Source organism: Curtobacterium sp. GD1 (genome assembly GCF_020882855.1).
Lineage (GTDB): Bacteria > Actinomycetota > Actinomycetes > Actinomycetales > Microbacteriaceae > Curtobacterium.
Genome location: NZ_JAFEVQ010000021.1, coordinates 1 through 55,866, shown reverse-complemented (window position 1 = coordinate 55,866; position 55,866 = coordinate 1). Strand labels below are relative to the sequence as shown.

The window sequence follows — 55,866 nt, the reverse complement described above, 5'->3', positions numbered from 1 at the left end:
CTCGCCACCGACGCCCCGGTCGCCACCGGGCCGGAGCAGACCGCCGGGTCGCGCCGTGCCCGCCGTGGCTGGCGCGCGCTGCTGGGCCGCCCGACCTTCCTGGTCTCGGTCGCGGTCCTCGTCTGGTGGGTCGTCCTCGCCGTCGGGTGGCACGCGCTCGGGTTGCAGCCGTTCGCGAAGACCGGGGAACTCCTGCAGGCGCCGAGTGCGGCGCACTGGTTCGGCACCGACTCGCTCGGGCGCGACGTCTTCGCCCGGGTCGCGGCCGGAGCCCGTCCGGCGCTCGTGATCGGCCCGTTCGGTGCCGCGCTCGCGACCGTCCTCGGGGGCACGCTCGGGCTCGTCGCGGGCTTCCACCGCGGCTGGGTCGACACCGCCCTGATGCGGTTCTTCGACGTGCTCCTCGCGCTGCCGAGCCTCATCTTCCTGGTGGTGCTCGTCGGGGCGTTCGGCGTCTCGACCCCGGCGCTCGTGCTCATCGTCGGCGTGCTCTTCGCACCGGGCATCGCGCGCATCGTCCGTGCCGCGGTGCTCGTGGAGATGGGCAAGTCCTACGTGCAAGCGGCCCGGCTCCAGGGCGAGAGCGCACTCCGGGCGATGCTCACCGAGCTCCTGCCGAACGTCGTCGGGGTGTTCGTCGTGCAGGCCGTCCTGAGCCTCGGTGCCGCCATCTTCATCACCGCGTCGCTGTCCTTCCTCGGCCTCGGGTCGCAACCTCCGGCCGCCGACTGGGGCCTCGACATCAACGCGAACCGCGCCTACCTGCAGGCCGCCTGGTGGACGGTCGTCTTCCCGGGCGTCGCCGTGGCGTCGATCGTCGTCGCCGCGAACCTCATCGCGGACAACCTCAAGGAGGTCGCCGAGTGAGCGAACCGCTGGTCCGGGTCGAGGGACTCACCGTCGCGTACCGCGGCGTCAGGGTCGTCGACGGGGTGTCGTTCACGATCGAGGCGGGCGGGTCGTACGGCCTCGTCGGCGAGTCCGGCTCCGGCAAGAGCACGGTGGTGGGGACCCTCACCGCCTCGCTCGGTCCGGATGCCGACGTCTCGGCGGCGGCGATCGTCGTCGACGGTTCGGACGTCCCCACGCTCCGCCGCGAACGGCTCCGGCGCTTCCGGCGTGACGTGGTCGCGGTCGTGCACCAGGAGCCGGGCCTCGCGCTGAACCCGACGATGCCCGTCGGCCGTCAGGTCGCCGAGGTGCTCCGCGCCACCGGGTCCGGGCGGGCCGAGGCCGAGTCCGGCACGGTCGAGGCGTTCGCCCGCGTCGGCCTGCCCGACCCGGACACGATCGGCGTCCGGTACCCGCACGAGCTGTCCGGCGGGCAACAGCAGCGCGTCGCGATCGCGATGGCCCTGGTCTCCCGGCCGCGGCTGCTCGTGCTCGACGAGCCCACGACCGGCCTCGACAGCACCGTCGAGGCGGGGATCATGGCGCTGATCGACGAACTGCGCGAGGAGACCGGCTTCGCCACGCTCCTCATCAGCCACAACCTGCCGCTGGTCGCCGCGCACTGCGAGCGGGTCGGTGTCCTCCGGCACGGCGTGCTCGTCGAGGAGGGGTCCGCCCGGACGGTGCTCGGTGCGCCCTCCGAGCCGTACACGGTGCAGCTCGTCGAGGCGCTGCCGGACATCACCGCGGGCAAGGCCGCACGCGGCACCACGGAGGACGACGTGCTCGTGTCGGTCCGCGGCCTCCGCAAGGAGTACGACGGGGCGGTCGCCCTCGACGGCATCGACCTCGACCTGCGACGGGGCGAGGTCCTCGGCGTCGTCGGGGAGTCCGGCTCCGGCAAGACCACGTTCGGACGGGCCCTCGCCGGTCTCGTCCGGTACGACGGCACGGTGACCACGGCTGCCTCCGCCGCGGGCGACGGCCCCGGGCGACGGACCCCGCCCGTGCAGGTCGTGTTCCAGAACGCCGACGCGTCGCTCAACCCGAGGCGGACCGTCCGGCAGGTGCTCGGCCGGGCGATCCGACTGCTCGGTGGCGAGGGCAGCGCCGAGGACCTCGCCGCCCGGGTCGGGCTCGACGCCGCGGTCCTCGACCGCCGGCCGGCGCAGCTCTCCGGCGGACAGAAGCAGCGCGTCGCCATCGCCCGGGCCTTCGCCGGTCCCGTCCCGTTGGTCGTGTGCGACGAGCCCACCTCGGCGCTCGACGTGTCCGTGCAGGCGCGGATCCTCGACCTCGTCCTCGACCTGCAGCGCACCACCGGGACCACGTGCGTCTTCGTGTCGCACGACCTCGCGGTCGTGCGTCGCGTCGCCGACCGGATCGCGGTCTTCGACGCCGGGCGGATCGTCGACGTCGGTCCGGCCGAGCAGCTGTTCGACGCGGGACGGCACCCGCGCACGCGGGAGCTGGTCGCGGCCGCGTTCGACCTCCGTCGGCGAGCGGGCCTGGTCACACCGGTGCCCGACGGGGTGGTCGACGCATGACGCACGGGGACGGACGTCCGCGGTAGCGTGCCGCCATGAGCGACGACACGACCCCCGCCCCCGCGCGTGACTCCCGCATCGCCGTCGTGACCGGCGGCGGCAGCGGGATCGGCCGCTCCGCCGCACTCGCGCTGGCGGGCGACGGGTGGGCGGTCGTGGTCGCCGGACGGCGGCGTGGCCCGCTCGACGAGGTCGCGGCCGTCTCGGAGCGCATCGTGCCGGTCGTCGCCGACGTCTCGGTCGAGGCGGACGTCCGACGGCTCTTCGACGAGACCGTCGCGCGGTTCGGCCGACTCGACCTCCTGTTCAACAACGCCGGCACCGGGGCGCCGGCGACGCAGTTCGACGAGATCACGCTCGACACCTGGGACGAGGTGCTGGCCGTGACCCTCACGGGTTCGTTCCTCTGCGCCCGCGAGGCGTTCCGGATCATGCGGACCCAGACACCGCAGGGCGGCCGCATCATCAACAACGGCTCGATCTCCGCGCACGCACCGCGTCCGCTCTCCGCGCCGTACACGGTCGCCAAGCACGCGGTGGCCGGCCTGACGAAGCAGCTCCAGCTCGACGGTCGGGCGTTCGGCATCGCCTGCGGGCAGCTCGACGTCGGCAACGCCGCCACCACGATGGGGTCGGGCGCAGCGGACGGGACGATGCAGGCGGACGGCTCGATCCGCTCCGAACCGACGATGGACGTCGCTGGAACGGGCCGAGCGGTCGCGTACATGGCCGGGATGCCGGCCGGCACGAACGTGCCGAACCTGACGGTCATGCCGACCGCCATGCCGTTCGTCGGTCGCGGCTGACACCGGACCGTTCAGCCCCGCGCGGCGCGCGCCCCACCGGGCAACGACCGCCGCGCCCGGCGCCACCACGCACCCCACGGCAGCGAGGTCGCGAGCGCCAGGCCGATCACGACGCTGCCGAACCACCCGACGACGACGCCGGGGATCGGCACGAGCAGGCTCGTCCACAGCAGCACCGCGAGGATGCCCAGCACGTACGCCGCCCCCGCCTTGAGGTAGCGGAGCCGCTTCAGCCCCGACGCCTCGTCGAGCCGCGAGGTCAGGCGCGCCAGGAACACCGCCCCGACCCCGATCGCGGCGATCGCCACGGCCGCCTGTTCGAGCGCCCCGAGCCCGTCACCGCCGAGCACACCGGAGCCGGACAGGCTGTAGACCCCGTCGAGGATCTCGAACAGCATGAACACCACGAGCCCGCGTTCGAAGACGACCGTCGAGGCGTAGGCGTGGATCCGCCAGGCGCCGCTCCCGGTCCCGATCGACGCCGTGTCGGTCCCGACCGTGCTCCGGAGCGCCCACGCCGCGATCCGCTTCGACCCGAGGTACGCGCCGATGCCGATCGTCCCGCCGAGGACCACCGGCAACAGCGTCGGCGGGGACCACCCGGCGTCGACCCCCACGAGCACCGAGGTCAGCAGCACCCCGGTGCCGGCGGTGACCAGCGACCAGACGCGAGGGCGGGCGACCCGGGCGAGCCGCGCCTCCAGTCGGCCCAGCCAGGACCGACGCGACGCGCGGTCCGTGTTGAAGAGGTACTCGGCGAACACGAGCCAGATGAACGCGGCGCCGAAGGCGGCGAGGGCCGGCCGCACCTCGGCGAGGTGCGCCGAGAACGAGCCCGGTGCGAACACGGCCTCGCCCACCGAGCTCGCCGGGTCGGTCGCGTCGCCGACGGCCACCGCGGCCGGCGGGAGCAGCAGCCGCATCGCGAGGACGCCCGCGACGATGCCGAGCGACAGGAACAGCCGCCGCGCGGGGGAGTGCAGGCGCGACGCGATGCCGGCCATCGGGACCGACGAGTCGGCCGCCATCGCGATCTCGAGGAGTGCGAGCGCGACGAACGCGAGCGCGGCGGCCGGACCGAGCACGAACCACGCCAGGGCGGCGGCTGCAACGGTGGTGAGCAGGGGGACGGTCAGGAGCGATCTCGTGGCCATCAGCCCATCCAGCACCGTCGGCCTGGGTGGGCAGTGGAGCGCTCCTGGGCATCGGCCTGGAGGAACGGCTCGTTTCGCCCGGGACGGGTGACGGCCCGTCCCCACTTGCGGGGACGGGCCGTCGGGTCACGTCGGCAGGCGGCCGGGTGCGGCCTCCGGTGCGTCAGTCGTGGAACGTCTCGATGGACGCGCCGAGCGAGTTGAGCCGTTCCTGCAGCTGCTCGTAGCCGCGGGCGATGATGCCGACGTTGCGCAGGACGCTCTCGCCCTTGGCCGCGAGCATCGCCAGCAGGATGACCACGGCGGGGCGGAGGGCCGGCGGGCAGCTGACCTCGGCACCCGAGAAGTGCGTCGGGCCGGTCACGTCGAGCCGGTGCGGGTCGCGCAGGGTCACGCTCGCGCCCAGGCGGGTGAGGTCGAGCAGGTGGATCGCGCGGCCCTCGTAGACCCAGTCGTGCACGAGCGTGGTGCCCTCCGCCATCGCGGCGATGACCACGAAGAACGGCAGGTTGTCGATGTTCAGGCCGGGGAACGGCATCGCGTGGATCTTGTCGATCGGCGCGTGCAGCTCGGACGGGTGCACCGTGATGTCGACCAGGCGGGTGCGGCCGTTCGCGGCGGGGTACTCGTCGGTCACGTCGAAGCGCAGGCCCATCTCGGCCAGGGTCGCGAGTTCGATCTCGAGGAACTCGATCGGTGCGCGCGTGACGGTGAGCGTGGAGTCGGTGACGATGCCGGCGGTCAGCAGGCTCATGGCCTCGACCGGGTCCTCGCTCGGCCAGTAGTCCACGACCTCGTCGATGCGGCTCTTGCCGGTGATCCGGAGCGTGGTGGTGCCGATGCCCTCGATCTCCACCCCGAGGAGCTCGAGGAAGAAGCAGAGGTCCTGCACCATGTAGTTCGGGCTGGCGTTGCGGATGACGGTCTCGCCGTCGCGGGCGGCCGCGGCCAGGATCGCGTTCTCGGTGACGGTGTCGCCGCGCTCGGTGAGGACGACCGACTTCATCGGGACCTCGGTGTTCGCCACGTCGACCTCGTACCAGCCCGACGTCGCCTCGACGTCGACGCCGAACGGGCGCAGGGCGATGAGGTGCGGCTCGACCGTGCGGGTGCCGAGGTCGCAGCCGCCGGCGTACGGCAGGCGGAAGGACTCGTACCGGCCGCTGAGCGGACCGAGGAACATGAGGACGCTGCGGGTCCGGCGGGCGGCATCGGCGTCGATCGCGTCGAGACGGAGGTCGGACGGGGCGACGATCTCGAGGGTCTCGCCGTCCTCGGACCAGGTGACCGTCGCACCGAGGCTGCGGAGCACGTCGATGATGCGGTCGACCTCGACGATGCGCGCGACCTTGTGCAGGCGGGTCACGCCGCGGTTCAGCAGCGAGGCGCACAGGAGCGCCACGGCGGCGTTCTTGCTCGAGTTCACCGCGATCGAGCCGCTGAGCTTGCGGCCACCCTGCACGCGGAGGTGGGCACGCTGCGGGGCGCCGCCGATCGAGACGATCTGCTGGTCGAGGGCGTCGCTGATGCGGGTGAGCATCTCGAGGGACAGGTTCTGGCCGCCCTGCTCGATGCGGTTGATGGCACTCTGGCTCGTGCCGACGCGTTCGGCGAGCTGGGCCTGGGTCATGCTGCGGCCCTTGCGGGCGCCCCGGATGAGGGCGCCGACCTCGCGGAGCGGGGCCGGGGTGGTCGGGGGAGCGACGATGGTGGTGTCGGTCATGAGGGGCACGCTAACACGCTCATGAGATAAATCGCGGGGGACAACGCCCAGACTTCTCAGGATCGGGTCGGGAATACACCGTCTGTGAGAACTTCGTCGTCACCTGTCGTCCAGCGGAGCGCGTCGCCGTCGAACGTCCAGACGGTCGCGGCGTCGTCGTCGACCACCGGTTGCGGGTCGCGCAGCCACACGGTGGTGTCCGGCGTCCACCCGGCGATGACGCTCGCGGTGTCGGGGCCGACCGGGATCGCGGTGCCGGCTGCGCGGAGCCACGCGCGGACCGTCAGGTGGACGGCGTCGTGGGTCTCGGCGAGCGCGGACCAGTCCGGTGTCAGCCACCGTCCGTCGCGGCCGGTGGTGCGGTACCAGTCGTGCCGGCGCGTCGTGTCGCTCACGTCGACGGACCACCGGCGGCAGAGCGCACCCCAGTCCTCCGCGGAGTCGACCACCAGGACGTGGATGTCCGATGTCGGCTTGATCGGAGCGACGGTGGCACGCTCCCAGCCGAGCCCGTCCTCCACCGCCCAGAGCCCGATCGGGCCGAGGGTCCCGACGGCGGCGGTGGTGGTGACGAGCTCGGACGGGGGAGTCGACCACCAGGAGCCGCTCACGTTCGCCGCGGCCGGGCGACGACGATCGCGGGGCCGCACGGCGGCCACCTCAGTCGTCAGTGCGCGGCGCCACGCAGTGAGGCTCCGGGCTGCTGCTCCCGGACCGGCACCGCGGTCGGGGTGCCGCCCGTGCTCGCCGTCGAAGACCGTGCTCCACTGCGTCACCGCTCCGGGCGGTTCGACGACGGCGGTCACCGCGGGGAGGGACGCCCAGGTGCTCGCGAGCCGGGCGAGCGCCGGGGCGAACTCGGACCGGGCGAGCAGGACGTCGGTCGCGTCCGGCTCCTGCCAGGACATCGCGGTGTCGGCCGTGTCCGCGAGTGCCCGGAGGACCTGCGTGGTGTCGATCGACCGCGGGTCGACCGTGTCGATGACCGCCTCGAGTGCGTGGGCGACCTCGGACGTCGCCGGAGCGGGCTCCGGTCGGTCGGCACCGGGCCCGAATAACGAGGGAGCGTCCCCGCGATCACGCTCGAGGTGGTACTCCGTCCAGAAGCTCAACTGGTACAGGTGCTCGGCGACCGTGGACGACTCGTCGGCCGCGTGTCCGAGGAGCTCGAAGCAGAAGCGTCGGCCTCGGGGGCCCACGAGCAGGTCCTCGGGGGTGATCACGGCGTCAGGCTACTGCGCACGTCCTCGGTCAGGGGCGTGCGAGCCGGCCGCGCACGATCGAGTCGCCCGAGTGCGCCGGGTCGCCGTCGTCCGCCTCGGCCGAGACGTCGACGACCGGGAAGCGTGCGGTGTCCATGCCCGACGGGACGGTGAACCGCCCGCGGTCGCCGTCGAGGAACCCGACGCTGACGAGCCCGTCGAGGTCGGAGCGCATCATCCACACCTCGCGCAGGGCACCGGTACCCGTTCGTCCGGTCCCGCCGCGCAGGTCGACCACGAGCGAGAGCCGCCCGTCGCGGTCCCGCTCCAGCTCGGCGGTGCCACCGGCGCCGGACCATCCGGGCAGCGCGTCGAGCTCCGCCCGCGCGAGCACGGTCTCGGACGCCGAGCCGGGGAGCCCGGGCAGGGCACCCGTCGCCACGCCGATCCCGAGCACGATCGCGAACGCCCCGACGACGGCCGCGACGGTCAGGAGGACGCGCCGAGGGCGGTGGACGAGGGGCCCACCGGGGGTGACCCGTCCGCGGGGGCGGGTCGTTCCTCCTGGGCGGCCCGCTCCGGTGACCGCGACCGGTGCGGGTGACTCCGCCGGGAGGTCGCGCGGCGGACCGTCACGGACCTCGGCGGCGATGCGGTCCCAGACCGCCTCCGGGGGCGCGTCGAGCCGGACGTGGGAGGACGACCGCGTCACGGCGGCGACGCGCTGCAGGTCCGCGACCTCGTCGCGGCACCGGGCGCAGGCAGCGAGGTGCTCCGTCACGGCGTCGTCGGCCACGACACCGGAGACCGCGAGCATGGCGAGCGTCTCGTCGTCGACGTGCTTCATTCGATCACCTCGAGACGTGTTCGGAGCCGAGCCAGACTTCGGTGGATGTGACTCTTGACGGTCCCGAGGGGGAGTCCGAGCCGTTCGGCGATCTCACGATGGCTCAGCTCGTCGTAGAACGCCAAGCGCATGACCCGGCGTGGCACATCGTCCAAGCGGTCGAGCTCGCCCGCGACCAGTGCGCGTTCGGCCAGGTCGAACTCGGACTCCGGTGCCGCCGCGGTCTCCTCGACGACGGTCGGGTCGGTGGTCCTGGCGTGCCGTGTCCGTTCCGCGAAGGCGTCCGCGATGCAGTTCCGGGTGATCCCGACGAGCCAGGCGCCGAGCGGGGCCCGCCCCGGGTCGTAGCTGGCACTCCGGCGCCAGGCCTTCACGAAGACCTGTTGCGTCACGTCCTCGGCCGCCGACTGGTCGCCCAGCGCGCGGAGCGCCAACGAGTAGACGAGCGGGGACCACCGGTCGTAGACGGCGCGCAGGGCGTCCTCGCTCCCGGCGCTGAACGCGTCGGAGAGCTCGCTGTCGTCCGGGAGGGTGGTCGTCACTGGATCCTGTCGCTGGCGTGGTCGTCGTCGACCGTGACCCGATCGTACGGCGGACGTGCTCGGTCCGGTCAGGCGGGCGTGGCGCTGATGATGAGGTTGCTCTCGTAGTGGTGGGTGGCCTCGTCGAACACGCCGCCGCAGGAGACCAGGACGAGCCGTCGCGGCCCGTCGGTCCGGAAGACCGAGGCCCACGGGAGGCCGCGTTTGGCGACGAGGGCGACCGAGTCGATGCGCCACCGGGTCCGGTCACCGGCCGTGTCGGTCAGGGTGACGGTCGTGCCGGCGGGGACGTCCCGGAGGTGGGCGAACGGCCCGACGCCGTAGCCGACGGCGTCGACGTGGGCGGCGATCACGACGGTCCCCGTGGTCGACGCCGGTGCTGCGCCGTACCGGTACCAGCCGGCGACGGCCGGATCGGGCGGCAGGGACATCGCGCCCCGGTCGTCGATGCCCTCGGGACGGACCTCGGCCCGCACCCCGGCCCAGTCGACGGCGATCCGGGACGGAGCGGCGACCCGGACGGCCGGCGGGACCGTGGCGCGGACCTGCGGCACCGCGGTCGAGAACGCCGACGGCACCGGGGTCGGCGTCGACGACGGACCGGTGACGATCGCGGCCGAGGGGTGCCCGTCGGGGGTGGGGGAGCCGCCCGACGAGCACCCGGTCAGGATGGTCGCGGCCACCGCGGCGACGACGAGCGCCGCCGCGGTGGTCCGGACCGGGGACGGCACGGTCAGTGACCCGAGTCCTGCCGCTGGTCCCCGGTCACGGTGCGGCGGCGCCGGAGCACCACCGCGCCGATCGCGACCGCAGCCGCGAGGGCTGCTGTCGTCCCGCCGACGATCCCGACGGTGTCGGTCCGGTTCGTCGCGACGAGTCCGGCGTTGCCGGCCGGGACCCCGTTCGGCGTGCCGCCGAGGTCCGAGATCGTCTGGGTGGCGAGCGCCAGGTTCTGGTCGTCCAGGCTGCCCCAGGCGTACACGATCGTGTCGGCGCCGGCGGTGACCGCGACGTCGGCCGGACCGATCACCGGGTCGGTCGTGCCGGTGGCGGCGACGGATGCCGAGACGGTGCCGGCGGGGAGCTCGAGTGCCTGCTCGTCCGGGTTCGACAGGTTGCTGACGACGGCCTCGCCACCGGCGAGGACGTCCACCGCCGGTGCAGCGGCGACGTGCCGGACGACGAGACGTCCCTGTCCGGCCGGCGTGGCCGAGACGTCGTTGGTGAAGAGCGTGGCGGTGGGCTTGCCGCTGGTGTCGTCGTGCGCGACGGCGGTGTAGTTCCCGCCGGCGTCGAGCGTGACGTCCACGGGGCCGATGACCGGCTCCGACGCATCGGCTGCGTCCGAGGCGGTGATCGCGAGCTGGTGAGCGCCCGCCGGGACCATCATCGGGCCGGCGAGGGTCCCCGGCGTGAAGTCGTCGAGGGCGCGCTCGCCGTCGAGGTAGACGTCGACCGTGACGTCCGGGACGGCGTGCAGGACGGAGAGCGTCGCGTCCCCGGTGGCGGCGGAGGCGGTGGCCGCCGGGACCGCGGCCGCAGCAGCGGCGAGCAGCACACCGGCGGCGAGGCCGGTGGCGAGTGTCTTGCGCATGTCGGGTCTCCTTCTGGCCCCTTCGGGCCGGTACGGACGACGTCGTCGTCGACGTCACACCGGCACTACCGGCGGACGGGGCCGATCGGATGCAGTGGATCCGGAATCCGGTGACGGCAGGTCACGCCGGTCATGCCGGTCACGCCTAACGCCCGGCCCCGGCCCGCCGATAGTCCTCGGTGCAGCCCACGGACGGGCAGCATCCCGCCCCACGGACGGCGGCGGGACGATCGAGAACCAGGACGGGCCATGATCGTCGTCACACGACTCAACGGCAGCGGATTCGCTGTCAACCCCGATCTCGTGGAGCGCATCCAGGAGACGCCGGACACGACGCTCATCATGGTCGACGGCGCCAAGTACATCGTCCGCGAGTCCCTGGCCGACGTCATCGACCTGATCGCCGCGTACCGCGCACGCATCGTCGGCATGGCCTACGGCACGGACACCGCCGCGCGGAACGCCACCGGCCCGCAGCCGACGCTGGCACCGGTCGCCCCGATCCACGCCGTGTCCACCGACCGGGCACCCCGCACGCAGGACGGGGGTCGCTGACGTGGACATCGCGACGATCATCGGGATCCTGCTCGCCTTCGGCGCCCTGTTCGGCATGGTCGAGATGGAGCACGTCGAGCTCGCGGGGCTGTTCCTGCCGGCACCGATGCTGCTCGTGTTCGGCGCCACGATCGGTTGCGGCATCGCGAGCACGACCCTCAAGGACGCCATCGCCAGCTTCAAGGCCGTGCCGAAGGCGTTCACCGGCAAGGTCACCCCGCCGCAGTCGGTCATCGACGACGTGGTCGGGCTCGCCGAGACGGCCCGTGCGAACGGTCTGCTCGCGCTCGAGCAGGAGGCCGACAAGCACGACGACCCGTTCATGAAGAAGGCGCTGCAGAACATCGCGGACGGCACGGACGGCGACGAGCTGCGGATCCTGCTCGAGGACGAGATCGAGTCGAACGCCGCCCCGGTCCGGTCGGCCAGCTCGTTCTTCATGGGCCTCGGCGGCTTCGCCCCCACCGTCGGCATCATCGGCACCGTGGTGTCGCTGACCCACGTCCTCGCGAACCTCGGCAAGCCCGACGAGCTCGGTCCGCTCATCGCGAGCGCGTTCGTCGCGACGCTCTGGGGTCTGCTCACCGCCAACTTCCTGTGGCTGCCGATCGGCGGGAAGCTCCGCAAGCTCGCGCAGCTCGAGGCCGACCGCCAGACGCTGCTCATGGAGGGGCTCCTCGCGGTGCAGGCCGGCAGCCAGCCGCGCCTGCTCGGCGAGCGGCTGACCGCCATGGTCCCGCCCGCGGCGCGCGGTGGGGACGCCAAGGGCGGCAAGGCGAAGGCCGGCAAGGGCAGCGACGCAGACGCCGACGACCAGCAGCTGGCGGCCTGACGATGAGCGCCAACCCCCGCGGGCGCGGTCGTGGACGCTCGAAGAAGTCGCACGACGAGGCCGAGCACCCCGACGAGCGCTGGATGGCCTCGTACATGGACATGATCACCGTGTTGATGTGCATGTTCCTCGTGCTCTTCGCGATGTCCACGGTCGACCAGCAGAAGTACATCCAGCTGAAGAACTCGCTCGCCACGGGCTTCGGTGAGGTGAAGTCGCAGAAGGTCGACACGGCGTCGGGCACGGTCGTGACGAAGGACGAGGTCGAGGACGGCTCCGGGTACTCCGTCGACAAGTCCCAGGCGGACCACTCGACCGCGTCGTCCGGCACGAAGGACACCAACGTCGACCCGGCCTCCACCGTGGTGCCGACGACCGCGACGAAGGCCGACGTCGCCGCGGCGAAGAAGGAGCTCGACGACCTGCAGGCCATCGAGCAGGCGATCAAGGCGAACCTCGCGAAGGCCGGCCAGACGTCGAACGTGCAGTTCACGGTCGACGCCCGCGGGCTCACGGTCCGGCTGGTCGGCAGCGAGACGTACTTCACCACGAACAGCGCCGACCTGTCCGACCAGGCGAAGCGGATCATGGACGCCATCGCCCCGGTCCTGAAGACCAGCGGCCACGACGTCAGCGTCGAGGGCCACGCCGACCAGCGGAACTCCACGGCGCCGTACGCGACGAACTGGGAGCTGAGCGCCGCCCGCGCGACCGGGGTGCTCCGCGACCTCGTGGAACGCGGCGGGATGCCGGCCCAGCACATCCAGAGCGTCGGGTTCGGGTCGAGCCGCCCGCTGGCGAAGGGCGGGACGGACGCCGACCTCACGCTGAACCGGCGGGTCGACATCGTGGTGCTGTCGAACCAGGACCAGGACGTCAGCGCGCTGATGCCGGCCCTGGCGAAGGCGCAGGACGGAGCACGAGCCGGCTGAGCGCACCACCGCCCGCCCCCAGAAGGAGGCACAGCCGGGGCACAGCACTGACGGGTCTTCCACAGCGGACCGATAGACGCACCCGTGACCGAGACCCTGCCAGCGCCCGAGGTGTACGACTTCGCGCGCCCGTCGACGCTCGCCCGCGAGCACGCCCGGGTCCTCGAGCTCGCCTTCGAGACCTTCGCGCGCCAGTGGGGCACCCAGTTGACGGCGAAGGTCCGCGCGGTGAGCCAGGTCACGTGCGAGCAGGTCCAGATGACGACGTACGACGAGTACGCCGCCTCGTTGCCCGCGCTCACCGGCATGGTCCTGCTCCCCATCGCGGACGTCGTCCCGAAGGGCGTGCTGCAGGTCCCGCTCGACGCCGCGCTGACCTGGGTCTCGCACGCGCTCGGCGCCTCGAAGCCGCTCCCGACGCCGGACCGGACGTTCACCCCGATCGAGCAGGCGCTCGTCCGCAAGATCGTCGAGGACGCCCTCGACGACCTCCGCTACTCGTTCGGGGGCCTGCTCGCGCACGACGTCACCGCCGGCGGCTTCCAGTTCAACTCGCAGTTCGCCCAGGCAGCCCAGAAGGGCGACCTCATGATCGTCGCCTCGTTCACGATCCGCGTGGGGGAGCGCGTCGCCCCCGGCACGCTCGCGCTGCCGGCCGACGCCGTCCTGCCGCAGCTCGGCGAGGCCGCCGCTCACGTCACCCCTGCCGACGCCCGCGCCCTCGTCGACGCGCAGCTCGCCGGCGTCCCGGTCGGCGTCAGCCTGCGGTTCGCTCCGGCGACGGTGCTGCCGTCGCAGGTCCTGCGCCTCGCCGTCGGCGACGTGCTGCCGCTGCCGCACCCGCAGCACCGCCCCCTCACCATCGCGGTCGACGGCGAGCCCGTCGGCACCGCCGCCGTCGGCGCGAACGGCTCGCGCCTCGCCGGCATCGTCGTCACCACCACATCGGAGCAGCCCGCATGACCGTCACGACCACCCTCCACACGCAGGCGGCCGAGGCACTCGCCGCGCAGCTCCCGACGGCCGCTCCGCTGGCAGCGGTGGCGATTCCGGGAGGCGCGACCCCCGTCGCCCTCGAGGCGGCTGGTGACGCGGTGGTCGCGTCCTTCGTCGGCGGCCTGTCGGCCGACCTCGTCCTCGTGCTCACCGACCTCGAGGCCGTCGTCGCCGCGGGCGGCACCGACCACGGGATCGTCGACGTGACCGACGTGCTCCGTCCGTCCCTCGAGGCCGCCGCCGCTGTCCTCGGCGTCGGCGTCCTCGGCGACGCTCGGCGCGAGTCGGCCTCGGCGCTCCTGGCCGACCCGGACACGGTCGTGTTCGAGCTGACCGCCGGTGGCGTCCCCGGCGGCTGGTTCGCCCTGCGCGTCCGCGAGAACGGCACGGTGTCCGCGCCTGCCGCCGCCGCACCGACGACGAGCCTGCCCGCCGGGAACCTCGGCCGGATCAACAACGTCGAGATGACCCTGACGGTGGAGATCGGCCGCACCCGGATGTCCGTGCGCGACGTGCTCGGCATGGAGCCCGGCGCGGTCGTCGAACTCGACCGCAGCGCCGGCGCCCCGGCCGACGTCCTGCTCAACGGCCGGCTCATCGCGCACGGCGAGGTCGTCGTCGTCGACCAGGACTACGCGGTCCGGATCACGAAGATCCTCGACGTCGCCGAGAGCGTCTGAGCCCCGACGTGGACACCGCCGTCATCGTCCTCCGCGTCGCGCTCTCGCTCGGCGTCGTGCTCGCCCTGATGTGGGTGCTGCACCGTCGCGTCGCGAAGAGCGGCCTGGGTGCGGGCAAGGCCAAGGGCCGCCGCTCGGCGTCGGTCGAGGTCGTCGGCCGCCAGGGCATCGGCGGCAAGGCGAGCGTCGTCGTCGTCGACGTCGAGGGCGAGCGCCTCGTGCTCGGTGTCTCCGAGCACGGTGTCGCCCTGCTCACCAGCGGGCAGGCGCCGGCACCGGAACTCACGATCGTGACCGGGCCGGTGACGCTGCCGGTGCGTCCGACCCCGTCGGCCGACCGCTTCCGTCAGGAACTGGAGCAGCAGACGGCAGCCGCACCGTCCCTCCCGTCCGACGCGGCGCAGCCGCTGCCCATGCGTCCCCGCAACCGCCGCTCGCAGCGCACCACGCTGCCCACGGCGCAGCAGCTGCAAGGGTCGATCCTGTCCGCCGACACCTGGCGGCAGGCCGCCTCGGCGCTCCGGAACCGGCGGGCCGGGTGACCGCGGCACGCACCGGACGCCTGATCGCCCTCCTCCTGCTGGGGGTGACGATCGTCGCCGGCTTCCTCATGCTCACGGCGACCGGCGCCCACGCGGCCGGTGTCGTGCAGCCGACCGCTCCCGCCACGCCCACGCCGCCGTCGACCGGTGACTTCAGCGTCAGCGTGAACGGCCCGGACGGCACCCCGTCGTCCGCCGTCGTCACCCTGATCGGGATCACCCTGCTCAGCGTCGCACCGGCCCTCATGCTGATGATGACGTCGTTCACGAAGATCTTCGTGGTGCTCGCGATGACGCGGAACGCCCTCGCACTGCAGTCCATCCCGCCGAACCAGGTGCTGGCAGGCCTCGCGCTGTTCCTGTCGCTCTTCGTGATGGCACCGGTCCTCGGGCACATCAACGACGACGCCCTGCAGCCGTACCTCGCCGGCCACCTCGACTTCACCCAGGCGGTCGAGATCGGGACGAAGCCGCTGCGGACCTTCATGCTGCACCAGACGCGTGAGGAGGACGTGGCGCTCATCACCCGTGCCGCCGGTCAGGACAACCCGAAGTCGATGGCCGACGTGCCGATGACGACGGTGATCCCCGCGTTCGTGATCTCCGAGCTCCGCAGCGCCTTCATCATCGGGTTCGTCATCTTCATCCCGTTCCTGGTCATCGACCTCGTCGTCTCCGCGGCGCTCATGTCGATGGGCATGATGATGCTCCCGCCGGTCATGATCTCGCTCCCGTTCAAGATCCTGCTGTTCGTCCTCGTCGACGGGTGGGGGCTCATCATCAAGTCCCTCATCGAGAGCTACCAGGTGGTGCACTGATGAACCAGCAGGCCGTCATCGACCTCACGCTCCAGGCGCTCCTGGTGTCGGCGAAGCTCGCCGCGCCCGTGCTCGTGACGTCGCTCGTCGTGGGCTTCGCGATCTCGCTGTTCCAGTCGGTCACGCAGATCCAGGAGGTCACGCTCTCCTTCGTGCCGAAGGCCGTCGCCGTCGCGATCGCCCTGGTCGTCTGCGGCAACTGGATGATCTCGGAGATGGTCGGGTTCACGCACGTCGCGTTCGACATGATCCCGAAGCTCTTGGGAACGGCCTGATGGAGCTGTCGATCGACGGCGACCGCCTCGAGGCGACGATGCTCGCCGGCGTCCGCCTCGTCGCGTTCTTCGTCATCGCGCCGCCGTTCTCGTACCGCGCGTTCCCCGCGACGGTGAAGGTGATCCCCGGCATCGGGCTGGCGATCGGCGTCGCCCCGCGCGTCGCGGTCGGCTACGAGTCGCTCGACACCGGACCGTTCCTGCTCGCGTTCCTGACGCAGCTCCTCGTCGGGCTCGCCCTCGGGTTCCTGGTGTTCCTCGTGTTCGCCGCCGTGCAGTCGGCCGGTGCGCTCATCGACCTGTTCGGCGGGTTCACGCTGGCGCAGGCCTTCGACCCGCAGTCGCAGGTGAACGGCGCCCAGTTCACGCGGCTGTTCCAGATGGCGGCGCTCGCGCTGCTGTTCGCCTCGGGCGGGTACCAACTCATCGTCGCCGGACTCGTGCGCTCCTTCGACGCGGTGCCCCTGACCGGCACGTTCGACCTCGGCGGCCTGGCGTCCGTGCTGGTCACCGCGCTGACGCAGATGTTCCTGTCGTCGCTGCAGATCGCCGGGCCCCTCGTGGTGGTGCTCTTCCTCGCCGACGTCGGCCTGGGCCTGCTCACGCGCGTCGCCCCGGCGCTCAACGCCTTCCAGATGGGCTTCCCGATCAAGATCGGGCTGACCGTCGTCTTCGCCGGCGCGCTCTTCATGGCCCTGCCGTCCGTCGTCTCGTCCCTCACCGGCGACGCGGTGGCCGCGATCACGGGACGGGGGTGACGACGTGTCCGACAGCGGAGAACGCTCCGAGCAGGCGACCCAGAAGCGCATGCGCGAGGTCCACCAGAAGGGCCAGATCGGGCGGTCGCAGGACCTCGGCGCGTGGATCGGGATCGCGGTCGCGGCGCTCATGATGCCGTCCGCGATCGGCAACGCCGCCGCCGCGGGCTCCGAGCAGCTCCGAGCCGTGCAGCGCGTCATCGCCGACCCGACGATCGGCACCATGAACGCCGTGTTCCACGAGGCCCTCGGCTCGCTCGGCGGGACCCTCGGCCCGATGCTCGGGGTCGTCGCCGTCGCCGTGCTGGCCGCAGCGGTCGCGCAGGGCGGCGTGCACGTCCGGAAGCTGACGCCGCAGCCCGAGCACTTCGACCCGATCCAGGGTCTGAAGCGGGTGTTCGGCACCCAGGCGCTCTGGAACGGGTGCAAGGCGCTCCTCAAGACGGCCGTCGTCGGACTCGTCCTCTGGATGGCCGTGCAGGCCCTCGTCCCCGTCCTCATGACGAGCGGATCGCTCCCGCTGTCCGCCGTGCTCGACGCCGCGGCCGCCGGGACCGGCACCCTGCTCCGGGCGGCGATCGTCGCCGGCCTGGTCCTCGCCGCGCTCGACGTCTTCGTCGTGATCCGCCGCAACCGCAAGCGCACGATGATGACCAGGCGCGAGGTCAAGGACGAGAACAAGCACGCCGAGGGCGACCCGCTCGTGAAGTCCCAGCGCCGGTCCCGACAGCTCGCGATGAGCCGGAACCGGATGGTGCAGGCGATCGGCACCGCGGACGTCGTGATGACGAACCCGACGCACTACGCCGTCGCGCTGTCGTACGAGCCGGGGAAGTCCGCGCCGCGCGTCGTGGCGAAGGGCGCCGGTCCGGTCGCGGCGATGATCCGCGACAAGGCGCTCGAGGCCCGGGTGCCGATCGTCCAGGACGTCCCGCTCACCCGTGCGCTGCACGCCGCGTGCGAGCTCGGGCAGGAGGTGCCGGTCGACCTCTACACGCCGGTCGCCCGCGTGCTGTCGTTCGTCATGGCGCTCAAGGCCAGGGGAGCGGCGGCCGGGACGCACGCGCCGCCGCGGCCGACCACCCCGGACGAGGTCGCGACGGTCATCGACCCGGCCACGATCAGCGGGGACCTCCGGCCCCGGAAGCTCCGCCCGAACTCGACTCCCGAAGGGGTGCCCGCATGAACCGCAAGGACCTGCCGAAGCTCGTCGTCCCGGTCTTCATCGTCGGCATCATCCTGCTGCTGATCCTGCCGGTGCCGTCCTTCCTGCTCGACTTCCTCATCATCTGCAACATCCTGCTGGCGCTGGTGATCCTGCTCACGACGCTGTTCGTGAAGAAGCCGCTCGACTTCTCGGTGTTCCCGTCGCTGCTGCTCGTCGCGACGCTGTTCCGGCTCGGGCTGAACGTGGCGTCGACCCGGCTCGTCCTCGGCGAGGGGTTCGCCGGCGACGTCATCCAGGCGTTCGGCCACGTGGCGGTCTCCGGCTCGATCATCATCGGCGCGGTGATCTTCCTGATCCTCGTCGTCATCCAGTTCGTCGTCGTGACGAAGGGTGCCGAGCGCGTCGCCGAGGTCGGGGCACGGTTCACCCTCGACGCGATGCCCGGCAAGCAGATGGCGATCGATGCGGACCTCAACGCGGGGCTCATCACCGACGCCCAAGCGAAGGAACGCCGTGCCGCCGTGTCCGCCGAGGCTGACTTCTACGGCGCCATGGACGGTGCGTCGAAGTTCGTCAAGGGCGACGCGATCGCCGGCATCCTCATCATCGTCATCAACCTCGTCGGCGGCATCGCCATCGGCATGGTGCAGAACGGGCTGTCGATCACCGACGCCCTGTCGAAGTACGGCATCCTGACCATCGGCGACGGGCTCGTCACGCAGATCCCGGCGCTCCTCATGGCGGTGTCGACGGGCATGATCGTCACCCGCTCCGGCGCCGAGACCGAGATCGGCACCTCGGCGTCGCAGCAGCTCACCCAGTCGCGGAACGCCCTCGTGATCGCAGGCGTGGCGGCGATCGCGATGGGGTTCATCCCCGGCATGCCGATCGTCCCGTTCCTGGTCATCGGCGCCACGCTGCTCGTGATCGGGTGGCGCCTCGGGCAGAACACCAAGCGCGAGGAGGCGGCCGTCGCCCAGCAGCAGGCCATGGAGGCCGCCGCACCGAGCGCCGACACCCCCGAGGACCTCATCGAGCAGATGCGCGTGCACGCCCTCGAGATCCTGCTCGCGCCCGACCTGGTCGACATGGTGTCCGGCGCCTCGGACGACCTGCTCGGCCGCGTCCGTGCCCTCCGCCGGAAGATCGCGATCGACATGGGGATCGTCGTCCCGCCCGTCCGGACCCGCGACAGCATCGAGCTCCCGCCGTCGACCTACGCCATCCGCATCGCCGGCGTCGAGGCCGGCCGGGGCACCGCACCGTCGCGCAGCGTGCTCGCCCTCGGCGACCACCTCGAGGGGCTCCCGGGGGAGACCACCGTCGAACCGGTGTTCGGCCTCGCCGGCAAGTGGGTCCCCGCCGAGCTCCGGCACGCTGCCGAGATGACCGGCGCGACCGTGATCGACCGGGTCTCCGTGCTCGTCACGCACCTGCAGGCGATCATCGGCGACAACGCCGCGCGGCTCCTCACCCGCGAGGACGTCAAGGTCCTCACCGAGGGCGTCAAGCAGGTCAACCCCGCGGCCGTCGAGGAGCTCGTCCCCGGGATGCTCTCGCTCGCCGAGCTGCAGCGGGTCCTGCAGGGGCTGCTCGCCGAACGGGTCCCGATCAACGACCTCGGCCGGATCTGCGAGGGCCTCACGCTCCGCGCCAAGGTGTCGACCGACCCGGAGGGGCTCGTCGAGGCCGCCCGCGCCGCACTCGGCCCCGCGCTGCCCGCCCGGTACCTCGACGCCGGCACGCTCCGGGTCATCATGATCGACCCGCTGCTCGAGCAGTCGATGCTCGAGGGGCTCCGGCCGTCCGAGCAGGGGACCCAGATCGTCCTCGACGCCCACCGCATCGAGCAGGTCCTCGGGTCGCTCCGGGAGGCCGTGCGCTCCGTCGAGGACCAGGGCATCTCCGCCGTCCTCGTCTGCGCCCCGCAGCTCCGCCCGGCCGTGCACCGCATGGTCTCCGCGCAGTCGAACGGCCTGCCGGTGCTCTCCTACCAGGAGGCCACCGCCGCGGGCTCCACCATCGAGACCGTGGGAGTGGTCCGTGCCGCCGACCCGATTGCAGCGTAACGGCGCCACGCTCGACGAGCTCCGGGACGCCGTCCGCTCGGAGTTCGGACCGGGCGCACGCATCGTCGCCGCCGAGCGCGTCACCACACCCGGCATCGGCGGGCTGTTCCGCAAGGCGCACGTCGAGGCCACCGTCGAGGTCCCCGGCCCCGACGACGTCCCCACCGCGCGCGTCGCCATCGCCGATTCGCCGGTCCAGCGGGTGGGCATCGCCGCGCTCCTGGCCGACGCCGAAGCCGCGGAGGCGCGCATCGCCGGCCACGACGGCACCGCGTCCACGCGGGCCGACGCGTTCGCGTCGGTGCTCGACGGCTTCGTCGCCGACGGGATCACGGGGAGCGCCCCGCGCCCGACGCGCGCCTTGCCGGAGGCGGGGGCCGAGGAGCCGGGCGGGTCGCGCCTCCTGGACGTGCCCGGTCCGTCGGTCGTTCCTGGAGGCACGGCTCGGCTCGTCGACGACGTCGTGGCCGAGCAGCTGGTCGCCGCCACCGCGCCCACACGGCCCGCCCCGTCGGTCCGGTCCGCCGACGGCGACCTCGTGCTGCTCGTCGGGCGTCCGAACGACGTGGACGCGGCCGCCGGGATCTTCGCGACCCGGCACGCACTCCGGCCGACCGACGCGGCCGACCGGCGGAGCGGGATCCTCGCCCGGGCCGAGGGCGTCCGCGACGGGTACGCGCTGCTCGCGGTCGCCGCCTGGGACGACGTGGCGACGGCCGCCGGACTCGCACCCGACCAGGTCTGGGTCGTCGTGGACGTCGGTCGGAAGCACGAGGACTCGGTCCGCATGCTCGCCGCGGTCGCCGACCGGGCCCACGTGGCCGGGGTCGTGGCGATCGGCGCGGGGGAGACCGCCACGCCGGAGTCGGTGCACCTGCTGGGAGTCCCCGTCGTGTCGCTAGGCTGAACGGGTGCTGGTACTCACGCGGAAGGTCGGCGAGCGGATCCTCGTCGGTGACGACATCGTCATCACGGTGCTCGACAGCCGCGGGGACGGCGTCCGGATCGGTATCGACGCGCCTCGCGGGGTGAAGATCCAGCGCGAAGAGGTCGTGCGCGCGGTGACCGAGGCCAACGCCGAGGCCGCTGCCGCTGCTGCCGGCGCCGGGGACGACGCCGAGGCGCGGCTCCGCCGGGCCCTCGAGGACCGCGGGCCCGCCGGCGACGCCTGACGCGCGCCCCACGTCCAGCGCTAGGCGCGGGGCTTCTTCTCCTGCTTGGGAAGGCGGCCCGCGGCCGCCTCGGCGGCGAACCAGGCCTGCGCCTCGTCCTGCCGGGCCTGCTCGGCACCGAGTGCGATCGGTGCACGGACGTGGCCGGCCTCGTACCCGAACGAGTCGAGCAGCTGCGGGACGACCGGTCGGACCCGGGCGACGAGGCGGTCGATGTACGCCGAGACCGCCCGCGCCCGCTGCGCCGTGATGCGCCCGTGCATGAGGTACCAGTCGAGGTGCTGCTCCAGCAGGCCGAGGGCGAACAGGTCGCGGAGCCAGACGAGCACGCGGCGGGTGTCTCCCGGCGGGACCTCGTCGATCGCCTCGGTGAAGGCCTCCCACTGCATGAGTTCCGCGTGGGCCTTGGCCGCTTCGATGAGCTCGTGCTGCGAGCGGTTGAGCAGTCGGGCGCCGCGTGCGCGGTCCTTGCCCGCCGACGCGAGGCTCATGCCGATCTCGGTGACCATCGTGTCGACGCGGCCGGCGAGCAGGTCGCGCTGCGTCTTGGCGTCCTGCAGGTCCGTGACGGACGCGGCGAGCGAGCCGCGGTCGGTCATGGTCTGCCCGAGGCGCCGGAGACCGGTGGCGTCGGCGAGCTTCGTGGCCGCCTGGGCCGCCACGAACTTCGCGGTCGACGCCGGGTCCTTCGGCGCCTTCGCGCGGAACTCGGTGAGCAGGCGCTTGCCGACGAGCTGGAGCAGCACGGTGTTGTCGCCCTCGAACGTCACGTAGACGTCGAGGTCGGCGCGGAGTCCGGTGAGGCGGTTCTCGGCGAGGAACCCGGCGCCACCGCAGGCCTCGCGGCACTCCTGGAGCGTGTAGAGGGCCGACCACGTGGACATCGACTTGAAGGCCGCCGCCTGGGTCTCGAGGTCCTCGCGACGCTGCGGGGTGTCCTCACGCCCGCTGAACACGTCGTCGAAGGTGCGGAGGAGCTTCTCGTGGGCGAACGACTGCGCGAACACCGTGGCGAGGCGGGGGATCAACCGGCGCTGGTGCCGGCCGTAGTCGAGCAGGACACCCTCGGTGCCGTCGCCCGTCGGGAACTGGCGGCGCTGTGCCGCGTACGTCAGCGCGATCTCCAGGCCGATCTTCTGGGCGACGACCGCGGCGCCGTCGAGCGACACGCGGCCCTGCACGAGGGTGCCGAGCATGGTGAAGAAGCGGCGACCGGGCGAGGCGATCGGCGAGGAGTAGGTTCCGTCCTCGGCGACGTCGCCGTAGCGGTTCAGCAGGTTGGTGCGGGGGACGCGCACGTGGTCGAAGTGCAGCCGGCCGTTGTCGATGCCGTTCAGGCCGCCCTTGTAGCCGTCGTCCTCGCCGCCGACACCGGGCAGGAACGCACCCGCGGCGTCGCGGAGCGGCACGTAGAACGCGTGGACGCCGTGGTCGACGCCCTGCGTCACGAGCTTCGCGAAGACGACGGCCGCCTTGCCGTGCAGGGCGGCGTTGCCGATGTAGTCCTTCCACGCGCCGCGGAAGGGCGTGTGGATCTCGAACTCCTGGGTCGCCGGGTCGTAGGTCGCCCGTGTGGCGATGCTCTGGACGTCGGAGCCGTGCCCGGTCTCCGTCATCGCGAAGCAGCCGGGGACCTCGAACGAGACGATGCCCGGCAGGAACTCGCGGTGGTTCCGTTCGGTGCCGAGGTGGTGCACGGCCGAGCCGAACAGCCCCCACTGCACGCCGGCCTTGATCTGCATCGAGGGGTCGGCCGTGGTGAGCTCCTCGAACGCGGCGAGGTTGCCGCCGTGGTTGCTCGAGCCGCCGAACTCCTCGGGGTAGGGGCGCTGGATCGCACCCGCGTCGACGAGGATGCGGAGCTGGTCGAGCGTCCGGGCGCGGGCGTCGGCGTAGGGCATGCCCTCGACCTTGTGCATCGCCGGGTCGAGTGCGAGTCGGCGCGAGGCTCGGCGGTCGTCCGCCCAACGGCCGAGCAGGTGCTCGGCGAGCAGGTCGACGTCGATCCGGACGTCGGTGTCCGTCCCGCCGGTGGGCGTGCCCGCGGCGGGGTCGCCGGCGGCGTCGGCCTTGGGCGTGTTCGTGCTGTGGACGGGTGCGGTGTCGACCATGGTCGGAGCCCTCCTGAACTGCTCTGTCCGGTGTTGCAGAACCCACGCTATTGATCGGACCCGCGAGTCGCGTGAACGCCGTCCGGGGCTGACAACGCGGGTGGCCCGTGGGTCGGCCGCGGTCGTGGGAACCCTCCAAACGACCGCGCCCGGCGTTCCTGAGGCGAGTTCAGCGATTCGGCGCGGCCCGGCTCCGAGGGGCAGAATGTGCGGCATGTCAGGTACCACCACGCCCGCACGCGGGCGGACCTTCTTCGGGCAGCCGTTCGAGTTGTCGACGCCGTTCGCCGTCGAGCTCTGGGAGCGGTTCTCGTTCTACGGGATGCAGGGCATCGTCCTCATCTACATGTACTACACGCTCTCGCAGGGCGGGCTGGGCATCGACAAGGGCGTCGCCAGCGGGATCATGGGTGCCTACGGCGGCGCCGTGTACCTGTTCACGATCATCGGGGCGTGGATCGCCGACCGGCTGCTCGGTGCGGACCGGACGTTGTTCGGCAGTGCCATCGTCGTGATGCTCGGGCACATCGCCCTCGCGCTCATCCCCGGTGTCGCGGGCGTCGGCGTCGGCCTCGTGCTCATCGCGCTGGGCTCCGGCGGACTCAAGGCCACGGCGACGACGATCGTCGGCGGGCTCTACAGCCGGGACGACCCCCGTCGTGACGCCGGCTTCTCGCTGTACTACCTCGGCGTGAACCTCGGGGCGTTCTTCGGTCCGCTCCTGACCGGCCTGCTGCAGAGCTCGCTCGGCTTCCACTACGGCTTCGGCCTGGCCGCGGTCGGCATGGCGGCCGGGCTCGTGCAGTACGCGATCCGCCGCCGCAATCTGCCGGAGTCCGTGCGGCACGTCACGAACCCCGTCGACCGCCGTCGGCTCCCGCTCATCGGCGTGCTCGTCCTCGTGGCACTCGCGGTGATCGTGGTCGCCGTGCTGACCGGACTCCTCAACGTCGACAACCTGCCCACCGTGGTCGTCGCCATCGTCATTCTCGCCACGATCGGGTACTTCGTGGTGATCCTCTCGAGCGGCATCACCGCGCAGGAGCGGTCCCGCGTGTTCGCCTTCATCCCACTGTTCATCGGCAGTGCGGTGTTCTGGTCGCTGTACCAGCAGCAGTTCACCGTCGTGACCGTCTACTCCGACGAGCGCCTCGACCGGTCCCTGTTCGGCTGGGAGATGCCGGTCTCGTGGGTGCAGTCGATCAACCCGGTCTTCATCATCGTGCTGTCCGGTGTGTTCGCGGCGATCTGGACGAAGCTCGGCGACCGCCAGCCGTCCACCCCGACGAAGTTCGCCCTCGGCACCGGCATCATGGGCGTCGCGTTCCTGCTCTTCCTGCCCTTCGTCGGCACCGGGCAGAACGGCACGCCGCTGCTCGCCCTCGTCGGGATCCTGCTCGTCTTCACGATCGCCGAGCTCCTGCTGTCGCCGGTGGGCCAGTCGGTGGCCACGAAGCTCGCTCCGCCGAAGTTCCAGACGCAGATGGTGGCCCTGTTCTTCCTGTCGGTGTCGCTCGGCACCGCCGTCACGGGGGTGCTCTCGCAGTACTACGACCCGACGGACGAGGCGCCGTACTTCGCCGTTCTCGGGCTCGTCGCCGTCGCGGTCGGGGTCGTCCTGCTCGTCCTCGCCAAGCCGGTGCTGAAGCTCATGCGCGGCATCCGCTAACCTGAGGGCAGCCAGACCGGCCCCGGAACCAAGGAGTCACCAATGCTCGAACTCATCGCAGGCGTCATCATCGGCATCGGCGTGCTCGGTGGCGTGGGGGTCTGCATGGCCTTCGCGGCCATGATGAAGAGCGGCAACGAGGAGTACTAGCCCTCGGTGTCCGGTGCCGGCTCGACCGGCACCAGCTGACGACTCAGGACGGTCGCGCGCTCGAACGGGCCGCGGCCGTCCTTCGTGTACACGGGTTCCTCGAACGCGACCGTCCAGGTGCGCTGGGTCCCGCCGAGCTGGCTGCCGCCCGGTGCGACGATGACGCCCATCGGTTCGTCGGCCCACTCCTCGCCGCCCTGGTCGGTGTCGACGACCTGCACGAGGGCGCCGATGCCGAGGCCCGGTCGGTCGTCGGGGCGGGGGCTGGGGGAGCGGCGTCCGAACACGCGCCCACCGTACCGCGCGCGGGTCAGTTCCAGATGGAGATCCAGTCGACGGACACGGTGCCCGATGCGTCCGTCGGGACGGCGCCGTGGTCGGTCCACGTCTCGCCCTGCAGGGTCACGCGCATCGGCTTCGTCGGCACGGCCTCGGTGGTGCAGGAGACGAGCTCCCCGTCCCAGTAGAAGCGGACGATGCCCGTGTCCCACTCGGTGGTGGCGACGTGGTACTCGGTGGTGTCGGTCTTCGCGTGGACCTGCACCGAGCGGTCGTACTTGACGTGACGGTTCGCGTACGTTCCCGGGATCGCGGACGCGGGGCGCGGCGACGCCCCGAGCGTGAGTGACTCCGGCCAGTCGATCTCGCCGTCGTTCCACTCGTCGGAGGACGGCCACAGCATGCCGACGAACTTGTACCCGTCGGTGACCGTGGTCTTGTAGCGGATGCTGACGCGTGCCGTCGTGTGCGGCGCGTACCCGTCCGGCATGACCGCGGCGACGAGCGGTCGGCCGTCCTCGGAGTGGAAGTCGAAGTCGAGGTTGCCGTCGGCGACGGACAGCACCTTCGCAGGGGCGTACGTGCCGAGTCCGCTGGTGTCCTGGAATCCGTCGTAGAGGCCCATGCCGGGGTAGACGGATGCCACCGTGCCGAGCGCGGCGGGCTTCGTGAAGTCCTCGGCGTACGACTGCCGCCAGGTGCGTCCGTTCGACGTGACGTCGCCGACCGGGAGTGTCGTCGGCACGGCGGTCGGCGTCGCGGTCGGGGTTGGAGTCGGGGTCGCGGTGGGTGTGGGCGTCGGTGTCTGCGTCGGCGTCGGTGTGACCAGCGGAGTCGCCGTGGCGGTGGTCGGTGCCGCTGTCGACCCCGGTGCCGTGGAGGACGGGACACACGCAGCCAGCGCGCCGGCGACGAGGAGCCCGGTGACGATCGCGCCTGCGGTGCGTGTGCGAGTGGTCACGGTACGGTCCCTGCTGGAGTCGGTGGAGCTCCTGGCGATCGTAGTCAAGGAGTGCCCGGCGGCCTGCTGTTGCCGGCACCCCAGTCCGGGGGTGGCGGTGACGGTCGCCCCGCTCGCACGACATGCCGTGCGCCCGTCGCTGAGGTCGCACGAGGTGCCGCTGCTGCCGGCGCCGGGCGGCAGTTCGTGCGACCCCGGCGGCCCGGGGACGGGCGGTCGGCCCACGGACGGGCGGCGACCCGGGGACGGGCGGCGCGCCTACGCCCCCACGGCGGCCCGCGCGATCTCGGTGATCGACGAGTGCCCGGTGTCCGGGTGCTTGCGCATCGACAGGAGCCGCTCCATCGAGGGCTCCAGCGCCGTGACCTTGTCGAGCGGCGCACTCACGACGAGCTGGAACCCGAGCCGCAGCCACGCCGTCACCGCACGCCCCGCGAACTCCGAGTCCGCCTTGATGAAGGCCTCGTCGAGGAAGACCGGCGCGAACCGCGGCCGCGGCCGGGTCTCGTCGCCGAGCTGGTAGCGGAGCGCGGCACCGACGATGAACGCCACGAGCTCCTGCGTCTCACCGCCGGACTTGTCGCCGAGGGACGAGTACACGCCGAGGTCGTTGCCCTCGGTGTCGTACCGCACGGCCGTGATCTCCATGTGCCGCCGGACGTCGAGCACGGCGTCGCGCTGCGTGGTCCGGCCGCCACGCGGGACGGACGGGTCGGGGCGGATGACGGCCATGAAGCGTCGGAGCCGGCGGAACCGGGTCTCGAGCACGTCGTCGGTCAGCTCGGTGTCGACCGACGCCGACAGCGCCCGGAGCTCCCGGCGGAAGGCGGTCACCTCTTCGCGGGTGACCCGGCGGATCTGGATCTTCAGCCGGTCGCGGTTCGCACCGAAGGGCAACTCGCGGAGGATCTCGTTGACCGGTTCGAGCCGCTCCTCGATCTCGACGACGGCCCGGTCGAAGGCGCCGGCGAGCGGGACGAGGTCCTCGCCGCTCCACTGCGACAGGCGTCGGCGCCACTCGCTCCGGCGGGAGTGCAGGCCCGTCGCGACGATCTGGTCGAGGATGGCGCGGTAGTCGGGGTAGGACGCGACGCCGGTCCCGAGGTTCGGGTCCGGCCAGGCGTCCTGGTAGCGCTGGAAGGTCAGCGTCAACGCGGTCGAGGCCGACGCGGCGCCGTCGAGCGCCTGCGCGAGGCGTTCCTCGAGCCGGCGCTTCAGTCGGCGGGTCGCGTCGTCGAAGCCGTCGACGCCGTCCGGTGCTCCGATCTCCTCGAACGTCTCGGACAGCAGCTGCGCCTGTCGGTCGTCCGGCAGGGCGTCAGGAGTGTCCTCGAAGCGCGACAGGATCTCGGCCGCGGCGTCCTGACCGTCCACGAGCACGGCGTGCCGCTCCTCGAGCCGGGCGACCGACTGGCGGGCAGCGGCGCGACGGTCCGACGCCTCGTCGAGGGACGCCCGGAGCCGACCCACGGCCGAACGCAGCGTGCGGAGGCCGTCGTCGGCGGCGAGGAGTGCCTGGCGTTCCTGGTCGAGGCGGGCGAGCGAGTCCTCGAGCCCGACGACGTCGATCGCCTCCCACGTGACGTCGACGATGTGCTGGTGCGCGGCGCGGAGGACGTCGAGCGCCGTGATGTCCTGCGCGACGTCGGTACGCCGGGCCTCGAGCGTGGCGAGGTCCTCGGCGATCGCGGCCAGCTCCTGCTCCACCGAGGCGACCCGCGCCTCGTTCGTGAAGCCGATGACGTTCGCCTGACGCCGGTCGCCGTGGGCACCGCGTCGACCGTCGCGGAGCTGCCCGGACTCGGTGACGCGCCGACCGCCGCCGCCGAGGTCCGCGGCGGACCCGACGCACCGGGCGTCGGTGCGCTCGGACTCGATGCGCTCGCGCACCCAGGTGCTGAACGGCGACTGCTTGATCGCGAGCTTGCCGGACACCATGGACGGGTCGCCGTCGACGTCGATGTGCGGCCCCGTCGGGACGCCCTCGAACTGCACGCGCACCGGTAGGCGGAGCGCGTCGATCGCCTCGCTGAAGTCGGCGAGGCGGTCCTGGTCGACCAGGAGCGTGCGGGCGACGGGCGCCAGGACGGACTCGATCGCCGTGCGCCACCGCTCCTCGCCGGGCAGCACGTCGAGCAGTTCGGCGACGAAGGGCAGCTCGGAGGGGTCGATGCCGGCGGCGCGGGCCATCGCCAGTCGGGCCTCGTGCATCGGCAGCGGCATGGCGCCCTGTCGGTGCTCGAGCGACTGACGCTCCTGGCGGAGGGACCGCTCGCGGTCGAGGAGCGGGTACTCCTCGCGGGTGAGGGCGTCACGGCGCTCGTCGAGCTCCGCGCGCGACGCGGGGTAGGTGCCGAGGAACTCGTGCGACGCCCGCTGCGCGGCGGTGAAGGACTGCTCGGTGGACACGGGCGACCCGAGCACGGCCGTCCGCTCGTCGAACGTCGCCCGGGTGCGGACGACGGCGTCGCGCTCCCGCGTCCGACGGTCGATGCGGTCCTCGAGCTGCGCCAGCGCGTTCCCGCCCTGGTCGCGGAGCCGGGCCTCGGCATCGCGCAGCTCGATCTCGACCGCGGCGTGCCGGGCCTCCGCCGCGGCGACTTCGGCGCGGGCAGCCGTGCGTTCGCGCCCGTTGCGGTCCACCTCGGCGTCCAGGAGCGCGCGCTTGCGCGATGCGGTCCAGTGCGCGAACGGGGACACCTCGGCGCCGGTCGCGATCCCGTCGAGCGCCTCGGCCGCGGCCCTCGAGCGCGCGATCTCGGCGTGCAGTTCGGTGATGGGGGAGAGGATGCGGACCTTGCGCTCCTCGGTGTCCATCGCCTCGTACGCCTCGTCGAGGGCGGAGAAGTGCGCGAGGGCACGGTCGGCGGCCTCGTACGTGCCCGGCGTCTCGAGCACGAGCGACTTGTACAGGGCGTCGACGGTCGGCAGGTGCTGCCCGGCCTGGATGCGCGCGAGGAGCCGCATCGCCCGGTTGCCGCCGCCGGAGTCACCGATCCCGAGGCGGGTCTGCAGCGTGTACGCGAGCTCCTGGTAGGTGTCGCGGATGACGAGCCCCGGCACGCGTCCGGTGAGCTCGAGGTGGTGGAACCGCGTCGGCACGAACTCCTCGAGCCGGCGCAGGTCGAACGTGTCGTCCACCGTCGCCATGGTCATCTGGATGTCGCCGACGCCCCGCGCACGCTTCGGCACGATGTACGCGCGCAGCACCGTGAAGCGCCGCTCGTCGTCGTTCCGGAACGTCACCGCGACGGCACCCCACGTGGTCTGGTCGTCGCCGCGCAGGTTCACGTCGCGCAGGGCACCGGACTCGGGGTCGCGACGGGTGTCCACCTTGCCGCGCAGGTACGTCAGCAGGTTCCGCTGGTCGGCACTGCGCGCGCGCCCGGTGGTCGCGTCGTTCGACGCGCCGTTGAACGGCACGTCCGACGGCATCATCACGGCGAGGTACGCGTCCATCAGCGTCGACTTGCCGGTGCCGGACGCGCCCGAGATGAGCGTCGCGGTGCCGGACAGCTCGACCTGGCGGTGGCCGTGGAAGCCGCCCCAGTTCACGACCTGCATCGACTCGGCGCGCCACTGCGCGACCGTGTCGAACAGGGCCGGGATCTCGAAGGTGTCGGTCACGCTTCCGTCTCGCCTTCGTCGTCGGTGTCGGTCTCGTCGGCCAGGAGGGACGGGTCGTCCCCGTCGGTCGGCTCGCCGTCCGGGGTGGTCGCGTCCCCGGGTGCGGTGGCGGTCCGCGACGCTGTGCTCGCCAACCACGTGTCGAGGTCGCGCAGCCGCTCCAGCGGGAGCAGCACTTCGACCACGCTCGCGACCCGGAACCGGTCCGGGTCGCTGGTCTTCAGCAGGATCCGGGCGGTCACGAGGCGCTCGACCGCCTTCGCCACGCGGCCCTCGTCACGGGTGCGGTCGGTCGCCGTCGCGGGGCGGAACCCGGCGACGTGCCCGAGGATCTCGGAGCGGTCGACGACGACCTGGTCCGGGCCCGGGCGGGTGTCGGCGCGGAGACGCATGCGCAGGTAGACGAGGACGATCGTCTCCTCGCGCGTGTACGGGACGTCGCGCAGCAGCGTGGGGAAGCCGCGGCGCTGGCTCTCGGAGCGGGCCTGACGCTTCCAGGCGACCTCGCGATCACGGTCCACGTGCAGTTCGAGGAACAGGTCGTTGAGGCGCGAGCGGAGCTGGTACTCCGCGTCGAGCACGGCGCGCCACTCGTCGGCGTGCGTCCGTGCGCTGACGTAGGAGTTGCGGAGCAGGGCCACGAGGGCACGGCGCTGCCGGTCGTCCAGTCGACCCTCGTCGCCCTCGAAGAGGGCGAAGCTGGTCTCGTCGCGCTCGTCGTCCTGCGGGACGGGTGCGGGGTCGTCGTAGGGGACCGTCTCGTCGACCGGTGCCGGCGTCGTGTCGCTCACCGCGCCTCCTGTGCGTGTTCGTCGTTCGTCGTGTCTGGCGTCCGGTCGTGGCGTTCGTCGGTGAGCGCCGCGGTCGGCATGTGGAAGGTGACCGGGCTGCCGTCGGGACGGACCGTCCGGTGCTCGGCGAGGTGCGTGGCGGACTCGAAGTCCTCGCGACCGGTGAGGAGGTGCGCGAGCCCGAAGAGCTCGACCGGACGCCGCTGCTCCGGCGGCAGGCCGTGGAAGGCGTCGACGCTGGAGTCGGCCTCGGCGGAGCGCAGTGCCGCGCGGAGCTCGGTGAGGAGCGGTCCACCGTGTCGCCGGAGCGTCTCCACGTCGAGTTCCTCGAAGACGTCGTCGTCCGGCTCCTCGATCGCGGGCGGCACGGACTCGGCGTCCGGGTCGTAGAACCGTTCGCGCAGCGTGCCGACCTCGGCCGTCGCCGGCAGGAGGCCGAGGGGCAGCCGGTCGCGCGCCGACCCGTGCTCCATCCAGGTCGCCAGCCCGCGCTCGATCGACCGGATGACGGCGTCGAGCTCGCGGTCGCGGGCGACGTCGTGCGCGACGATCTGGTCGCGCAGCGTCGCCGTGAGCTGTCGTCGCTGGGCGAGGACGTCCTCGATGCCCTGGCGGAGGATGACCACCGTGTTGCGGAAGGCCCGGCGCTCGGACGCCCCGAGGGAGTCCGCGAAGGGGTGGGCCAGGATCGTCGCGATGTCGTCTCGGAGTCGCAGCAGCAAGGCGTCGTCGCGGAGCAGCTCGAACGCCCCCTCGAACGCACGGCCCTCGGGGGTGGCCTGCATGAGGTTGTCCGTGCGGGCGAGGTAGTCGTCGAGGATCTCGCCGATCGGACGGACCTCTTGCCGGAAGTCCTCGACGATCGAGCGGTGCATCGTCGCCACCGCTTCCTCCACACGCTTGAAGTCGCTCGGGAGCTGGCGGATCAGGTCGGAGATGTTCGTGTAGCCGTCCCGCATCCGGGCGTCGTCCACGGTGTCCACGTCACCCTGTTCGAGTCGCGCCCGCTCGGCCTGGAGCTCGGCGATCTGCGCGTCGATGCGCCGGATCTGCACGTCGGGGTCGGGCTCGGCGCGGGCGGCCCAGCGGTGCACGGCGTCGACGATCATCGCGAGCCGGCTCTCGCTGATGAGCGCCCGGTCGGACGACAGGGCGTCGACGAGGGACAGGGCCTCGAGCGCGTGGCTCGTCAGGGAGTACTGCTCGTCGCCGTCGGGGGAGTTCGAACGGACGAGCCACTGCGCGGCGACCCACTCGCGGCAGAGGGCGCGGCCGTTCGGTCGGGCGTCCTGCTCGGGCTGCTCCGCCTGCTCGCTCGCGGGGGTGCGCGCGCCGGCGGCCTGGAGCCGTGCGACGTGCTCCTCGACCTGCAGGTGCATCCGGTCCGCGGGGACGTACTGCACGTCGCGGTCGAACACCGTGCGGAACACGGCGAGGACGACGGCGCTGGTCGGCCGGGACATCAGCCGGAGGGTCGGACGGTCGAGGACTGCCCGGACCCGGGCGAACTCGAGGTCGACGTCGGTCATGCGCCCCTTCGTCCGATCTGGCTGGTGACTGTCTCAACAGATGCGAAGAGCCCGACGCTGTTGCGCCGGGCTCTTGCGGGTGGGTGGGCGATACCAGACTCGAACTGATGACCTCTTCGGTGTGAACGAAGCGCGCTACCAACTGCGCCAATCGCCCCCTGCACTGTGCGTGCCAGTCGATAGTAGCGGATGCCGGGGCCGGTGCCGAACACGGCGCGCGTCCCGGGTGTGGCGCGGACGGTGGAACCCGCCCGATCCGCATGAACACGGGGGACACGCCCGGTGAACGAGGAGGATTTTGGTGGATGCCCCCGGGTTCGTATAGAGTTTACGTCGTCGCCGCGACAGCGGGTCAGACAAATGCGGATGTGGCGCAGTGGTAGCGCATCACCTTGCCAAGGTGAGGGTCGCGAGTTCGAATCTCGTCATCCGCTCGAGTGTGGTGTTCTCCGGAACGTCACGACTCACCAGAGGGTATCCCACCGTTCGGGTACTCACGGAGACGTGAACCTCGATGGTGGGGTGGCCGAGAGGCTAGGCAGCGGCCTGCAAAGCCGTCCACGCGGGTTCGAATCCCGTCCCCACCTCCAGTTCCACACTCCTCTGGGCGATTGGCGCAGCGGTAGCGCGCTTCCCTGACACGGAAGAGGTCACTGGTTCGATCCCAGTATCGCCCACCACAGAAGAAAGCCCCCGGGTCTCCCGGGGGCTTTTCTCGTTCCGTCCCTTCGAGGACGCTCACGCCAGGACGCGGTTCCCCTGCCGGTCGCCCGGTCGTTCCCGTCTACGGTTGCCCCATGTCCGACGTCGGTGCGCCCCGGCCGCTCTCCCGGGTGACGATCGCGGTGATCTGGGCGCTCGCGGTCGTGTTCAACGCGGCGTTCGTCGCTTTCTTCACGTTGTACACGGAGGCTGACGACTGGGCTGTCGACCGTTCGGAGTCGACCGGGGCGTTCGACCCGTCGCAGTTGCTCCCGCACGATGCTGCGCTCTGGGTGGTCGCGCACGCTGCGCTCGGACTCCTCGTCGTGCTCGACGGTGTCGGCATCGCGCTCTCCGTGCGATCTCTCCGGGCCCGTGCCGGGCGGTCGGGCCGTGCTCCCGTGCGAGTCGAGCGGTAGGGAGTGGGCCGGATCAGGCGAGACCGATGCAGTGCGCCAGCACGGCCTGCTGCACCGGCAGCAGGGATGCCTTGAACCCGTGCCCGACGAAGGCCGGGTGCGCGATGGCGTCCGCGCTGACCTCCCGCCCGCGCACGAACGGCGGACACGGGGCGAAGCGGACGCCGGCCGGTGCGGTGTCGAGCAGGTCCGCCGTGATCCGGAACGGCTCGAGCGCCTCGGCATGCCGCCCGGGCCCGTCGGTGATGACGACGTCAGCGGTCCGGATCGCGGTCGCGAGGTCGTCCGTCCACGCGGCTCCGGGGGTCGCGAGGTCGGCGGGGCAGCACTGCACCAGGTGGAGCTGCAGGACACGTGCGGCCTCCTGCCACGCCCGGGCGATGTTGCCGTCGGCGCCCACGAAACGGAAGCGCAGCGTGCCGAGGTCGCGCTGCTCCCGCCGCAGGGCGTACAGGTCGGACAGCACCTCGCACGGGTGGTTCTCGTCGGTCATCGCGTTGACGACGGGGAGTGCTCCGGCACCCGCGAGGCCCTCGACGACGGTGAGGTCGTGGTGGCGGACGACGAGGACGTCCGCCCACGAGGCCAGGTAGCCGGCGACGTCCGAGAGCGCCTCGGGCTTGTCGAGCGTGGTGTCCGGGAAGACGATCGGCTGCAGTCCCATCGTCGCGGCTCCGCGCTCGAACGTGACCCGCGTGCGCAGGCTGGTCGCGGGGAAGAACATCACCGCAGAGCCGTCGGTCGTCGGCCCCTGACCGGTGCGGTACGCGTCGGCGAGGGCGAAGACCTCCTCGACCTCGTCTGCCGTCCAGTCGTCGAGCCGGGTCAGGGAGCGCATCGCACCAGCCTAGGGAACGGCGCGAGCCGACCCGGACGACGCGTCGTTCAGGACTCGCCGAGCGCGGACAGCACCTGCTGCCGGACGTCGGGTGCACCATCGGCGTACCGGTCGACGAGGACGGTGCGCATCCCTGCGGACCGGGCCCCGGCGACGTCTCGGACCGGGTCGTCGCCGACGAAGAGGCACGCCGACGCGGGCACCCCCAGTGCGTCGGCGAGCGCGTGGAAGGCTCGCTCGTCGGGCTTGTGCACGCCGATGCGCTCCGAGATGCACACCGCGTCGAGGGCGGTGTCGAGTCCGGTCGCGGCCAGCTTCTCGGACTGCTGCGCGGCGGACCCGTTCGTCAGCAGCCCGAGGCGGTAGCCGCGCGTCCGGAGCTCGCGGAGCAGCGGCACAGCGTCCGGGAACGCACGCCAGGCGGCGCGGTAGGCGTCGAGGTACCGCTCGAACACGCTGTCCAGAGCGTCGGGGTCGTGGGGGAGCACGATCCCGAGCGGGGGCAGGACGGTCCGGAGCCGCTCGCGCCGCTGCTCCTGGAAGCCGATCTCGCCGGAGCGCCAGCGCTCGAAGTGCTCGTCCTCGGCGGCGGACCAGGCGTCGAGCACCGACGGGGTGACGGTGACGCCCAGCCCGGTGAGGAACTGCTCCGCGCCGGTGCGGGCGGCGCCCCGGTGGTCGAAGAGGGTCCCGTCGAGGTCGAACCCGACCGCTCGCGAAGGTGCCACGCGGCCAGGCTACGACGTGTCCCGGCGACCGTACGATGGCGGGGATGGACATCTCGCTGCGCCCCGGTACCCCCGACGACGTGGAGTGGATCGCGGAGCTCCGGGCCGAGGTGCTCCGAGCCGACCTCCGCCGACTCGGCCGGTACGACGACGTGCGCGTCCGGGAGCGGCTGCGGCGCGGGTTCCTGCCCGACAGCACGCGGGTCATCGTGGTCGACGGTGCCGACGTCGGCTCCGTCACGGTCCGGGTCGACGGCAGCGACCGGTGGATCGAGCACCTCTACCTCGCGCCGCACCTGCAGGGGCGCGGCATCGGGTCGACGGTGCTGCGGACCGTGCTGGCCGAGCCGCACGCCGGGGACACGCGACTCATCGTGCTGCAGGGGAGTGCGGCACAGCGGCTCTACGAGCGGCACGGGTTCGTCCGTGACCACGAGGACGACGTCGACGTGGTGATGGTGCGTCCCGGCGACCCGGACCCCGTCACGTCGGCGTACTCGCGTCGCGCCGCCGAGTACATCGAGCACCTGGGGTCGATGACGTCCGTCCACGTGGCCGACGCGGCGCTGGTGACGGCGTGGGCGTCGACCGTCGACGGAGCCCTGCTCGACGCCGGGTGCGGCCCCGGACACTGGACCGCACAGCTCGCCTCGCTCGGTCACGACGCACGGGGTGTGGACCGTGTCCCGGCGTTCGTCGCGCACGCCCGGCAGGCACACCCGGGCGTCCCGTTCGCGGTCGCGGACGTCGACGCACTCCCCGACGAGCCGGAGAGCCTCGGAGGCGTCCTGGCCTGGTACTCGTTGATCCACCACGACCCGGCTGCCCTTCGACGTCCGCTCGAGGAGTTCGCGCGGGTCCTCCGCCCCGGCGGCCGGCTGCTCGTCGGGTTCCCCACCGGACCGGACGTGGAGCCGTTCGACCACGCGGTCACCACCGCCCACCGGTGGTCGGTGGACCGCCTGGCAGCAGCGGTCTCCGCAGCGGGCTTCGACGTCGTCGAGACGGTCACCCGGGACGCCGACGACGCGACCCCGCGGCCGCACGGAGCGATCTCCGCGCGGCGTCACGACCGACCGGTCGCCGTCACCACCCCGGGACCTCGACGCGCACGGAACTGATCCGACCGGCCCGGGTCCGTGCCGTCACGGCGGGGTCGTAGCTGTCGGCGGTCGCGAGGTAGAGCGTGCGCCCGTCCTCGCCGCCGAGCGCACAGTCGATCGCACACCGACCCGGGGCGTCGATGCGGTCCGTCACCGTGCCGCCCTCGACGACCCGCAGGAACTCGCCGGTGTCGACGGAGCAGACCCAGACCGCGCCGTCGCGGTCGACGGTGCTGCCGTCCGGCGTGGTGCCGGCGGGGAGCGCCGCCCACTCGCGCCGTCCGGTCAGGGAACCGTCGGGCTCGATGTCGAACGCCGTCAGACGACCACCCCACGTCTCGCTGACCACGAGCGTGCGGGTCCCCGGGAGGACGTTCGCGCTGTTCGGGAAGACGAGACCGTCCGCGGCGAGGCGGTGGGAGCCGTCGGTGTCGATCACCCAGAGCGGGCCGGGGCGGAGCTCCTCACCGCCGTAGAGGTCGTAGCCGAAGGCACCGATGTAGGTGCGGCCGGTCGCGTCGTCGACGACCAGGTCGTTGAGCAGCGAGGACTCGACCCCGGACAGGTCGGCGAACACCTCGGCCGCGCCGTCCCCGCCCACGGCCACGACCGTGCGGGACTCCATCGCGCTGACGATCAACCGGCCGTCGGGCAGCCACCCGAGGCCCGAGGACTGCCCGTCCACCGTGGCCTCGAGCCGGGGCTGCGCGCCCGGGCCGGGGCGCAGCGAGAACACCTCGCCCGTGTGCATGTCGGAGTACCAGAGCCGGCCGTCGTGCCACCGGTTGCCCTCGGGGAACCGGATGTCGGTGACGACGTCGGTCGCGGTCGTGGAGTCGAGTGTGATGTGCACCGACCCAGCCTCTCAGAGCTCGCCGGGAGGCCCCGACTGCCAGCGGACCCACGCCTCGAGCTGCGCCTTCGCGCTCTCGAGACTGGTGTGGAAGCCGGTCATGTCGCCGTCTCGCAGCCGCACGACGTACCGCGACCCGAAGACCACCGTGCCGATCACGACGGAGCCGCACCGCGCCTCCCAGGTCCGCGGATCGACCGCCGCCCAGCGGACGTCGTCGGTCTCGGCGTGCTCGGTGCTGGAGAGGGAGGTCATGGTGCTTCCGGTCGCTGGACGATGGGATCGTTCCGGCGGCCGTGGGCTGGGGTCACCTGGCTCGACGGTAGTCCTCGGCGGCTGGGCGGCGGACGCCCCGGCTCAGGCCATCCGGTCGAGCCAGTCGCGGAACAGCGCCGCCGCGACGGCCGGACGTTCCAGGTGGGCGTTGTGCCCCGCCGCGTCGAGCACGGCGTACGTCGCGCGGGGGTAGTGGTCGCGCAGCGCCCAGCCGTCCTCGTACCCGACCACGTCGTCCTGACGGCCGAAGAGGTGCAGTGTCGGCGCGGTGAACGGATCGGGGTGGAGCGCCTCGGGTTCGGTGCGCAGCGCGTAGTCGGACGCGATCCGGTCGACCACGGCCTGGTCGGCGGCGTGCAGGCCGGGGAGCACGGACTGTTCGTACGCCTCGAGCGTCGCGGTGGTCTGGACGACGCTGAGCGCGGCGAAGTCGTCGCGGGCGGCACCGGGCTCGGCCGCGGCGACCACGGCCGGATCGGGGAAGACGACCTGTCGCGGGGGCACTCGTCGGCGTGCGTGGTCCGGTTCGACGACGCCGACGATCGTGGCGAGGCCGAGCACCTGGTCGCGGAGCCCGTGCGCGACGGAGCGCGCGACCATGCCGCCGAACGAGTTGCCGACGATCGCGAACGGCTCGTCGCCCAGGTGCGCACGGACCGCTGCACGGACGGCGTCGGCGACGTCCTGCGCGCTCGAGGCCGAGGGGTCGTACCCCGACGACTCGCGGACCCACGGCAGGTCGACGTGGACCCACCGCCACGGCGCGTCCGCGACGGCGTGCTCGAGGGGGAGCAGGATGCGGTGGTCGATGCCGAAGCCGTGCACGGCGACGAGCGGGCGGCCCTGACCGGTGGTGCGTGTGATCACGCCCGGACCCTAGCGGGGACCGCCGACGGTCACGGGGCCCGGAAGCGCTCGACCACCGGGCAGGCGAACGGATCGCTCGCCGCCAGGCCGACCTCGTTGAGGTACCGGACGACGATCACGTAGGAGTGCACGAGGGTGGTCTCGGTGTACGGCACGCCCTGCTCGTCGCAGTACCGGCGCACGAGGTCCCGCGCCGCACGGAGGTTCGGCCGGGCCATGCTCGGGAAGAGGTGGTGTTCGACCTGGTGGTTCAACCCGCCCATGAAGAACTCGACCCACCGCCCGCCGCTGATGTCGCGGGAGGTCAGCACCTGGCGGGAGAGGAAGTCGACCCGGCGTCCGGCCTCGATGATCGGCATGCCCTTGTGGTTCGGCGCGAACGCGATCCCCATGCAGAACCCGAAGACCGCCAGCTGGACGCCGAGGAACGCGAACGCGATGCCGATCGGCAGGACCCAGAAGACCGCGCCGACGTAGAGCACGAAGCGTCCGGCGAAGACGGAGCCCTCGGCCCAGCGGTGCTTGACGGCGCCGCGTCCCGTGTAGGTGCGGATCGACTGCCAGTGCAGGTTCGCGCCCTCGACGAGGAGCATCGGGAAGAACGCCCACCCCTGCACCCGGACGAGGACGTGCAGGAAGCCGGTGCGGCTCCGCGCGTCCTCCGCCCGGAACGAGATCGCGTCGAACGAGATGTCCGGGTCCTTGCCGACCGTGTTCGGGTTCGCGTGGTGCCGGGTGTGCTTGTTCATCCACCAGGCGTAGCTGATGCCGGTCAGGAACGTGCCGACGTACCGTGCGGCACGGTCGTTCCAGTCGTGACTGGCGAAGACCTGCCGGTGTGCGGCCTCGTGCGAGAGGAACGCGAACTGCGTGAAGAGCAGTCCGAGCACCCCCGCGACGACGAGCTGCCACCACGAGCCGCCGAGCACGGCGAACGCGGTGCCCGTGGCGACGAGCAGCGCCGTGAGGACGGCGACGAGCCCCCAGTACCAGCCGGTCCGACGACCGAGGAGTCCGGCGGTGCGGACCTGGGCGAGCAGCGCGGTGTAGGTCGACGTCGTGTCGGGCCGGCCGTCGCGCGGTGTGGTCTTCCGGTAGCCGACCGGTGCGGTCGTGTCGTCGACCATGGTGTCCTCCTGGGTGCAGCGGTGACGCGGTAACCGGGGACCGGGGCTACGTGGTGTCCTGCACGCTACGCGGAGCGACCTGCGCGGCTCAGGGGATGACGAGTCGCCGCTCCACGACCGCGCGCGCGACGTCGGCGAGCAGCTCCTGGTTGGACCGCGCGTGGGCACGCAGTTTCGCGAAGGCCTGGTCCATGTCGATCCGGTGCGTCTGGGCGAGGAAGCCCTTCGCCTGCTCGATGACGATCCGGCTGTCGAGCGCGCGCTGGAGCTGCTGCTGCGCCAGGTTGGCGTGTTCGAGCGAGCGCTGCTGCAGGATGCTGATCGTGGCCACGTCCGTGAGCGCCTGGGCGGCGAGGGCGTCGTCGCGGTTCAGGGCGCCCTCGGTCTCGCGGAACAGGTTGAGCGACCCGAGCGTGGTGTCGCGGAGGCGCATCGGGATGGCGTGGACCGAGGCGTAGCCGGACTCGGCCGAGGCCGCGGCGAACGTCGGCCACCGACGTTCCATCTCGGCGTGGTCGCGCACCGAGACCGGGCGCCCGGTGGCGAAGCACTCCACGCAGGGGCCCTCGCCGGCGTCGAGCTGCAGGAGTCCGAGGAAGCTCGACCGGTCGCTCGTGGACGCGAGGACCTCGAGCTCCTGTGACTGGTTGACGAGCAGGATGCCGGCGGCGGACGCGTCGAAGATGTCGACGACGCTGTCGACGAGGTTCTGCAGGAGTTCGACCACGTCGTAGTCGTCGACGAGGATGTCGGTCAGGGCGACGAAGGTGTCGACGAGTCGGTGCTCGCGGGTCGGTGCCATGGTGCGTGCTCCCTAGGTCTCGGAACCGTACGGCCGGGCGAGGTCGAGTCGGCGTTCGATGATGTCCGCGGCGACGTCGCGGACGGTGCGTTCGGTGGCGTACGCGTGGGCCTGCAGGACGAGCAGGGCGTCCTGGACGCTGATGCCGAGCTGGGCTGCGACCATACCGGTGGCCTGGTGCACCTCTCGCCTCGAGTATCGTCCGGGCTCCATGTCCGCGCGCCCGTCGGCGGCAGCGGCGAGCAGGGCGTCCCGGAGGACACGCCGAGCGGCGACCGTGCTCAGCTCGATCGCCCCCTGGACCTGTCCGCGGGTCAGGGTCCGTTCCTCGCCCACCGTGAGGTCGACGGCGCCGACGGGGATCGTGCCGATGCGCATGGGGAAGGAGAAGAGCGCACCGACCCCGGCCCGGAGGAGTTCCTCGAGTGCGACGGGCCAGGTCGCGGTCGTCGTGGCGGTGAGATCGGCCTCGAGGACGGGGCGTCGGGTCTCGAGCGCCTGCCAGCAGGGTCCCTCGCCGAGGTCGAGTTGGATCTCGTCGACCCGCTCCGCCATCGCGTCACTCGCGCACACCGTCATCGAGCCCAACGGGTCGCCGAGCGTCGAGATGCCGACGCTCGTCACGGGGAGGGTGGCGAGGAAGGGCGGGCACAGGTCGGTACCCTCCGGCGCGGCCTGCATGGCGGCCGCTGCAGCAGCGAATTGATCCATGGGTGACACCGTTCTCGGTCGTCCGCCGTCGTGCGATCCGTCGCACGGTCCATCCGGCCGTCGATGCATTGTCCGTTTTCCGAGACCCTAGTGCACCCGCGCTGCCTCCGGGACGAAGCGGATGCGTTCCGCTGCCCGTGTCACGTCCTGCGCCCGGGCCGTCCGGTCGTCGAAGTCGGCCCGTGCGGCGTCCCGCGCGACCTCCTTCTCGGCAAGCGACGCGCGACTGACGGTGTCGACGATCGTCGCGACGGCGGTGGCGAGGCCCCGTTCGAGCTGCCCGAGGTTCGTGTGCCCGATCACCAGGCGGCGGTCCTGGACGTCGAGCGTCACGTCGGGGTACCCGGCGGCGGCGAGCCGGGCGTGTCCGTCGGCACCGCGCAGCGCCGTGGTCTCGGTGGCGTCTGGTCGACGGTTGAACACGGCCGGGACGTCGTAGCACTTCGCTGCCGCGGGGCTGCCGAGTTCGCTGGGGAGGCCGGAGGCCACCACGCTCGTGAGTGCGAGGGGTGTCGTGGCCGCCTCGGATGGGTTCGTCATGGGGTCTCCCTCGGCGGTTCCCCAGGGTGACCGAGGGGTTCCGCGGTCCACCCTGGTGACACCGTGCCGTCAGTGTGGGGCCACCCGATGTGCACGCTCCCAGCCGGCGTGGAGATCGCGGAGCAGCGCGACCTCGGCGGCGTGGTGCACCAGCTCGTCGACGATGTGCAGGACGAACGAGAGCCGACTGTCGGCGCCGTACGGACCCGCGACCGGACCGAGGGGCTCGGACGCCGAGTCGCCGAGCCCACGGGCCAGCGCGGCGAAGCGGGCGGCGGCGTCGCGGACGGCGGCGACTGCCGCATCCGCCGACGCCGCGGGGACGGGTGCCGCCTCGCCGGACGGTCCGGCGCCGAGGAACTCCCGGTTGCGCGGTTCGTCGAGCGTCTCGGCGATGTGGTCGAGCCGCCAGCGGATCGACACGCGCGGTTCGTCCTCGACCGGCTCCCAGGCCCACTCGTCGTCCGTCAGGCCCGCGACGCGGTCCAGGAGGCGCGTGGTGGCGTACTCGAAGAGGGCGACGACGTCCTCCAGAGCGGTGGTCACTGCTCAGCCGACCGGCCGGTAGATCGCGATCGGGGGTGCCTGGTCGTCACCGTCGTCGTGGCTCTCGCCGGAGGACAGCCAGGTCCGACCCTCGTGCTCGATCGTCGTCGGCAGGTCGCCGTGCACGAGGATCCGCGCCGCTGGTTCGTCGCCGTCGACGAGGTCCACACCGTGGGCCTCGGTACCGCCGAGGTTGTCGTGCACGTAGCTCATGGTGTGATCGAACTCCCTCGGCCTGGTAGTGTTCTCGTGTACGCGGATGTGGCGCAGTGGTAGCGCATCACCTTGCCAAGGTGAGGGTCGCGAGTTCGAATCTCGTCATCCGCTCGGAACTGCGAAGGCCCCGGTCACTCGACCGGGGCCTTCGTCGTCCGGGCTGGTGGCCGGATCCGGTCCGTGGGGCGCAGGCTTCGGGTGCCCGCGCCCCTCGGACGCGTGGGCCACCGTGCCCTCTCGAGCGCCGGCGGATGGGTGGTCCGGTCGGCGCCCATCGGGTGATCCGGAGCAGCGCCCCGTCCGGATGGGTCGGATCCCGGACCGTGCGGTTTCCCGCACGGATTCCGCATTCCCTCGCTCTCGCTCGGCGTGTTGTTTGCACTCCGCCCGGACGGACGTCTTCAGTCGGCGTCGAGCGTGACCCGGGCACCAGGGATGCCGACCCACGGTCCGCCCGGAGCATCGACGACCGTGACGAGCACGTCGTCGCAGTGCGGGCACCGCGCGACGAAGCCCATCGGGCTGGCGTGCACCCGGGTGCCCGCGAGCGCCCCGACCGTCCTGCACCCCGAGCACCGGAGCGCGGCCATCGTGGGGTCCCAGCCGAGGAACCCGATGAGCACCCCGGCCATTGCGTTGCCGTCGAGCACGGTCATGCGCTGCCTCCGAACCGCTCGGCGCGGACGTCGGTCGTGTCGTGCCCGAGCTCGCCGAGCCACGTCAGCACCTGTTCGACGAACGGCGTCGACCCGCAGACGTAGACGAGGGCGCCGGCGTCCGGCGGGAACACCGCTGCGGCCAGGGCGTCCCGGGTGAGTCGGCCAGCCGGGACCGCGGCACCGTCCGGGGCACGGCGGCTGTACACGACGGTGGTGTCGACCCCGGCGGCCTCGGCACGGGCGAGCTCGGTGCGGAAGAACACGTCCTCCGGCGTGCGCACGGCGTAGAGGAGCCGGAACGGTGCGGCGTCACCGGCGTCGGCGTGCGCGCTCGCGATCGCGGCGAGCGGGACGATCCCCGAACCACCGGCGATGAGCTGCACCGGCCGCTCCGACACGCCCGGGCGCCAGACGAACCACCCGCCGAGCGGTCCGTGCACCTCGAGTGCGTCCCCGACCTCGACGGCGTCCACCAGGAAGGGCGAGACCTCGCCGTCCTCGACCCGGTCGACCGCGAGCACGACCGACGTCGTCACGCCGGACGAGGCGATCGAGTAGGAGCGTGATGCCTGGTACCCGTCCTCGGCGGTGAGGCGCAGGTCGAGGTGCTGGCCGGGGTCGTTGCCCGGCCACGTCGGGACGTCCAGGACGATCCGCCTGGCGTTCGGGGTCTCGGGGGAGACGGCGGCGACCGTCGCGGCGTGCCAGGCCGGCCGCCGCCGGAGGGCAGCCGACGTCGGCGGGGTGATCCGTTCCTCCAGGCCCTCCACCGCGCTCACCAGTACCGCTCTTCCTTCCACGGGTCGCCGTGCAGGTTGTAGCCCGCGTTCTCCCAGAAGCCGGGTTCGTCGTTGGACTGCATGACGATGCCGCGCACCCACTTCGCGCTCTTCCAGAAGTACAGGTGGGGGACCAGCAGGCGTGCGGGACCGCCGTGCTCGGGCGTGAGCGGTTCGCCGTCGGCCTCGAACGCGATCCACGCCTGCCCGTCGAGGAGCTCGTCTAGCGGCACGTTCGTCGTGTAGCCGCCGAAGCTGTGCACCATGCAGTAGTCCAGCGAGGTCTCGACGTCGGCGAACAGCCGGTCGAGCGGGACACCGCGCCACGGCATGTCCAGCTTCGTCCAGTGCGTCACGCAGTGGATGTCGACGGTGACGTCCTCGACGCCGAGCGCCTGCACCTCGTCCCAGGTCCAGCTGTGCAGGCCGGACTCGGTGCGGATCGAGAAGCTCCAGTCGGACGGTTCGATCTCGGGGGTGGCGCCGGCCGACAGCACGGGCCAGTCGCGGACGAGCGTCTGACCCGGTGGGATGCGCGGGTCGTCGCGGTCGTCACGGCGACCGCCGAAGCCTCGGGTGAACGTCGCCATCGGTGCTCCTCGGTCGCGTGTCCGGCGACCACGCGGGCGCCGCTCTGGTCGATCATCCCGCCTCGCACAGGCGCTCGTGTAACGGGTTGGTAAACGTTCCCGTGCCTCTGGTGCGGCTGCGGGAGACCGCTCGATCGCGGTCACCGTGCGGATCGGGGCCCCGTGTGGGCGACCGGCGTCCGTCGCGTCGGGCTTGGCCGGGGACGATCCGCCCTCTATCGTTCACCGGAACGATTACCAGGAGGGGTCACCCCGAATGCAGCCCATCGTCCCCGAACCCCGGAACGCCCGCGGCCCGAGCCGTCGTGCGCTCCTCACCGGCGCCGCCGGACTCGCCGGCCTCGGCCTGCTGACGCTCACCGCGTGCAGCTCCGGCGCCTCGGCCGGCACCACCGACCTTCCCGAGGCGGCCGCCACCGGCACCGCCCGGAGCGGCGGTCGACTCCGGATCGCCCGACCCGCCGCGTCGGCCGCCGAGACCCTCGACTCCGCGAGCTCCCTGTCCGCGTACGAGTACCTCGGCGCGCTCTACAACCGGCTCGTCAAGCTCGACCAGCAGGGCCGGACCGTGCCCGACCTCGCCGAGGAGTGGTCGGCGAACCAGGACGGCACCGAGTGGACCTTCCGCCTCCGCCGGGGCGTGCGCTTCCACGACGGGTCGCGCTTCTCGGCCGACGACGCGATCGCGAGCATCCGGCACATCCTCGACGAGAAGACCGGCAGCCCGCAGGCCGGGGTGCTCGGCGAGGTGATGGACGCCCGCTCGATGACGGCCGTCGACCCGTACACGCTGCGGTTCGCCCTCACGAAGCCGAACGCGGAGTTCCCGTCGCTGCTCACCGCGTACCAGTGCTACATCGTGCCGGCCGGGGCGATCGCCGACATCGGTCGGACGGGCATCGGCACCGGGCCGTTCCGCCTGTCGTCCTTCACTCCGGCGGGTGCCGGCAGCGTCGAGGCGTTCGACGACCACTTCGCCGGCCGCCCCGCGTTGGACGGCATCGACTTCTACTCGATCCAGGACACCACCGCCCGGGTGAACGCCCTGCTCGCGGGGCAGATCGACCTCATCTCGCAGACGAACCTCGACTTCGCGACGGCCCGGGTCGTCGCCGCCTCCGATCGTGCGACCATCGCCCGCTCGAAGAACGCGCAGTGGTACACGATCCCGATGCTCGCCACCTCCGAGGAGTTCCGCGACCCGCGGGTCCGCCAGGCGATGAAGCTCGCCTACGACCCGCGCACGATCGTCGACACCGCCCTGCAGGGCACCGGGTCGCCGGGTTGGGACAACCCCGTGCCGCCGCAGCTCGCCGCCTTCGTGGACGACCACCGCGAGTACGACCCCGACAAGGCGAAGGCGCTGCTCAAGGCCGCCGGTCGGTCGGACCTCCGCGCGTCGATCTACACGTCGAGCTACGAGTCGGTCTTCACCCCGATGGCCGTCGCCTACCGCGACGCCGTCGCGGACGCGGGCATCCGCCTGACGGTGAAGAACGCCAGCTCGGACTCGTACTACACGCAGATCTGGATGCAGAAGCCGCTCATGGTGAGCTACTGGTTCACCGGCCGTCCGATCGACCAGCTGCTCAACCAGATCTTCCGGTCCGGCTCGTCGTACAACGAGAGCGCGTGGTCCAACGAGCGGTTCGACGGGCTGCTCGACGACGCCCGCGCCGAGATGGACGACGCGAAGCGACTGACCCTGTACCAGGACGCCCAGCGGCTCGTGGTCGAGGACGGCGCGGACATGACCCCGATGTTCGGCGACCGCCTGGTCGGGCTGTCCCGCGACGTCGTGAACTACTCGGAGTACGGCTTCGAGTTCGACTACCTCCGGATCGGACTGCGACGATGACGACGACCACGAGCAAGCCCTCGGACGTCCTCGTCCCCGTCCTCCGTCGGCTCGGCATCGCCGTGCTCACGGTGGTGCTCGCCTCGCTGTTCGTGTTCCTCGCCGTGCAGGCGCTGCCCGGCGACGTCGCGCAGCAGCTGCTCGGGCAGAACGCCACACCCGACGCCGTCAAGCAGCTCCGGGAGTCGCTCGGCCTCGACCAGAACGTCTGGCTCCGGTACCTGCAGTGGCTCGCCGGAGCGGTGCACGGCGACTTCGGCACCTCGCTCGTCAGCGGGGAGCCGGTCGCCCCGACGCTGTTCACGGCGTTCCGCAACAGCATGCTCATCGCCGTCCCCGCGATGGTCGTGGGCGTCACGCTGTCCCTCGCGCTCGGCGTCATCGCCGGGGTCCGCCGCGGCCGTGCGTCCGACCGGGTGATCTCGATCGTCAGCCTCGTCGTGATGAGCGTGCCGGAGTTCATGGTCGCCACCGTGCTCGTGCTGCTCTTCGCGATCGGGCTGCCGCTCTTCCCCGCCGTCGTCCTGCGCGGCAGCGACGCCACGGTCGGCGAGCTCCTGCCGACGATCTGGCTGCCGATCATCGTGTTGACCCTCGCGATGGCCGCGTACATCGTCCGGACCGCCCGTTCCTCGACGATCGACGTGATGGCGTCCGAGTTCGTGACCACCGCGGAGCTGAAGGGCCTGACGATGCGCCGGGTCGTCTGGAAGCACGCGGTCCCGAGCGCGCTCCTGCCGACGCTCAACGTCGTCGCGCTCAACGTGGCCTGGCTGCTCGGTGGGGTGGTCGTCGTGGAGAACGTCTTCAACTACCCGGGCATGGGCAAGCTCATGCTCGAGTCCGTCTTCAACCGCGACCTGCCGACGATCGAGGCGATCGCGCTCCTCAGCGCACTCGTCTACGTCGTGTGCAACCTCGCGGCCGACCTCGTCGCGCTGGTGCTCGACCCGAAGCTCCGAACACGACAGCGACGGGCGCGCACCCGGAGCCGCACCGGCACACGCCCCACCCGGAAGGCAGCAGCATGACCGCCATCGCCCCGCGTTCCCGGAACGTCATCGGCGCAGCCGTCGCCCCCCTGCGCAGCTCCACCGCGTTGAGCATCGGCCTCGGTCTGATCGCGCTGCACCTCGTGCTCGCCGTCCTCGCCCCGGTCATCGCCGGCCACGACCCGGTCGCGACGAACTCCGCCGACGTGCTCGCCAGCCCGACGTGGACGCACTGGCTCGGCACCGACCAGTACGGCCGCGACATCCTGTCCCGGACGCTCAACGGCGGACGCTACGCCCTGCTCGTGACCTTCCTCGCGACGACGATCGCCGTGGCGGTCGGCACCGTCCTCGGCTGCGTCACCGCGTACGCCGACAACTGGTTCGACGAGGTCGTCATGCGGATCGTGGACGCCCTGCTCAGCGTGCCGTCGATCCTCGCGCTCCTCGTCGTCGTCACCGTGTTCGACGCCGGGCTCTGGGTGATCGTCCTCGCCGTGACGATCGTCTACGCGCCCGCCGTGACCCGGGTGGTGCGCGGCGCGGCCCGGACGGTGATCACGCAGGACTACGTCACGGCCGCGCGCGCCCGGGGCGAACGCTCCCTGTCCATCGTGTTCCGCGAGATCCTGCCGAACGTCCTCGACGTGGTCCTCGTCGAGTACGCGATGCGCGCCTCCTGGATCGTGCTGCTCGTGGCGTCGCTGTCGTTCCTCGGCTTCGGTGCGAACCCGCCGACACCGGACTGGGGGCTCATGGTCCAGGAGAACCGGACCGCCCTCACGGTCGTGCCCCTCGGCACGCTCGCGCCCATCGTGGCGCTCGCGACCCTGGTGGTCGGCCTCAACCTCGCGGCCGACGGGCTGAGCAAGTCGCTCGGTGTCGACCGCGCCACGAAGGGAGTCAGCGCGTGAGCATCGTCCAGGTCGATCGGCTCGCGATCTCGTACGCCGCCGGCAAGCGCTCCGTGCCGGTCGTCCGCGGCGTCTCGTTCGCCATCGAGGCGGGCCGCACCCTCGGGCTCGTCGGCGAGTCCGGCAGCGGCAAGTCCACCGTCGCCCGCACTCTGCTCGCACACCTCCGGAGCGGCTCGCGCATCGAGCACGGCACGGTGCACGTCGACGGCGAGGACGTCTTCGCCCTCTCGCCGGCCGGCCGACGGGCGCTCCGTGGCGGCACCGCGTCGGTGGTCGCGCAGAACGCCGGACAGGCACTCACGCCGTCGATGCGCGTCGGCGAGCAGATCCGCGAGGCCCTCCGCGCCCACGGCGAGCCCGACGGCCCCGAGCGCGTGCTCGAGCTCGTCCGGCTCGTGCGGCTGCCGTCGCCGGAGACGATCGTCCGCCGGTACCCGCACCAGCTCTCCGGCGGGCAGCAGCAGCGCGTCGCGATCGCGATGGCCGTGGCCGCGCGCCCCCGTGTGCTCGTCCTCGACGAGCCCACCACCGCCCTCGACGTGGTCACGCAGGCCGCCGTGCTCGACCTCGTCGCCGACCTCGGCCGCGAGCTCGGCATGGCCGTGCTGCTCGTCAGCCACGACCTCGGCGTCGTGTCCGCGATGGCCGACGAGATCGCCGTGATGCGCGACGGCGAGGTCGTCGAGCACGCCGAGACGGCGGCGCTCTTCGCCGCCCCGCAGCACGAGTACACGCGTGCCCTGCTGGCCGCGGTGCCGGACGGGCGCCGGCCAGGAGGAACGGACCACGTGCCCGAGACGGCGACCGTCTCGTCCACGGTCGCCTCCAGGGCCGGCCGGACCGTTGGTCTCCCCACCGGCACGGCCGGCCCGCCGCTGGCGCGTCGCGCCGGAACCGGCGGCGCGGGCCCAGAACCGCTCGTCCGTCCCGTGGTGACCGCCGAGGACCTGGTGATCCGCTACGGACGCGGCCTGCCGGCCGCCGTCGACGGCGTCTCGTTCACGATCGCGCCGCGCGAGACGCTCGCCGTCGTGGGGGAGTCCGGCAGCGGCAAGTCGACGCTCGCGACGGCCCTGGCCGGCCTGGTCCCGGCCGAGTCGGGCACGTTCTCGTTCGACGACGGGACCGTGAGCGGGGACCTGCGCGAGCCGATCGCCGGACGGTCCCCGGACCTCCGTCGTGCGGTGCAGCTCGTGTTCCAGAACGCCGACACCTCGCTGAACCCCCGCCGGACCGTCGGGGCCGCCATCGCGCGGCCGCTCCGGCTGTTCACCAGATCCTCGTCGCGCGAGCGGGTCGGGGAACTGCTCTCCCAGGTCGGCCTCGGGCCGGAGTTCGCGGACCGGCTGCCGGCGCAGCTCTCCGGCGGGCAGCGGCAGCGTGTCGGGATCGCCCGGGCACTCGCCGCCGAGCCGCGCCTGGTCATCGCCGACGAGATCACGACCGCGCTCGACGTGCAGGTGCAGGCGGGGATCCTGGCGCTGCTCGCCGACCTGCAGCGCGAGCGCGGGCTGAGTTGCCTGTTCATCAGCCACGACCTCGCGGTGGTGCGGGGTGTGGCCGATCGCGTCGCCGTGATGACCGGCGGGCGCATCGTCGAGATCGGCCCGACCGAGGCCGTGTTCGGCGGCCCGAACCACCCGTACACGGCGACGCTCCTCGCGGCGACGCTGGAACCCGGCAGCACCGAGCTGCCCGACGTCGGCGACGGCGTGCCGCGGTGGCGGGAGGCTCCTGGGTGGACCGACCGCGGCGACGGACACCTGACCCGGAACTGGGAGGACGCATGACCGGCTTCACCGCACTCGGGGTGGACCCGGCCCTGCCCGACGGTGTGACCGTCCGAGACGAGTGGATCCCGATGCCCGACGGCGTCCGGTTGCACACGAGGATCTGGTCCCCGGCGGCACCCGACGGCCCCGTGCCGGTCCTGCTCGAGTACCTGCCCTACCGGCTCGACGACTGGACCGCGCCGCGGGACTCCGAGCGGCACCCCTGGTACGCGCAGCACGGGTACGCCTCGGTGCGGGTGGACATCCGCGGAACCGGCTCGTCGGACGGGTTCTTCGACGACGAGTACAGCGAGCAGGAACTCCGTGACGGCGAGGCCGTGATCGCGTGGCTCGCCGCACAGGAGTGGTCGACGGGCGCCGTCGGGATGTTCGGCATCTCGTGGGGCGGGTTCAACGCGCTGCAGCTCGCGGCCCGGGCACCGGCGGCCCTCAAGGCGATCGTGACGGTGTGCTCGACCGACGACCGGTACGACAACGACGTGCACTACGTCGGCGGTGCGGTGCTCGGGATCGACATGGCGGCGTGGGGTGCGACCATGTTCGCGTTCAACTCGCGGCCGCCGCGGCCCGAGGTGGTCGGCTCCGGCTGGGTCGACCGGTGGCGTGACCGCCTCAATGCGAACCGCCCGATGACGCCCGTGTGGCTGTCCCACCAGGAGCGCGACGACTACTGGCGGCACGGCAGCGCCGCGGAGGAGTACGGGAAGATCGGCGCCGCGGTCCTCGCGGTCGGCGGCTGGGCCGACCCGTACCGCGACGCCGTGCTCCGGCTCGTGGCCAACGTGGACGCCCCGGTCAAGGGGATCGTCGGACCGTGGTCGCACCAGTACCCCGACCGGGGCCTCGCACCCGGGCCGTCGATCGGCTTCCTGCAGGAGACCCTGCGGTGGTGGGACCGCTGGCTGCGCGGGGTCGACACCGGCGTCGAGCAGGAGCCCGCGCTCCGGGCCTGGATCAACGAGGGCGAGCCGCCGGCGACCCACTACGAGATGCGCCGCGGCCGGTGGGTCGGTGCCGAGGCCTGGCCATCGTCCGCCACCGCGTCCCGCACGGTTCCCCTCGCCGGGTTCCGAGGCGGCGCGGACGGCGCGGTCGTCGTCCGGTCGCCGCAGCACACCGGTGCCGACGCCGGACGCTTCTTCCCGTTCGGCAACGCCACCGACCTGCCACCGGACCAGCGCGCCGAGGACGGCCGCTCGGTCTGCTTCGACCTGCCGCTCGACGAGCCGGTCGACGTGCTCGGCACCGTCCTCGTCCACCTCGCCGTGACGAGCGACCAGCCGCGGGCCACCGTGACCGTGCGCCTGTGCGACGTCGCGCCGGACGGGTCGTCGACCCTCGTCACCCGGGGTGTGCTCAACGCCGCGAAGCGAGGCGGGATGGACCGGGGCGACCCGCTCGAGCCCGGCGCCGCGGCGTCACTGCCGGTCCGGCTCGTGTCGACCGGTCACCGGTTCGGCGCGGGACACCGGCTCCGGATCGCCGTGTCGACGTCGTACTGGCCGTGGGTCTGGCCGCACGGCGTCGCACCGACCGTCACGATCGACCCCGCCGGCTCGCACGTCGAGCTCCCGGTGTGGACCCGCGCCACCGACGACGGCGTGCGGTTCGAGCAGCCGGAGCGCTCCGAGCCGCTCGCGATCGAACGGGTCGCGCCGACCGAGGTCCTGCCGCAGCGCATCGTCACGCACGACGTCGAGTCGGGGGAGTGGACGCTCGACGTCGACCCCGGGTACGGCGGCGGACGCGTGTACCCGGACGGGCTCGTCTTCAGCGAGGACGCCCGCGAGACCTACCGCATCCGGTCCGACGACCCGACCAGTGCCAGCGCGACGTCCCGCTGGTCGATCGGCCTGGCGAAGCCGGAGTGGGCCGCACGGCTCGAGACCGCCTCCGAGGTCACCGCGGGCGCCGACGCCTTCCACGTCCGGAACACCGTGCGGGCCTGGGCCCGGGACGGTGGTCCCGACGTCGCCGAGGTGCTCGTCGCCGAGCACACGTTCGTCGACGAGGTGCCGAGGACCTCGGCGTGAGCGGGCCGGAGCAGACACGGGTCCGGCAGCGTCCCGAGGTCCGGCGGGCGATGATCGTCGAGGCGGCACGTGCCGTGATCGTCCGGAACGGCGTCGGCGCCACCGGCCTGCGGGACATCGCCGCCGAGGCGGACGTCTCGGTCGGGACCGTCACGTACCACTTCGGCAGCGTCGCGGAGATCCTCAACGAGGTCGTCGTGCTCGAGACGGAACGCTTCTACGGGGCGATCGTCGCCGCCGTCGACGCGGAGCCGGACCCCGTCGCCGGCATCCGCATGCTCGTGGAACCGCTCTTCGGGGACACCGAGCAGGTGCGGCAGCACTGGCGGATCTGGTCGGACTACTGGACGGCGGTCGTGCGGCGGCCCGAGGTCGCGGCGGAGTACGCGGAGCGGATCCGCGTGTGGGAGGCCTGCCTGGTCCGGGTCGTCCGTCGGGGCGTCGAGGCGGGGGTGTTCACGCCCGCGGAGTCGCCCGAGGTCGTGGCGCTCAAGCTCGCGGCGTACAGCGACGGGGTGGCGACGCAGATCGCGCAGGGCGTGCCGGACCTGACGAACACGGTCGCCCTGTCCTGGATGTGGACCTTCCTCGCCCACGAACTCGGTGTGGCACCTGCGCGTCTCGGGGGAACCGCCGCGACGCCCTTGTGATGAGGTAAGGCTTGCCTTACCGTTGTCGCATGGCACGGACCCGGCGACAGCCCAGCGAACGCATCCTCATCGCCGGCAGTGTCGACGACCTCCCCGAGATGACCCGCATGCTCGAGGACCTGCCCGAGAACGCCTACGGCCAGGTCTTCGTCGAGGCAGCCCTCGCCGAGCAGGTCCGCACGCTCCCGGCGCCCCCGCGCGTCACGGTGACGTGGCTGCTCCGGAGCGCCCGGACGTCAGCGGTGTCACCCCTCGTCTTCGCCGACCACGGCGAGGCCCTCGCGCACGCCGTCACCGGGTGGGCGGCCGAGTGGTGCGTCGCCGACTGCGAACCGCGCACGAGCGTCTGGATCGGCTGCGCCGACAGCCCCTGGGTCGAGCGCGCCCGCTCCGTCGTGCAGATCGAACTGGCCGACGCCGGCTTCGACACACTCGTCGGCTGACCGGGTGAGGTCAGCCTTCGCTTCCTTGCGGCATACAAGAGAAGCGGGCACTGTTGTCACCATCGGATCCACCCCACTCGGGTGGGACCACGAGGCAGGAGGAAACGACATGACCAACACCACCAGCACCACGCCCACCACGTCCCCGTTCTCGACGACGCCGGAGCTCGCCGCTGGGGTGGCGCAGTTCCTCGCCCCCGTCGTGATCGACCTCGAGGCGCTCGTCGTCAACGGCAAGCAGGCACACTGGCACGTCCGCGGCCGCAACTTCGTCGGCGTCCACGAGCTCCTCGACACCATCGTCGAGCACGCCCAGGAGTGGGCCGACCTCGCCGCGGAGCGCATCGTCGCCCTCGGCCTCCCGGTCGACTCCCGCATCGCCACGGTCGCCGCGAACACCACGATCCCGCCGCTGTCGGAGGGCTTCCAGAACTCCGACGTGACCATCACCGAGGTCATCGCCGAGATCGACGCCGCGCTGCTGCAGGTCCGCCGCGCCGTCGAGGGCCTCGACGAGGTCGACCTCAACAGCCAGGACGTCGTCATCGAGATCGAGCGCGGCCTGACCAAGGACCGCTGGTTCCTGCAGGCGCACCTCGCCGCGTAGACGCGACCGACTTCCGACGGGAGGCGCGGTGCCAGCTGGCACCGCGCCTCCCGTCTCGCTGTCACCGCGTCTGTTCATCGACCAGACCTGGCCCGTTCACCCGCCTGTACCCACGCACAGCCATCCTCGGATGGCACCCGTTCGGGGCACAGACGAGGGGAACACCCAATGCAGCACACTCCGCAGCGCCGCCGCCGCGCGGCGCTCGCACTCGGCGCCGCGCTCATCGCCGGCGCCGTCGCCCTGCCGGGCGCGGCCGAGGCCGTCGGGCAGCTCGCGCTGAACCAGCACGGCGGCGCACAGCGCCACCAGGGCGACCAGACCCGGTCGATCCAGCAGGAGATCAAGCGGGCCGGCGCGAAGAACGTCATCCTGCTCATCGGCGACGGGATGGGCGACTCCGAGATCACCATCGCGCGGAACTACCAGTACGGCGCGGCCGGTCGACTCCCGGGCCTCGACGCGCTGCCGCTGACCGGCTCGTACACGACGTACTCCCTGTACAAGGACGGTGCGGACAAGGGCAAGCCCGACTACGTCACCGACTCGGCGGCCTCCGGCAGCGCCTGGGCGACCGGAACGAAGACGTACGACGGCGCGATCTCGGTCGACATCGACGGGAAGCAGCAGCAGACGCTCCTCGAGCTCGCGAAGGCGAACGGCCTCCGCACCGGCGACGTGTCCACCGCCGAGATCCAGGACGCCACCCCGGCGGTCCAGGTCGCCCACGTCGGCGCCCGCTCCTGCTACGGCCCGGACACGGCATCGTGCGGCACGGACGCGCTGCAGAACGGCGGGCTCGGGTCGATCAGCGAGCAGCTGCTGAACACGCGCCCGGACCTCACCCTCGGCGGCGGTTCGGCGAGCTTCCAGCAGACCGCGAAGGCCGGGCAGTGGCAGGGCTCGACGCTCTTCGACCAGGCCGCGCAGCGCGGCTACCAGGTGGTCTCGGACGCCGACGGCCTCGCCGCCGTCCGTCGTGCGGACCAGTCGAAGCCGCTCCTCGGGCTCTTCACCCCGGGCAACTTCCCGACCCGGTACGCACCCACCACGGCGACCGTCGGCGGGGCGGACCAGGCACCGGTGCAGTGCACGCCGAACCCGGCACGCCTGTCGACCGGGCTGTCGCTGCAGTCGCTCACGAACAAGTCGATCGACCTGCTGAACCGTGACCGTGCGAAGACCGGCAAGGGCTTCTTCCTGCAGGTCGAGGGCGCGAGCATCGACAAGCAGGACCACGCCGCCGACGCCTGCGGCCAGATCGGCGAGACGATCGACTTCGACGAGGCCGTGCAGTCCGCACTCGCCTTCGCGAAGAAGGACGGCAACACGCTCGTCATCGCCACGGCCGACCACGCCCACTCGAGCCAGATCGTCGACAGCACGCCGCCGACCTCGCTCTCCACGGCGCTCCGCACCGCCGACGGCACCACGATGAAGGTCTCGTACGGCACCTCCGCCGCGGGCAGCTCGCAGCAGCACACCGGCACGCAGGTCCGCATCGCGGCGTACGGCCCGGGTGCCGCGAACGTCGTCGGCCTGTCGGACCAGACGGACACGTTCTTCACCATCCGCGACGGGCTCCGGCTGCACGACGACCTCGCGGCACTGTCGCGCGGCGCCCGCATCGACCTGTCCGTCGGGGCACCGCGTCCGAACCAGCGCGTGACGCTCACCGGGTCGCGGTTCGCCGGTGACCGCCAGGTGCGGGTCGCGGTCGGGTCGACCGACCTCGGCACGGTGGACGTCATCGACGGCACGGCGAAGGTGGCGTGGAAGGCGACGTCGGGCAAGTCGACGATCACCTTCACCGGCGTGCAGTCCGGCAAGCAGGCCTCGAAGCAGGTCCGGGTCCGCTAGCCTCCTCGGCTCGGTCGAGACGGCCTGGTGGCACCGGTCCCTCAGGGGGCCGGCGTCACCAGACCGGTCTCGTACGCCAGCACCACCGCGTGCACCCGGTCTCGCAGCTGCAGCTTCGCCAGGATCCGGCCGACGTGCGTCTTCACCGTCTGCTCGGCGATGTAGAGCTCCGCCGCGATCTCCCCGTTCGACCGGCCCCGTGCCAGCAGCAGGAACACGTCGCGCTCCCGTTCGGTCAGCACCTCGAGCACCTCGGTCCGGGGTGCGGCCGGGAGCGGGCCCGCGACGAACGCCTCGACGAGGTGCCGGGTCACCCGCGGCGCCAGCAACGAGTCACCCGCCGCGACCGTCCGGACCGCCTGCACGAGCTCGTCGGCACTGGCGTCCTTGAGCAGGAACCCGCTCGCCCCGGCACGGAGGGCGTCGAACACGTAGTCGTCGATGTCGAACGTCGTGAGCATGACGACCCGCACCGGCTGCGTGGCCGGGGCGGCGGTGATCCGACGGGTCGCCTCGATCCCGTCGAGCTCGGGCATCCGGACGTCCATGAGCACGACGTCGGGTCGCAGCCGCAGCGCCTCGACGACCGCTTCGGCGCCGTCCGACGCCTCGCCCACGACCTCGACGTCGTCCTGGGCCTGGAGGATCGCCCGCAGTCCCATGCGGAACATCTGCTGGTCGTCCACCACCATCACGCGCGTCATCGGGTTCCTCGGTCGGGCGGGGCCGTGCTCGGC

The 55,866-nt window shown here is 72.2% G+C and carries 56 protein-coding genes and 5 tRNA genes (1 of these 61 only partly in view); 32 read left to right on the top strand and 29 right to left on the bottom strand.

Annotated features, from left to right (window positions below; all coding sequences use genetic code 11):
* The 3 genes in view from JSX79_RS12760 to JSX79_RS12750 are tightly spaced (at most 35 nt apart) and all read left to right on the top strand, a layout consistent with a single transcriptional unit that may run on beyond the window.
* Positions 1–867, top strand: partial view of an ABC transporter permease gene (locus tag JSX79_RS12760; RefSeq protein ID WP_229086580.1) — the 3' portion only. Its footprint begins 24 nt before the window's first position; the window shows 867 of its 891 coding nt (coding positions 25–891); its start codon lies beyond the left edge, outside the window; it ends in the stop codon at positions 865–867.
* Complete coding sequence (locus JSX79_RS12755; protein ID WP_229086579.1) at positions 864–2,438, top strand: ABC transporter ATP-binding protein; 1,575 nt, start codon at positions 864–866, stop codon at positions 2,436–2,438. Before JSX79_RS12760 ends, JSX79_RS12755 begins: the two co-directional genes overlap by 4 nt.
* Before the next feature lie 35 nt (positions 2,439–2,473).
* Positions 2,474–3,244: an SDR family oxidoreductase gene (locus JSX79_RS12750; protein WP_229086578.1), complete on the top strand. Its 771-nt coding sequence runs from the start codon at positions 2,474–2,476 to the stop codon at positions 3,242–3,244.
* Positions 3,245–3,255: 11 nt separating this feature from the next.
* Here JSX79_RS12750 and JSX79_RS12745 read toward each other — a convergent pair whose 3' ends face one another.
* The 7 genes from JSX79_RS12745 to JSX79_RS12715 all read right to left on the bottom strand — a co-directional run bounded on the left by JSX79_RS12745 (position 3,256) and on the right by JSX79_RS12715 (position 10,306).
* Positions 3,256–4,398 carry a DUF475 domain-containing protein gene (locus JSX79_RS12745; protein ID WP_229086577.1) on the bottom strand — a complete coding sequence of 381 codons (1,143 nt, stop codon included), beginning with the start codon at positions 4,396–4,398 and terminating at the stop codon, positions 3,256–3,258.
* A 163-nt stretch (positions 4,399–4,561) separates the two neighbouring features.
* A complete protein-coding gene (locus JSX79_RS12740) occupies positions 4,562–6,121 on the bottom strand; it encodes a UDP-N-acetylglucosamine 1-carboxyvinyltransferase (protein ID WP_229086576.1) in 1,560 nt (519 codons plus the stop codon).
* Positions 6,122–6,177: 56 nt separating this feature from the next.
* Positions 6,178–7,344 (bottom strand): hypothetical protein, encoded by a 1,167-nt coding sequence (locus JSX79_RS12735; RefSeq protein WP_229086575.1) that lies wholly within the window; start codon positions 7,342–7,344, stop codon positions 6,178–6,180.
* Between the two features lie 28 nt (positions 7,345–7,372).
* Entirely contained in the window at positions 7,373–8,170 is a 798-nt protein-coding gene (locus JSX79_RS12730; RefSeq protein ID WP_229086574.1) for an anti-sigma factor domain-containing protein, read from the bottom strand.
* On the bottom strand, positions 8,167–8,712 hold the full coding sequence (locus tag JSX79_RS12725; RefSeq protein ID WP_229086573.1) for an RNA polymerase sigma factor: 546 nt from the start codon (positions 8,710–8,712) through the stop codon (positions 8,167–8,169). The genes JSX79_RS12730 and JSX79_RS12725 overlap by 4 nt, the downstream gene beginning before the upstream one ends.
* Before the next feature lie 68 nt (positions 8,713–8,780).
* Positions 8,781–9,443, bottom strand: coding sequence for a class F sortase (locus JSX79_RS18715; protein WP_229086572.1), 663 nt, complete (start codon positions 9,441–9,443; stop codon positions 8,781–8,783).
* Between the two features lie 2 nt (positions 9,444–9,445).
* Positions 9,446–10,306: a DUF4397 domain-containing protein gene (locus tag JSX79_RS12715; protein WP_229086571.1), complete on the bottom strand. Its 861-nt coding sequence runs from the start codon at positions 10,304–10,306 to the stop codon at positions 9,446–9,448.
* Between the two features lie 249 nt (positions 10,307–10,555).
* On the opposite strand from JSX79_RS12715, the gene JSX79_RS12710 reads away from it, so the two are divergent.
* From JSX79_RS12710 to csrA, 13 genes are all read left to right on the top strand, one after another.
* Positions 10,556–10,861 carry a flagellar FlbD family protein gene (locus JSX79_RS12710; RefSeq protein WP_070418899.1) on the top strand — a complete coding sequence of 102 codons (306 nt, stop codon included), beginning with the start codon at positions 10,556–10,558 and terminating at the stop codon, positions 10,859–10,861.
* A 1-nt stretch (position 10,862) separates the two neighbouring features.
* Entirely contained in the window at positions 10,863–11,693 is an 831-nt protein-coding gene (locus JSX79_RS12705; RefSeq protein WP_071294618.1) for a motility protein A, read from the top strand.
* Between the two features lie 2 nt (positions 11,694–11,695).
* Entirely contained in the window at positions 11,696–12,625 is a 930-nt protein-coding gene (locus tag JSX79_RS12700) for a flagellar motor protein MotB (RefSeq protein ID WP_071301628.1), read from the top strand.
* Between the two features lie 84 nt (positions 12,626–12,709).
* Positions 12,710–13,588, top strand: a complete 879-nt coding sequence (locus JSX79_RS12695) for a flagellar motor switch protein FliM (protein ID WP_083403170.1) — start codon at positions 12,710–12,712, stop codon at positions 13,586–13,588.
* A complete protein-coding gene (fliN, locus tag JSX79_RS12690; RefSeq protein ID WP_229086570.1) occupies positions 13,585–14,301 on the top strand; it encodes a flagellar motor switch protein FliN in 717 nt (238 codons plus the stop codon). Before JSX79_RS12695 ends, fliN begins: the two co-directional genes overlap by 4 nt.
* Before the next feature lie 8 nt (positions 14,302–14,309).
* Complete coding sequence (locus JSX79_RS12685) at positions 14,310–14,843, top strand: flagellar biosynthetic protein FliO (RefSeq protein WP_229086569.1); 534 nt, start codon at positions 14,310–14,312, stop codon at positions 14,841–14,843.
* On the top strand, positions 14,840–15,661 hold the full coding sequence (gene fliP / locus JSX79_RS12680) for a flagellar type III secretion system pore protein FliP (RefSeq protein ID WP_070418904.1): 822 nt from the start codon (positions 14,840–14,842) through the stop codon (positions 15,659–15,661). The genes JSX79_RS12685 and fliP overlap by 4 nt, the downstream gene beginning before the upstream one ends.
* Positions 15,661–15,936 carry a flagellar biosynthesis protein FliQ gene (gene fliQ, locus JSX79_RS12675; protein ID WP_070418905.1) on the top strand — a complete coding sequence of 92 codons (276 nt, stop codon included), beginning with the start codon at positions 15,661–15,663 and terminating at the stop codon, positions 15,934–15,936. The genes fliP and fliQ overlap by 1 nt, the downstream gene beginning before the upstream one ends.
* Entirely contained in the window at positions 15,936–16,694 is a 759-nt protein-coding gene (locus JSX79_RS12670; RefSeq protein WP_229086568.1) for a flagellar biosynthetic protein FliR, read from the top strand. Before fliQ ends, JSX79_RS12670 begins: the two co-directional genes overlap by 1 nt.
* A 4-nt stretch (positions 16,695–16,698) precedes the next feature.
* Entirely contained in the window at positions 16,699–17,880 is a 1,182-nt protein-coding gene (locus tag JSX79_RS12665) for a flagellar biosynthesis protein FlhB (RefSeq protein ID WP_229086567.1), read from the top strand.
* Positions 17,877–19,931, top strand: a complete 2,055-nt coding sequence (locus tag JSX79_RS12660) for a flagellar biosynthesis protein FlhA (protein WP_070418908.1) — start codon at positions 17,877–17,879, stop codon at positions 19,929–19,931. The genes JSX79_RS12665 and JSX79_RS12660 overlap by 4 nt, the downstream gene beginning before the upstream one ends.
* Entirely contained in the window at positions 19,906–20,838 is a 933-nt protein-coding gene (locus JSX79_RS12655; RefSeq protein WP_229086566.1) for a hypothetical protein, read from the top strand. Before JSX79_RS12660 ends, JSX79_RS12655 begins: the two co-directional genes overlap by 26 nt.
* Positions 20,839–20,842: 4 nt before the next feature.
* Positions 20,843–21,103 carry a carbon storage regulator CsrA gene (gene csrA / locus JSX79_RS12650; RefSeq protein WP_070418910.1) on the top strand — a complete coding sequence of 87 codons (261 nt, stop codon included), beginning with the start codon at positions 20,843–20,845 and terminating at the stop codon, positions 21,101–21,103.
* Between the two features lie 20 nt (positions 21,104–21,123).
* Here csrA and JSX79_RS12645 read toward each other — a convergent pair whose 3' ends face one another.
* Positions 21,124–23,214, bottom strand: coding sequence for an acyl-CoA dehydrogenase (locus JSX79_RS12645; protein WP_229086565.1), 2,091 nt, complete (start codon positions 23,212–23,214; stop codon positions 21,124–21,126).
* 205 nt (positions 23,215–23,419) lie between these two features.
* Between JSX79_RS12645 and JSX79_RS12640 the strand changes: the two genes are divergently transcribed.
* Positions 23,420–24,883, top strand: coding sequence for a peptide MFS transporter (locus JSX79_RS12640; protein WP_229086564.1), 1,464 nt, complete (start codon positions 23,420–23,422; stop codon positions 24,881–24,883).
* A 146-nt stretch (positions 24,884–25,029) separates the two neighbouring features.
* Here the strand turns inward: JSX79_RS12640 and JSX79_RS12635 are convergent, their stop codons facing one another.
* The 6 genes from JSX79_RS12635 to JSX79_RS12610 form a co-directional block, all read right to left on the bottom strand.
* The gene (locus JSX79_RS12635) at positions 25,030–25,320 is read right to left on the bottom strand and encodes a hypothetical protein (protein WP_229086563.1); all 291 of its coding nucleotides are present in this window, start codon (positions 25,318–25,320) and stop codon (positions 25,030–25,032) included.
* A 23-nt stretch (positions 25,321–25,343) separates the two neighbouring features.
* On the bottom strand, positions 25,344–26,057 hold the full coding sequence (locus JSX79_RS18710) for a glycoside hydrolase family 16 protein (RefSeq protein WP_229086562.1): 714 nt from the start codon (positions 26,055–26,057) through the stop codon (positions 25,344–25,346).
* A 474-nt stretch (positions 26,058–26,531) separates the two neighbouring features.
* A complete protein-coding gene (locus JSX79_RS12625; protein WP_229086561.1) occupies positions 26,532–29,900 on the bottom strand; it encodes an ATP-binding protein in 3,369 nt (1,122 codons plus the stop codon).
* Positions 29,897–30,691, bottom strand: coding sequence for a DUF4194 domain-containing protein (locus tag JSX79_RS12620; RefSeq protein WP_229086560.1), 795 nt, complete (start codon positions 30,689–30,691; stop codon positions 29,897–29,899). Before JSX79_RS12620 ends, JSX79_RS12625 begins: the two co-directional genes overlap by 4 nt.
* Positions 30,688–32,220, bottom strand: a complete 1,533-nt coding sequence (locus JSX79_RS12615) for a DUF3375 domain-containing protein (protein ID WP_229086559.1) — start codon at positions 32,218–32,220, stop codon at positions 30,688–30,690. The genes JSX79_RS12620 and JSX79_RS12615 overlap by 4 nt, the downstream gene beginning before the upstream one ends.
* Positions 32,221–32,304: 84 nt before the next feature.
* Positions 32,305–32,377: transfer RNA gene (locus JSX79_RS12610), tRNA-Val, on the bottom strand.
* 205 nt (positions 32,378–32,582) lie between these two features.
* Here JSX79_RS12610 and JSX79_RS12605 point away from each other — a divergent pair.
* From JSX79_RS12605 to JSX79_RS12590, 4 genes are all read left to right on the top strand, one after another.
* Positions 32,583–32,654, top strand: a tRNA-Gly gene (locus JSX79_RS12605).
* 82 nt (positions 32,655–32,736) lie between these two features.
* Positions 32,737–32,810 (top strand) — tRNA-Cys (locus JSX79_RS12600).
* 15 nt (positions 32,811–32,825) lie between these two features.
* Positions 32,826–32,900, top strand: a tRNA-Val gene (locus JSX79_RS12595).
* Between the two features lie 117 nt (positions 32,901–33,017).
* On the top strand, positions 33,018–33,341 hold the full coding sequence (locus tag JSX79_RS12590) for a hypothetical protein (RefSeq protein WP_229086558.1): 324 nt from the start codon (positions 33,018–33,020) through the stop codon (positions 33,339–33,341).
* Positions 33,342–33,354: 13 nt separating this feature from the next.
* On the opposite strand, the gene JSX79_RS12585 is transcribed toward JSX79_RS12590, so the two are convergent.
* Entirely contained in the window at positions 33,355–34,179 is an 825-nt protein-coding gene (locus JSX79_RS12585) for an ornithine carbamoyltransferase (RefSeq protein ID WP_229086557.1), read from the bottom strand.
* 47 nt (positions 34,180–34,226) lie between these two features.
* On the bottom strand, positions 34,227–34,907 hold the full coding sequence (locus tag JSX79_RS12580; protein ID WP_229086556.1) for an HAD family hydrolase: 681 nt from the start codon (positions 34,905–34,907) through the stop codon (positions 34,227–34,229).
* Between the two features lie 44 nt (positions 34,908–34,951).
* Here JSX79_RS12580 and JSX79_RS18705 point away from each other — a divergent pair, with 44 nt between their 5' ends.
* Complete coding sequence (locus JSX79_RS18705) at positions 34,952–36,028, top strand: GNAT family N-acetyltransferase (protein WP_308061381.1); 1,077 nt, start codon at positions 34,952–34,954, stop codon at positions 36,026–36,028.
* Here JSX79_RS18705 and JSX79_RS12565 read toward each other — a convergent pair.
* The 9 genes from JSX79_RS12565 to JSX79_RS12525 all read right to left on the bottom strand — a co-directional run bounded on the left by JSX79_RS12565 (position 35,994) and on the right by JSX79_RS12525 (position 41,945).
* On the bottom strand, positions 35,994–36,863 hold the full coding sequence (locus JSX79_RS12565; RefSeq protein ID WP_229086555.1) for an SMP-30/gluconolactonase/LRE family protein: 870 nt from the start codon (positions 36,861–36,863) through the stop codon (positions 35,994–35,996). The two genes, JSX79_RS18705 and JSX79_RS12565, sit on opposite strands and share 35 nt — an antisense overlap.
* 12 nt (positions 36,864–36,875) lie before the next feature.
* Positions 36,876–37,118 carry a hypothetical protein gene (locus JSX79_RS12560; protein WP_071294635.1) on the bottom strand — a complete coding sequence of 81 codons (243 nt, stop codon included), beginning with the start codon at positions 37,116–37,118 and terminating at the stop codon, positions 36,876–36,878.
* A 102-nt stretch (positions 37,119–37,220) separates the two neighbouring features.
* Positions 37,221–38,006: an alpha/beta fold hydrolase gene (locus JSX79_RS12555; RefSeq protein ID WP_229086554.1), complete on the bottom strand. Its 786-nt coding sequence runs from the start codon at positions 38,004–38,006 to the stop codon at positions 37,221–37,223.
* Between the two features lie 29 nt (positions 38,007–38,035).
* Entirely contained in the window at positions 38,036–39,133 is a 1,098-nt protein-coding gene (locus tag JSX79_RS12550) for an acyl-CoA desaturase (RefSeq protein ID WP_229086553.1), read from the bottom strand.
* A gap of 88 nt (positions 39,134–39,221) precedes the next feature.
* The gene (locus JSX79_RS12545; protein ID WP_071294638.1) at positions 39,222–39,935 is read right to left on the bottom strand and encodes a GAF and ANTAR domain-containing protein; all 714 of its coding nucleotides are present in this window, start codon (positions 39,933–39,935) and stop codon (positions 39,222–39,224) included.
* A gap of 12 nt (positions 39,936–39,947) precedes the next feature.
* Complete coding sequence (locus tag JSX79_RS12540; protein ID WP_083403173.1) at positions 39,948–40,646, bottom strand: GAF and ANTAR domain-containing protein; 699 nt, start codon at positions 40,644–40,646, stop codon at positions 39,948–39,950.
* A gap of 87 nt (positions 40,647–40,733) precedes the next feature.
* The gene (locus tag JSX79_RS12535; protein ID WP_229086552.1) at positions 40,734–41,186 is read right to left on the bottom strand and encodes a hypothetical protein; all 453 of its coding nucleotides are present in this window, start codon (positions 41,184–41,186) and stop codon (positions 40,734–40,736) included.
* A 69-nt stretch (positions 41,187–41,255) separates the two neighbouring features.
* Positions 41,256–41,732 carry a DinB family protein gene (locus JSX79_RS12530; RefSeq protein WP_229086551.1) on the bottom strand — a complete coding sequence of 159 codons (477 nt, stop codon included), beginning with the start codon at positions 41,730–41,732 and terminating at the stop codon, positions 41,256–41,258.
* A gap of 3 nt (positions 41,733–41,735) precedes the next feature.
* The gene (locus JSX79_RS12525) at positions 41,736–41,945 is read right to left on the bottom strand and encodes a hypothetical protein (RefSeq protein ID WP_229086550.1); all 210 of its coding nucleotides are present in this window, start codon (positions 41,943–41,945) and stop codon (positions 41,736–41,738) included.
* A 42-nt stretch (positions 41,946–41,987) separates the two neighbouring features.
* Between JSX79_RS12525 and JSX79_RS12520 the strand changes: the two genes are divergently transcribed.
* Positions 41,988–42,059: transfer RNA gene (locus tag JSX79_RS12520), tRNA-Gly, on the top strand.
* Positions 42,060–42,349: 290 nt separating this feature from the next.
* Here JSX79_RS12520 and JSX79_RS12515 read toward each other — a convergent pair.
* From JSX79_RS12515 to JSX79_RS12505, 3 genes are read right to left on the bottom strand one after another with little or no spacing between them, the layout of a single operon-like run.
* Positions 42,350–42,604, bottom strand: a complete 255-nt coding sequence (locus JSX79_RS12515) for a DUF6510 family protein (protein ID WP_229086549.1) — start codon at positions 42,602–42,604, stop codon at positions 42,350–42,352.
* Positions 42,601–43,386: an FAD-binding oxidoreductase gene (locus JSX79_RS12510; protein WP_229086548.1), complete on the bottom strand. Its 786-nt coding sequence runs from the start codon at positions 43,384–43,386 to the stop codon at positions 42,601–42,603. Before JSX79_RS12510 ends, JSX79_RS12515 begins: the two co-directional genes overlap by 4 nt.
* Positions 43,383–43,976 (bottom strand): molybdopterin-dependent oxidoreductase, encoded by a 594-nt coding sequence (locus tag JSX79_RS12505; protein ID WP_229086547.1) that lies wholly within the window; start codon positions 43,974–43,976, stop codon positions 43,383–43,385. Before JSX79_RS12505 ends, JSX79_RS12510 begins: the two co-directional genes overlap by 4 nt.
* 256 nt (positions 43,977–44,232) lie before the next feature.
* Here JSX79_RS12505 and JSX79_RS12500 point away from each other — a divergent pair, with 256 nt between their 5' ends.
* The 9 genes from JSX79_RS12500 to phoA all read left to right on the top strand — a co-directional run bounded on the left by JSX79_RS12500 (position 44,233) and on the right by phoA (position 55,129).
* Positions 44,233–45,834, top strand: coding sequence for an ABC transporter substrate-binding protein (locus tag JSX79_RS12500; RefSeq protein WP_229086546.1), 1,602 nt, complete (start codon positions 44,233–44,235; stop codon positions 45,832–45,834).
* Entirely contained in the window at positions 45,831–46,865 is a 1,035-nt protein-coding gene (locus JSX79_RS12495) for an ABC transporter permease (protein WP_071294645.1), read from the top strand. Before JSX79_RS12500 ends, JSX79_RS12495 begins: the two co-directional genes overlap by 4 nt.
* The gene (locus tag JSX79_RS12490; RefSeq protein ID WP_229086545.1) at positions 46,862–47,740 is read left to right on the top strand and encodes an ABC transporter permease; all 879 of its coding nucleotides are present in this window, start codon (positions 46,862–46,864) and stop codon (positions 47,738–47,740) included. Before JSX79_RS12495 ends, JSX79_RS12490 begins: the two co-directional genes overlap by 4 nt.
* Complete coding sequence (locus tag JSX79_RS18700; protein ID WP_229086544.1) at positions 47,737–49,533, top strand: ABC transporter ATP-binding protein; 1,797 nt, start codon at positions 47,737–47,739, stop codon at positions 49,531–49,533. The genes JSX79_RS12490 and JSX79_RS18700 overlap by 4 nt, the downstream gene beginning before the upstream one ends.
* A complete protein-coding gene (locus JSX79_RS12480) occupies positions 49,530–51,569 on the top strand; it encodes a CocE/NonD family hydrolase (RefSeq protein ID WP_229086543.1) in 2,040 nt (679 codons plus the stop codon). Before JSX79_RS18700 ends, JSX79_RS12480 begins: the two co-directional genes overlap by 4 nt.
* A complete protein-coding gene (locus tag JSX79_RS12475) occupies positions 51,566–52,219 on the top strand; it encodes a TetR/AcrR family transcriptional regulator (RefSeq protein ID WP_229086542.1) in 654 nt (217 codons plus the stop codon). The genes JSX79_RS12480 and JSX79_RS12475 overlap by 4 nt, the downstream gene beginning before the upstream one ends.
* A gap of 29 nt (positions 52,220–52,248) precedes the next feature.
* A complete protein-coding gene (locus tag JSX79_RS12470; RefSeq protein WP_071301600.1) occupies positions 52,249–52,662 on the top strand; it encodes an SIP domain-containing protein in 414 nt (137 codons plus the stop codon).
* A 109-nt stretch (positions 52,663–52,771) separates the two neighbouring features.
* Positions 52,772–53,269 carry a Dps family protein gene (locus JSX79_RS12465; protein WP_070418937.1) on the top strand — a complete coding sequence of 166 codons (498 nt, stop codon included), beginning with the start codon at positions 52,772–52,774 and terminating at the stop codon, positions 53,267–53,269.
* Positions 53,270–53,437: 168 nt separating this feature from the next.
* Positions 53,438–55,129: an alkaline phosphatase gene (gene phoA, locus JSX79_RS12460; RefSeq protein WP_229086541.1), complete on the top strand. Its 1,692-nt coding sequence runs from the start codon at positions 53,438–53,440 to the stop codon at positions 55,127–55,129.
* Positions 55,130–55,170: 41 nt separating this feature from the next.
* Here the strand turns inward: phoA and JSX79_RS12455 are convergent, their stop codons facing one another.
* A complete protein-coding gene (locus JSX79_RS12455; protein ID WP_071294651.1) occupies positions 55,171–55,833 on the bottom strand; it encodes a response regulator transcription factor in 663 nt (220 codons plus the stop codon).
* Between the last annotated feature and the right edge of the window lie 33 nt (positions 55,834–55,866).

Coding starts and splice junctions, on each gene's coding strand:
- JSX79_RS12750 (WP_229086578.1), top strand. CDS start 2,474: ATGAGCGACGACACGACCCCCGCCCCCGCGCGTGACTCCCGCATCGCC.
- JSX79_RS12745 (WP_229086577.1), bottom strand. CDS start 4,398: ATGGCCACGAGATCGCTCCTGACCGTCCCCCTGCTCACCACCGTTGCA.
- JSX79_RS12740 (WP_229086576.1), bottom strand. CDS start 6,121: ATGACCGACACCACCATCGTCGCTCCCCCGACCACCCCGGCCCCGCTC.
- JSX79_RS12730 (WP_229086574.1), bottom strand. CDS start 8,170: ATGAAGCACGTCGACGACGAGACGCTCGCCATGCTCGCGGTCTCCGGT.
- JSX79_RS12715 (WP_229086571.1), bottom strand. CDS start 10,306: ATGCGCAAGACACTCGCCACCGGCCTCGCCGCCGGTGTGCTGCTCGCC.
- JSX79_RS12710 (WP_070418899.1), top strand. CDS start 10,556: ATGATCGTCGTCACACGACTCAACGGCAGCGGATTCGCTGTCAACCCC.
- JSX79_RS12700 (WP_071301628.1), top strand. CDS start 11,696: ATGAGCGCCAACCCCCGCGGGCGCGGTCGTGGACGCTCGAAGAAGTCG.
- fliN (WP_229086570.1), top strand. CDS start 13,585: ATGACCGTCACGACCACCCTCCACACGCAGGCGGCCGAGGCACTCGCC.
- fliQ (WP_070418905.1), top strand. CDS start 15,661: ATGAACCAGCAGGCCGTCATCGACCTCACGCTCCAGGCGCTCCTGGTG.
- JSX79_RS12670 (WP_229086568.1), top strand. CDS start 15,936: ATGGAGCTGTCGATCGACGGCGACCGCCTCGAGGCGACGATGCTCGCC.
- JSX79_RS12660 (WP_070418908.1), top strand. CDS start 17,877: ATGAACCGCAAGGACCTGCCGAAGCTCGTCGTCCCGGTCTTCATCGTC.
- JSX79_RS12645 (WP_229086565.1), bottom strand. CDS start 23,214: ATGGTCGACACCGCACCCGTCCACAGCACGAACACGCCCAAGGCCGAC.
- JSX79_RS12640 (WP_229086564.1), top strand. CDS start 23,420: ATGTGCGGCATGTCAGGTACCACCACGCCCGCACGCGGGCGGACCTTC.
- JSX79_RS12615 (WP_229086559.1), bottom strand. CDS start 32,220: ATGACCGACGTCGACCTCGAGTTCGCCCGGGTCCGGGCAGTCCTCGAC.
- JSX79_RS12590 (WP_229086558.1), top strand. CDS start 33,018: ATGTCCGACGTCGGTGCGCCCCGGCCGCTCTCCCGGGTGACGATCGCG.
- JSX79_RS12585 (WP_229086557.1), bottom strand. CDS start 34,179: ATGCGCTCCCTGACCCGGCTCGACGACTGGACGGCAGACGAGGTCGAG.
- JSX79_RS18705 (WP_308061381.1), top strand. CDS start 34,952: ATGGACATCTCGCTGCGCCCCGGTACCCCCGACGACGTGGAGTGGATC.
- JSX79_RS12560 (WP_071294635.1), bottom strand. CDS start 37,118: ATGACCTCCCTCTCCAGCACCGAGCACGCCGAGACCGACGACGTCCGC.
- JSX79_RS12550 (WP_229086553.1), bottom strand. CDS start 39,133: ATGGTCGACGACACGACCGCACCGGTCGGCTACCGGAAGACCACACCG.
- JSX79_RS12545 (WP_071294638.1), bottom strand. CDS start 39,935: ATGGCACCGACCCGCGAGCACCGACTCGTCGACACCTTCGTCGCCCTG.
- JSX79_RS12540 (WP_083403173.1), bottom strand. CDS start 40,646: ATGGATCAATTCGCTGCTGCAGCGGCCGCCATGCAGGCCGCGCCGGAG.
- JSX79_RS12535 (WP_229086552.1), bottom strand. CDS start 41,186: ATGACGAACCCATCCGAGGCGGCCACGACACCCCTCGCACTCACGAGC.
- JSX79_RS12525 (WP_229086550.1), bottom strand. CDS start 41,945: ATGAGCTACGTGCACGACAACCTCGGCGGTACCGAGGCCCACGGTGTG.
- JSX79_RS12515 (WP_229086549.1), bottom strand. CDS start 42,604: ATGACCGTGCTCGACGGCAACGCAATGGCCGGGGTGCTCATCGGGTTC.
- JSX79_RS12505 (WP_229086547.1), bottom strand. CDS start 43,976: ATGGCGACGTTCACCCGAGGCTTCGGCGGTCGCCGTGACGACCGCGAC.
- JSX79_RS12500 (WP_229086546.1), top strand. CDS start 44,233: ATGCAGCCCATCGTCCCCGAACCCCGGAACGCCCGCGGCCCGAGCCGT.
- JSX79_RS12495 (WP_071294645.1), top strand. CDS start 45,831: ATGACGACGACCACGAGCAAGCCCTCGGACGTCCTCGTCCCCGTCCTC.
- JSX79_RS12490 (WP_229086545.1), top strand. CDS start 46,862: ATGACCGCCATCGCCCCGCGTTCCCGGAACGTCATCGGCGCAGCCGTC.
- JSX79_RS12480 (WP_229086543.1), top strand. CDS start 49,530: ATGACCGGCTTCACCGCACTCGGGGTGGACCCGGCCCTGCCCGACGGT.
- JSX79_RS12470 (WP_071301600.1), top strand. CDS start 52,249: ATGGCACGGACCCGGCGACAGCCCAGCGAACGCATCCTCATCGCCGGC.
- JSX79_RS12465 (WP_070418937.1), top strand. CDS start 52,772: ATGACCAACACCACCAGCACCACGCCCACCACGTCCCCGTTCTCGACG.
- phoA (WP_229086541.1), top strand. CDS start 53,438: ATGCAGCACACTCCGCAGCGCCGCCGCCGCGCGGCGCTCGCACTCGGC.
- JSX79_RS12455 (WP_071294651.1), bottom strand. CDS start 55,833: ATGACGCGCGTGATGGTGGTGGACGACCAGCAGATGTTCCGCATGGGA.